The organism is Halolamina sediminis, assembly GCF_001282785.1.
In the GTDB taxonomy this organism is placed as follows: Archaea; Halobacteriota; Halobacteria; order Halobacteriales; family Haloferacaceae; genus Halolamina; species Halolamina sediminis.
The window spans coordinates 110631-166344 of record NZ_CVUA01000001.1 but is presented as its reverse complement, the minus strand read 5'-3'; the positions used below and the strand labels follow the sequence as shown (position 1 = coordinate 166344).

General features: G+C 67.4%; 50 protein-coding genes, 2 tRNA genes and 3 rRNA genes (2 of these 55 only partly in view). 22 read left to right on the top strand and 33 right to left on the bottom strand.

What is annotated here, in order from left to right; all coding sequences use genetic code 11:
• Together ribB and BN1959_RS00815 are read right to left on the bottom strand one after the other, a co-directional pair.
• Nucleotides 1-216, bottom strand: the start of a protein-coding gene (gene ribB, locus BN1959_RS00820; protein ID WP_053946838.1) for a 3,4-dihydroxy-2-butanone-4-phosphate synthase. 465 nt of this gene lie to the left of the window's left edge; the window shows 216 of its 681 coding nt (coding positions 1-216); its start codon is at nt 214-216; its stop codon lies off the left edge, out of view.
• Nucleotides 213-911 (bottom strand): DUF120 domain-containing protein, encoded by a 699-nt coding sequence (locus BN1959_RS00815; protein ID WP_053946837.1) that lies wholly within the window; start codon nt 909-911, stop codon nt 213-215. The genes ribB and BN1959_RS00815 overlap by 4 nt, the downstream gene beginning before the upstream one ends.
• 142 nt (nt 912-1053) lie before the next feature.
• Here BN1959_RS00815 and argS point away from each other — a divergent pair, with 142 nt between their 5' ends.
• From argS to BN1959_RS00800, 3 genes are all read left to right on the top strand, one after another.
• On the top strand, nt 1054-2802 hold the full coding sequence (gene argS / locus BN1959_RS00810) for an arginine--tRNA ligase (RefSeq protein WP_053946836.1): 1749 nt from the start codon (nt 1054-1056) through the stop codon (nt 2800-2802).
• Nucleotides 2803-2924: 122 nt separating this feature from the next.
• Nucleotides 2925-4175 carry a peptide chain release factor aRF-1 gene (gene prf1, locus BN1959_RS00805; RefSeq protein ID WP_053946835.1) on the top strand — a complete coding sequence of 417 codons (1251 nt, stop codon included), beginning with the start codon at nt 2925-2927 and terminating at the stop codon, nt 4173-4175.
• Between the two features lie 236 nt (nt 4176-4411).
• Nucleotides 4412-5002, top strand: a complete 591-nt coding sequence (locus BN1959_RS00800) for a 50S ribosomal protein L15e (protein ID WP_053946834.1) — start codon at nt 4412-4414, stop codon at nt 5000-5002.
• Between the two features lie 236 nt (nt 5003-5238).
• On the opposite strand, the gene BN1959_RS00795 is transcribed toward BN1959_RS00800, so the two are convergent.
• Complete coding sequence (locus BN1959_RS00795) at nt 5239-6246, bottom strand: NADP-dependent oxidoreductase (RefSeq protein ID WP_053946833.1); 1008 nt, start codon at nt 6244-6246, stop codon at nt 5239-5241.
• 102 nt (nt 6247-6348) lie between these two features.
• On the opposite strand from BN1959_RS00795, the gene ubaA reads away from it, so the two are divergent.
• The 3 genes from ubaA (at nt 6349) to BN1959_RS00780 (ending at nt 8859) form a co-directional block, all read left to right on the top strand.
• On the top strand, nt 6349-7164 hold the full coding sequence (gene ubaA, locus BN1959_RS00790; protein WP_053946832.1) for an SAMP-activating enzyme E1: 816 nt from the start codon (nt 6349-6351) through the stop codon (nt 7162-7164).
• 240 nt (nt 7165-7404) lie between these two features.
• The gene (locus BN1959_RS00785; RefSeq protein ID WP_053946831.1) at nt 7405-8370 is read left to right on the top strand and encodes a transcription initiation factor IIB; all 966 of its coding nucleotides are present in this window, start codon (nt 7405-7407) and stop codon (nt 8368-8370) included.
• 168 nt (nt 8371-8538) lie between these two features.
• Nucleotides 8539-8859 carry an antibiotic biosynthesis monooxygenase family protein gene (locus tag BN1959_RS00780; RefSeq protein ID WP_053946830.1) on the top strand — a complete coding sequence of 107 codons (321 nt, stop codon included), beginning with the start codon at nt 8539-8541 and terminating at the stop codon, nt 8857-8859.
• 45 nt (nt 8860-8904) lie between these two features.
• Here the strand turns inward: BN1959_RS00780 and BN1959_RS00775 are convergent, their stop codons facing one another.
• Nucleotides 8905-11544 carry a heavy metal translocating P-type ATPase gene (locus BN1959_RS00775; RefSeq protein WP_053946829.1) on the bottom strand — a complete coding sequence of 880 codons (2640 nt, stop codon included), beginning with the start codon at nt 11542-11544 and terminating at the stop codon, nt 8905-8907.
• A 212-nt stretch (nt 11545-11756) separates the two neighbouring features.
• Between BN1959_RS00775 and ncsA the strand changes: the two genes are divergently transcribed.
• A complete protein-coding gene (ncsA, locus tag BN1959_RS00770; RefSeq protein ID WP_053946828.1) occupies nt 11757-12722 on the top strand; it encodes a tRNA 2-thiolation protein NcsA in 966 nt (321 codons plus the stop codon).
• A 15-nt stretch (nt 12723-12737) separates the two neighbouring features.
• On the opposite strand, the gene BN1959_RS00765 is transcribed toward ncsA, so the two are convergent.
• The 7 genes from BN1959_RS00765 to BN1959_RS00735 all read right to left on the bottom strand — a co-directional run bounded on the left by BN1959_RS00765 (nt 12738) and on the right by BN1959_RS00735 (nt 19919).
• Nucleotides 12738-13028: a hypothetical protein gene (locus BN1959_RS00765; protein WP_053946827.1), complete on the bottom strand. Its 291-nt coding sequence runs from the start codon at nt 13026-13028 to the stop codon at nt 12738-12740.
• 48 nt (nt 13029-13076) lie between these two features.
• The gene (locus BN1959_RS00760) at nt 13077-13865 is read right to left on the bottom strand and encodes a class I SAM-dependent methyltransferase (protein ID WP_053946826.1); all 789 of its coding nucleotides are present in this window, start codon (nt 13863-13865) and stop codon (nt 13077-13079) included.
• Nucleotides 13866-13915: 50 nt separating this feature from the next.
• On the bottom strand, nt 13916-14767 hold the full coding sequence (locus tag BN1959_RS00755; RefSeq protein ID WP_053946825.1) for an NEW3 domain-containing protein: 852 nt from the start codon (nt 14765-14767) through the stop codon (nt 13916-13918).
• A 44-nt stretch (nt 14768-14811) separates the two neighbouring features.
• Nucleotides 14812-16785, bottom strand: a complete 1974-nt coding sequence (locus BN1959_RS00750; protein ID WP_053946824.1) for a hypothetical protein — start codon at nt 16783-16785, stop codon at nt 14812-14814.
• Nucleotides 16786-16852: 67 nt separating this feature from the next.
• Nucleotides 16853-17683, bottom strand: a complete 831-nt coding sequence (locus tag BN1959_RS00745; RefSeq protein ID WP_053946823.1) for a deoxyribonuclease IV — start codon at nt 17681-17683, stop codon at nt 16853-16855.
• Nucleotides 17684-17813: 130 nt separating this feature from the next.
• Nucleotides 17814-19052: an erythromycin esterase family protein gene (locus BN1959_RS00740; RefSeq protein WP_053946822.1), complete on the bottom strand. Its 1239-nt coding sequence runs from the start codon at nt 19050-19052 to the stop codon at nt 17814-17816.
• A gap of 48 nt (nt 19053-19100) precedes the next feature.
• A complete protein-coding gene (locus BN1959_RS00735) occupies nt 19101-19919 on the bottom strand; it encodes a lipoate--protein ligase family protein (protein ID WP_053946821.1) in 819 nt (272 codons plus the stop codon).
• A gap of 390 nt (nt 19920-20309) precedes the next feature.
• Here BN1959_RS00735 and BN1959_RS00730 point away from each other — a divergent pair, with 390 nt between their 5' ends.
• From BN1959_RS00730 to BN1959_RS00705, 6 genes are all read left to right on the top strand, one after another.
• Complete coding sequence (locus tag BN1959_RS00730; protein ID WP_053946820.1) at nt 20310-21221, top strand: serine/threonine-protein kinase RIO2; 912 nt, start codon at nt 20310-20312, stop codon at nt 21219-21221.
• 46 nt (nt 21222-21267) lie between these two features.
• Entirely contained in the window at nt 21268-21876 is a 609-nt protein-coding gene (locus BN1959_RS00725; RefSeq protein WP_053946819.1) for an SIMPL domain-containing protein, read from the top strand.
• A gap of 70 nt (nt 21877-21946) precedes the next feature.
• Complete coding sequence (locus BN1959_RS00720; RefSeq protein WP_053946818.1) at nt 21947-22615, top strand: MBL fold metallo-hydrolase; 669 nt, start codon at nt 21947-21949, stop codon at nt 22613-22615.
• 50 nt (nt 22616-22665) lie between these two features.
• On the top strand, nt 22666-24831 hold the full coding sequence (gene ligA / locus BN1959_RS00715) for an NAD-dependent DNA ligase LigA (RefSeq protein ID WP_053946817.1): 2166 nt from the start codon (nt 22666-22668) through the stop codon (nt 24829-24831).
• 62 nt (nt 24832-24893) lie between these two features.
• The gene (locus BN1959_RS15325) at nt 24894-25478 is read left to right on the top strand and encodes a 2Fe-2S iron-sulfur cluster-binding protein (protein ID WP_053946816.1); all 585 of its coding nucleotides are present in this window, start codon (nt 24894-24896) and stop codon (nt 25476-25478) included.
• Between the two features lie 91 nt (nt 25479-25569).
• Complete coding sequence (locus BN1959_RS00705) at nt 25570-25929, top strand: CHY zinc finger protein (protein WP_053946815.1); 360 nt, start codon at nt 25570-25572, stop codon at nt 25927-25929.
• A gap of 12 nt (nt 25930-25941) precedes the next feature.
• Here BN1959_RS00705 and BN1959_RS00700 read toward each other — a convergent pair whose 3' ends face one another.
• Complete coding sequence (locus BN1959_RS00700) at nt 25942-26445, bottom strand: hypothetical protein (protein WP_053946814.1); 504 nt, start codon at nt 26443-26445, stop codon at nt 25942-25944.
• A 100-nt stretch (nt 26446-26545) separates the two neighbouring features.
• Between BN1959_RS00700 and BN1959_RS00695 the strand changes: the two genes are divergently transcribed.
• Both BN1959_RS00695 and BN1959_RS00690 read left to right on the top strand, forming a co-directional pair.
• Entirely contained in the window at nt 26546-26995 is a 450-nt protein-coding gene (locus BN1959_RS00695) for a universal stress protein (protein WP_053946813.1), read from the top strand.
• Nucleotides 26996-26997: 2 nt separating this feature from the next.
• On the top strand, nt 26998-27477 hold the full coding sequence (locus BN1959_RS00690) for a nucleotidyltransferase domain-containing protein (RefSeq protein WP_053946812.1): 480 nt from the start codon (nt 26998-27000) through the stop codon (nt 27475-27477).
• 142 nt (nt 27478-27619) lie between these two features.
• Here BN1959_RS00690 and BN1959_RS00685 read toward each other — a convergent pair.
• From BN1959_RS00685 to BN1959_RS00660, 6 genes are all read right to left on the bottom strand, one after another.
• Nucleotides 27620-27695 (bottom strand) — tRNA-Cys (locus BN1959_RS00685).
• A 130-nt stretch (nt 27696-27825) separates the two neighbouring features.
• Nucleotides 27826-27947, bottom strand: a 5S ribosomal RNA gene (gene rrf / locus BN1959_RS00680).
• A gap of 129 nt (nt 27948-28076) precedes the next feature.
• Nucleotides 28077-30988 (bottom strand): 23S ribosomal RNA (locus BN1959_RS00675).
• 219 nt (nt 30989-31207) lie between these two features.
• A tRNA-Ala gene (locus tag BN1959_RS00670) sits at nt 31208-31279 on the bottom strand.
• A 91-nt stretch (nt 31280-31370) separates the two neighbouring features.
• Nucleotides 31371-32842 (bottom strand): 16S ribosomal RNA (locus BN1959_RS00665).
• Together the 16S, 23S and 5S rRNA genes with 2 tRNA genes alongside form the textbook arrangement of a ribosomal RNA operon.
• Nucleotides 32843-33418: 576 nt before the next feature.
• The gene (locus BN1959_RS00660; RefSeq protein WP_053946811.1) at nt 33419-33724 is read right to left on the bottom strand and encodes a non-histone chromosomal MC1 family protein; all 306 of its coding nucleotides are present in this window, start codon (nt 33722-33724) and stop codon (nt 33419-33421) included.
• Nucleotides 33725-33936: 212 nt separating this feature from the next.
• On the opposite strand from BN1959_RS00660, the gene BN1959_RS00655 reads away from it, so the two are divergent.
• Together BN1959_RS00655 and BN1959_RS00650 are read left to right on the top strand one after the other, a co-directional pair.
• Nucleotides 33937-34134, top strand: coding sequence for a hypothetical protein (locus tag BN1959_RS00655; RefSeq protein ID WP_053946810.1), 198 nt, complete (start codon nt 33937-33939; stop codon nt 34132-34134).
• 7 nt (nt 34135-34141) lie between these two features.
• Nucleotides 34142-35197 (top strand): quinone-dependent dihydroorotate dehydrogenase, encoded by a 1056-nt coding sequence (locus BN1959_RS00650; RefSeq protein WP_053946809.1) that lies wholly within the window; start codon nt 34142-34144, stop codon nt 35195-35197.
• Here the strand turns inward: BN1959_RS00650 and BN1959_RS00645 are convergent.
• From BN1959_RS00645 to BN1959_RS00610, 8 genes are all read right to left on the bottom strand, one after another.
• Entirely contained in the window at nt 35192-36067 is an 876-nt protein-coding gene (locus BN1959_RS00645) for a winged helix-turn-helix domain-containing protein (RefSeq protein ID WP_053946808.1), read from the bottom strand. The genes BN1959_RS00650 and BN1959_RS00645 overlap by 6 nt on opposite strands.
• 64 nt (nt 36068-36131) lie before the next feature.
• Nucleotides 36132-36896: a class I SAM-dependent methyltransferase gene (locus BN1959_RS00640; RefSeq protein ID WP_053946807.1), complete on the bottom strand. Its 765-nt coding sequence runs from the start codon at nt 36894-36896 to the stop codon at nt 36132-36134.
• A 71-nt stretch (nt 36897-36967) separates the two neighbouring features.
• Nucleotides 36968-39601, bottom strand: a complete 2634-nt coding sequence (locus tag BN1959_RS00635; RefSeq protein WP_053946806.1) for a valine--tRNA ligase — start codon at nt 39599-39601, stop codon at nt 36968-36970.
• A gap of 81 nt (nt 39602-39682) precedes the next feature.
• Nucleotides 39683-41497: a phenylalanine--tRNA ligase subunit beta gene (gene pheT / locus BN1959_RS00630; protein WP_053946805.1), complete on the bottom strand. Its 1815-nt coding sequence runs from the start codon at nt 41495-41497 to the stop codon at nt 39683-39685.
• Nucleotides 41497-43002 carry a phenylalanine--tRNA ligase subunit alpha gene (gene pheS / locus BN1959_RS00625; protein WP_053946804.1) on the bottom strand — a complete coding sequence of 502 codons (1506 nt, stop codon included), beginning with the start codon at nt 43000-43002 and terminating at the stop codon, nt 41497-41499. The genes pheT and pheS overlap by 1 nt, the downstream gene beginning before the upstream one ends.
• A gap of 870 nt (nt 43003-43872) precedes the next feature.
• Nucleotides 43873-45474, bottom strand: coding sequence for a tryptophan--tRNA ligase (locus BN1959_RS00620; RefSeq protein ID WP_053946803.1), 1602 nt, complete (start codon nt 45472-45474; stop codon nt 43873-43875).
• 19 nt (nt 45475-45493) lie between these two features.
• Nucleotides 45494-46528, bottom strand: coding sequence for a tRNA-intron lyase (gene endA / locus BN1959_RS00615; protein ID WP_053946802.1), 1035 nt, complete (start codon nt 46526-46528; stop codon nt 45494-45496).
• A gap of 48 nt (nt 46529-46576) precedes the next feature.
• Entirely contained in the window at nt 46577-47365 is a 789-nt protein-coding gene (locus BN1959_RS00610; protein ID WP_053946801.1) for a topoisomerase DNA-binding C4 zinc finger domain-containing protein, read from the bottom strand.
• A gap of 60 nt (nt 47366-47425) precedes the next feature.
• Between BN1959_RS00610 and BN1959_RS00605 the strand changes: the two genes are divergently transcribed.
• The gene (locus tag BN1959_RS00605; RefSeq protein ID WP_053946800.1) at nt 47426-48073 is read left to right on the top strand and encodes an HAD family hydrolase; all 648 of its coding nucleotides are present in this window, start codon (nt 47426-47428) and stop codon (nt 48071-48073) included.
• A gap of 95 nt (nt 48074-48168) precedes the next feature.
• On the opposite strand, the gene BN1959_RS14270 is transcribed toward BN1959_RS00605, so the two are convergent.
• The 3 genes from BN1959_RS14270 to msrA form a co-directional block, all read right to left on the bottom strand.
• The gene (locus BN1959_RS14270) at nt 48169-48462 is read right to left on the bottom strand and encodes a hypothetical protein (RefSeq protein ID WP_079978573.1); all 294 of its coding nucleotides are present in this window, start codon (nt 48460-48462) and stop codon (nt 48169-48171) included.
• Between the two features lie 49 nt (nt 48463-48511).
• The gene (locus tag BN1959_RS14265; protein WP_079978572.1) at nt 48512-48853 is read right to left on the bottom strand and encodes a hypothetical protein; all 342 of its coding nucleotides are present in this window, start codon (nt 48851-48853) and stop codon (nt 48512-48514) included.
• A gap of 100 nt (nt 48854-48953) precedes the next feature.
• Entirely contained in the window at nt 48954-49487 is a 534-nt protein-coding gene (gene msrA, locus BN1959_RS00600; RefSeq protein WP_053946799.1) for a peptide-methionine (S)-S-oxide reductase MsrA, read from the bottom strand.
• A 146-nt stretch (nt 49488-49633) separates the two neighbouring features.
• Between msrA and BN1959_RS00595 the strand changes: the two genes are divergently transcribed.
• Nucleotides 49634-49885 (top strand): hypothetical protein, encoded by a 252-nt coding sequence (locus tag BN1959_RS00595; protein WP_053946798.1) that lies wholly within the window; start codon nt 49634-49636, stop codon nt 49883-49885.
• A gap of 45 nt (nt 49886-49930) precedes the next feature.
• Nucleotides 49931-50806: a homoserine kinase gene (locus BN1959_RS00590; RefSeq protein ID WP_053946797.1), complete on the top strand. Its 876-nt coding sequence runs from the start codon at nt 49931-49933 to the stop codon at nt 50804-50806.
• A 1-nt stretch (nt 50807) separates the two neighbouring features.
• On the opposite strand, the gene BN1959_RS00585 is transcribed toward BN1959_RS00590, so the two are convergent.
• From BN1959_RS00585 to BN1959_RS14940, 3 genes are read right to left on the bottom strand one after another with little or no spacing between them, the layout of a single operon-like run.
• Nucleotides 50808-51350: a J domain-containing protein gene (locus BN1959_RS00585; RefSeq protein ID WP_053946796.1), complete on the bottom strand. Its 543-nt coding sequence runs from the start codon at nt 51348-51350 to the stop codon at nt 50808-50810.
• A gap of 57 nt (nt 51351-51407) precedes the next feature.
• Complete coding sequence (gene pyrF / locus BN1959_RS00580) at nt 51408-52268, bottom strand: orotidine-5'-phosphate decarboxylase (protein WP_053946795.1); 861 nt, start codon at nt 52266-52268, stop codon at nt 51408-51410.
• Nucleotides 52269-52311: 43 nt separating this feature from the next.
• Nucleotides 52312-52653: a hypothetical protein gene (locus BN1959_RS14940; RefSeq protein WP_053946794.1), complete on the bottom strand. Its 342-nt coding sequence runs from the start codon at nt 52651-52653 to the stop codon at nt 52312-52314.
• 73 nt (nt 52654-52726) lie between these two features.
• On the opposite strand from BN1959_RS14940, the gene BN1959_RS00570 reads away from it, so the two are divergent.
• On the top strand, nt 52727-53743 hold the full coding sequence (locus BN1959_RS00570; RefSeq protein WP_053946793.1) for a flippase-like domain-containing protein: 1017 nt from the start codon (nt 52727-52729) through the stop codon (nt 53741-53743).
• 48 nt (nt 53744-53791) lie between these two features.
• On the top strand, nt 53792-54202 hold the full coding sequence (locus tag BN1959_RS00565; protein ID WP_053946792.1) for an SHOCT domain-containing protein: 411 nt from the start codon (nt 53792-53794) through the stop codon (nt 54200-54202).
• Nucleotide 54203: 1 nt separating this feature from the next.
• On the opposite strand, the gene BN1959_RS00560 is transcribed toward BN1959_RS00565, so the two are convergent.
• Nucleotides 54204-55714: the 3' portion of an amidohydrolase gene (locus tag BN1959_RS00560; RefSeq protein ID WP_053946791.1), read on the bottom strand. Its footprint extends 34 nt past the window's final position; only the last 1511 of its 1545 coding nucleotides appear in the window; its start codon lies beyond the right edge, outside the window; it ends in the stop codon at nt 54204-54206.

Below are 55714 nucleotides of genomic sequence, written 5' to 3'. Positions count from 1 at the left end.
CGCCTCGGCGACCGCGTCGGTGATCGCGACACAGATCAGCCCGCCGGCGTCGTTTCGCAGCCGGCGGACCGCCTCGGCGTCGACCGCCTGCGCGGGGTAGACGATGTCCACCTCGCCCTCGCGGTCGGCGGCGTCGTGGACGAGCACTGGCTCCCCGCGAGCGAAGGCGGCCCGCGCGGCCGCCACGCTGTCGACGGTGTCGGTCGTCGAACTCATGCCGACTCGATCTCCACGGCGACCCCGTCGCCGTCGGCCAGCCCGAGCTCGTCGCGGAGCATCTCGGGGGCGATGAGCTCGATCTGATCCTCGTCGTGGTGGGTGCGGTCGGGGACGATCACGTGGACCGGCTCGACGCTACCGGCGTCGGCGTCCAGCCGCGCGGGGTAGCAGGTCGCGGCGCCGTACGTGCGCTCCTCGTCCTCCCACTCGTCGATGCGGACGCCCTCGACGGCCGTGAGCTCGCTCCGGTTCCGGGTGCTCTGCTCGTCGAGGTCGACGTTGAGCGTGCCCGGATACGGCTCGTAGCCGAGTCGCTCCTCGAACTGGCGCTTGTACCCCGACAGCGAGATGTAGTGTCGTCCCTCGCCGGCGCCGGCGGTTACCGTCCCCGAAAGCGTCAGTGCGGCGTCGTCCTCGAACAGCCGGCGGTAGTCAGCGTACTCCCCGCGGAGCCGGGACTGCCCGTCGGCGGTGAGCGAGATCCACTGCCCGTCCGCGACGACCTCCCGCTCGATCAGGTTCGCCGACTCCAGCCGCTGGAGCCGCCGCGAAGCGGTCTGACTCGACGCGTCGAGGCGCTCGCCCAACGCCGCACACGACACCTTCCGCTCGCCGTCGACGCCGCCGGACAGCGCGATCTCCTTCAGCGCCGCCACCTCGGCGGCGTCGACCCCCGCAGTCGTCTCTTGCATGGGATGAAGTTCAGTATCGAGATGCTTAACGATACTGGATGCGGTGCGGTGCAGAACCGTGACGGGAGCGCGCTGCTCTATCGGCGCTCCCCCGGCCGAACGGTTCGGAAGCCCCTTTATTCACCGGGCGGAACGGTCGCCCATGTTCATCGAGTTCCGGTCGGCGGTCGAGGACGCGGTCGCGGCCGCGCTGGCCGCGCGCGACCTGCCGACCGACGACCTCGGGATCGAGGAGCCGCCGGCGGACGTCGACGCGGTGCTCGCCTCCAGCGTCGCGTTCCGGCTCGCGAGCGAGGTGGGCGCGCCGCCGCCGGCGGTCGCCGCCGAGGTGGCCGCGGAGATCGACCCCGACGAGTACGAGTACGTCGGCGAGATCACGACGCAGGGGCCGTACCTCAACTTCGCGCCGGACGAGTCGTACTACGAGGACACGCTCGCCGCCGCCGGCGACGAGGCGTACGGCCAGCGCCCGCCGACGGGCGAGTCGGTCGTCGTCGAACACACCTCCGCGAACCCGACCGGCCCGGTCCACGTCGGCCGCGCGCGCAACCCCATCATCGGCGACGCGATCGCGAACGCGCTCGACTACGCCGGCTACGACGTCGAACGACACTACTACGTCAACGACGCCGGCCGGCAGGTCGCGGTGTTCACGTGGGCGTACGAGACGTTCGACGAGAGCGAGCTGCCCGAACCCGAACGCGAGAAGCCCGACTACGAGCTCGTCCGCTACTACCGGAAGGGGAACAGCTACCTCGAGGAAGCGGACGAGGCCGCCACGGCGGCCGCCGAGGAGGAGATCGAGTCCATCATGCAGGGGCTCGAGGACGGCGACGACGAGACGTACGAGCGCGTGAGCGAGGTGGTCGACACGGTGCTCGAGGGGATGACCCAGACGCTCTCGCGGCTGCCCGCCGAGTTCGACGAGTTCGTCAAGGAGACGCGGTTCATGCGCTCCGGCGCCACCGACGACGTGGTCGAACGCCTGCAGGCGCTCGAGGAGGCGGAGTACGAGGAGGAGGCGTGGCAGCTCGACCTCTCCGCGCACGGCATCGACAAGAACTTCGTGTTCCTGCGCTCGGACGGGACGACGCTGTACACCACCCGCGACCTCGCCCACCACGAGTGGAAGTTCGAGAACTACGACCGGGCAGTCACCGTCGTCGGCGAGGACCACAAGCTCACGTTCTCTCAGCTCCGCGAGACGCTCGAACTGCTCGATCACGACACCGACCAGCTGGATCAGGTGTTCTTCTCGTGGGTGAACCTCCCCGGCGGCGAGGGGATGAGCACCCGCGAGGGGACAGGGGTCGATCTCGATGACCTGCTGGACGAGGCCGTCGCCCGCGCCCGCGAGGAGGTCGAGGACCGCATGGACGACCGCATCCGCGAGGACGAACTCGGTGAGGAGGACGTCGAGCGCATCGCCCGACAGGTCGGAATCGGCGCCGTCCGCTACGACATCGTCGCCAAGCAGCCGAGCAAGGCGATCACCTTCGAGTGGGAGCGCGCGCTCGACTTCGAGGCGCAGTCGGCGCCGTACGTCCAGTACGTCCACGCGCGCTGTCGCGGGATCCTCGACGGCGAGTCGGTTCCCGCCGCCGTCGACGGCGACCTGCTCGACACGCCCGAGGAGCGCGACCTCCTCCGGACGATCGCCCGGTTCCCCGCCGTGGTCGAGGGCGCCGCCGAGGATCTCGAACCGCACCGCGTCGCCACCTACACTCGGACGTTCGCCGAGCGGTTCAACGCGTTCTACCGGGAGTGTCCGGTGCTCGAAGCCGAGAGCGAGGAACTGCGGGACGCGCGGCTGGCACTCGTGGCTGCGGCCGCCCACACGGTCGGGAACGCGCTCGACGTGCTCGGCGTCGCCGCGCCGGAGTCGATGTAACGCTCGGTGACATCGGGGGGTCTCGACGCCGCTCAGCGGGTCGATCGTCGACGCCCAGGGTGTGAAACCGCTACACGAACAGTCAACAGGTACTTACACGCGATAGCGCCTATCCTGCATTAATGAGTACCGACGCAGAAGCGACCAGCGAGGACCGGCGGAAGTACGAGTTCCGCAAGGTGCTCGAGGAGCTGGAGGAGTTCGAGGGATCAGGAACGCAGCTCGTCACCATCTACATTCCCGAGGACCGCCAGATCTCCGACGTGGTCGCTCACGTGACCCAGGAGCACTCCGAGGCGGCCAACATCAAGTCCAAGCAGACACGGACGAACGTGCAGGACGCCCTCACGTCGATCAAGGACCGGCTGCGCTACTACGACACCTACCCGCCGGAGAACGGGATGGTGATCTTCTCGGGCGCGATCGACGCCGGCGGCGGCCAGACCGAGATGATCACCCGGACGCTGGAGTCGCCGCCGGACCCCGTCGAGTCGTTCCGCTACCACTGTGACTCGGACTTCCTGATCGAGCCGCTGGAGCACATGATGGCCGACTCCGGCCTGTTCGGCCTGATCGTGCTCGACCGGCGGGAGGCCAACGTCGGCTGGCTCAAAGGCAAGCGCGTCGAGCCAGTCAAGTCGGCGTCCTCGCTGGTCCCGGGCAAGCAGCGCAAAGGTGGTCAGTCCGCCCAGCGTTTCGCCCGACTGCGACTGGAGGCTATCGACAACTTCTATCAGGAGGTCGCGGAGATGGCCGACGACCTGATGGTTCCCAAACGGCACGAGCTCGACGGGATCCTCGTCGGGGGTCCGTCGCCGACGAAAGACGAGTTCCTCGACGGCGACTACCTCCACCACGAGCTGCAGGACAAGGTGCTCGGGAAGTTCGACATCGCCTACACCGACGAGTCCGGGCTCTACGACCTCGTCGACGCCGGGCAGGAGGCGCTGGCCGATCAGGAGCTCGTCGAGGACAAAGAGCAGATGGAGGAGTTCTTCGAGAACCTCCACACCGGCGGCGAAGCGACCTACGGCCTCGGGCCGACCCGGGAGAACCTCATCATGGGCTCGGTCGACCGCCTGCTGCTCTCGGAAGATCTCACCGAGGACGTGGTGGTGTACGAGTGTCCCAACGGGCACACCGAGTACGAGACCGTCGAGCGCCGGCACAACACGACCGACCACGAGTGCTCGGAGTGCGGCGAGGCCGCGGAAGTGCAGGAGCGGGAGGACGTGGTCGATCACCTGATGGAGATCGCCGACCAGCGCGGCACCGAAACGAAGTTCATCAGTACCGACTTCGAGAAGGGCGAACAGCTGCTCAACGCCTTCGGCGGGATCGCGGGCATCCTGCGGTACGAGACGGGCGTCTAAACTCGCTTCTCGGCATCGGTCGGCGTTTCTCGCTCGACCCCGAAGACCCGGAGTCGGGGCGCTTCGAAACCCTTACCACCGAATCCCGAATATCCACGGGTAACTCGCTGGTCGACGGGACGCCAGCGGGCACCCGATAGCTCGGGACGAAATGTGGTCGGAAGAGGTGCGACGCGCCTCCAAAGGCGGCGGAGCCGCCGACTGCCCGACTGAATCGCAAGCGCCCGCAGAGAACCATGGCACGAAGTTTCTACTCCCACATCAAGGACGCGTGGAAGCAGCCCGGCGACGGCAAGCTCGCCGAGCTGCAGTGGCAGCGAAAACAGGAGTGGCGCGAGGAAGGCGCCATCGAGCGCATCGAGCGCCCGACCCGACTGGACAAGGCCCGCGAACTCGGCTACAAGGCCAAGCAGGGTATCGTCGTCGTCCGCATCGCCGTCCGCAAGGGCGGCGCGCGCAAGCGCCGACACAAGGCCGGCCGTCGTTCGAAGCGCCAGGGCGTCAACCGCCTCGGCCGCCGGACCTCGATCCAGCGGATCGCCGAGGAGCGCGCGACCCGGAAGTACCCGAACCTCCGCGTGATGAACTCCTACTGGGTCGGTGAGGACGGCTCCCAGAAGTGGTTCGAGGCGATCCTCGTGGACCCCGAACACGCCGCGATCCAGAACGACGACGACCTCAACTGGATCTGCGACGACTCCCAGACCGGCCGCGCGTTCCGCGGCCTCACCAACGCCGGCAAGTCCAACCGCGGGCTGCGCACCCGAGGCAAGGGTGCGGAGAAGGTCCGACCGAGCGTGGCGTCGGGCGACCGCGGCGGGAAGTAACAGCAATCACCGGTCCGTTTTCTTTCGATGCAGACCGAGTAGCTGCTGCTGTGCGGTCGGCGCGAAACGGTCGCGCCTCCGTGCGCGACCCGAGCGCGAGGGACGAGCGACTGTAGGGAGCGAGTCGGCTGGGGAGGCACGAGGGCTGTGCGGGGCGGTGCGGTCGCAAGTGGTCGAGCTCACTCCGCGGTCGCGTTTGCGGCGGTCGTTGTGCCGACGGCTACCGAAACACCACCCTAGTTCCCGACTTTCACCACCTGCTTCCCGACGTTCTCGCCCTCGAACAGCCCCAAGAAGGCGTCGGGGGCGTTCTCCAGCCCCTCGGTCACCGTCTCGCGGTACTCGATCTCGCCGGCGGCGACCCACTCAGCCAGATCTGCGGTCGCCTGCTCGAACCGCGGCGCGAAGTCCTGGACGAGCAGCCCCTGCACGCGGGCCCGCGTCTCGATCAGCTTCCCCAGCTTCCGTGGCCCGGTGGGCATCTCCTCGGCGTTGTACAGTGCGATCTGCCCACAGACCGCGACGCGGGCGTCGACGTTGAGGTGGCTGAACACGGCGTCGGTGATCGGGCCGCCGACGTTATCGAAGTAGCCGTCGACGCCCTCCGGCGCGGCGTCGGCGAGCGCCGCGACGTAGTCGTCGGTCGCTTTGTAGTTGATGCAGGCGTCGAAGCCGAACTCCTCCTCGACGACGTCGCACTTCTCGTCGCTGCCCGCGAAGCCGACGACGCGGGCGCCCTGCAGCTTGGCGAGCTGGCCGACCACCGAGCCGACCGCGCCGGCGGCGGCGCTGACGACCACCGTGTCGCCGGCGCGGGGTTCGAGCACCTCGCGCGTGCCGAAGTACGCCGTCCGGCCCGGCATACCCAGCACGCCCAGCGCGGTCGACACCGGGAGCGCGCCGGTCTCGATTCGCTGGAGGCCGTCCGCGTTCGCGAGGTGGTACTCCGACCAGGACATGTTGCCGACGACGGTGTCGCCGGCCGCGAACTCCGTCCCCGTCTCGTCGACGACTTCTCCGACTGCGGCGCCTTCGAGCGGCTCGTCCACTTCCCACGGCTCGGCGTAGGACTCGCCGGCGTCCATCCGGCCGCGCATGTACGGGTCGACCGAGAGGTAGCGGAGCTTCACGAGCACCTCGCCGGCAGCGGGATCGCCGAGCTCGACCGTCCGTCGGTCGAAGGTGTCGTCGTCGGGCATACCGTCGGGTCGCTCCGCGAGGAAGTAGCGGTCTGTCGTAACCATACGGGAACGTGGGGCGCCGGCGGGAAGGGCGCTACGGCAGCGACAGACATCGCGCGGGCCGCGGGCCGTGACCTTATGGCCGGCCGGGCCCCAGTACGGCCCATGACCGACCTCTCGCTCGACGCCACCCAACTCGACCGCTACTCCCGACACATCATCCTCGAGGACGTGGGGCCGGAGGGGCAGAAGCGCCTGCTCGAGGGCAGCGCGCTGGTCGTCGGCGCCGGCGGCCTCGGCGCGCCGGTGATCCAGTACCTCGCGGCCGCGGGCGTGGGCCACCTCGGCATCGTCGACGACGACGTGGTCGAGCGCTCGAACCTCCAACGGCAGATCATCCACCGCGACGCCGACGTGGGGCGACCCAAGGCCGAGAGCGCCGCGGAGTTCGTCGCCGAGCTCAACCCCGACGTCGACGTCGACGCGATGGAGCGCCGGATCGCCCCCGACGAGGCCCGGGAGCTCGTCGCCGACTACGACGTGGTCGTCGACTGCACCGATAACTTCCCCACGCGGTACATGCTCAACGACGCGTGTGAGATCGAGGGCGTTCCGCTCTGTCACGGGGCGATCTACAAGTTCGAGGGGCAGATCACCACACTCACCCCCGACGGGCCGTGCTACCGCTGTCTGTTCCCCGAACCGCCCGAACCCGGGACTGTGCCGGACTGTGCGACGACGGGCGTGTTGGGGGTGCTGCCCGGCACCGTCGGCTGCCTGCAGGCCACCGAGGCGGTGAAGGTGCTGCTCGGGCTCGGCGACACGCTCTCGGGCCGGCTGCTGTTTTACGACGCCCGGGAGCTCAGCTTCGAGACCGTCCCGTACCGCGAGAACCCCGACTGCCCGGTCTGTGGCGACGAGGGGATCGACTCCCTCTCGGGCGTCGACTACGACGGCGGCTGTCAGGTCGCGAGCGACTGATTCTCCCCGCGTTATCGGCACGAGAATCCCCGCCCAGCGTGGCGTCCGTGTGAGACTTACCCAAGGTTATACCACGTAAGAAGCTATCGGTCGGTCTGTATCGATTCTACATGCCGAAATCGAACGGTAGCAGGGTGAGAAGCCGTCTCGAGATGGGCAAAAGGTTTATATCTCTTTCTCTCCTACCCTCGAGTGAAGACAGCCCGGTACCGAGCCGGGTATCACTTCGGTTCCAATCCAATGAGCACCAACACGACCCACCGCGAAACCGAGACCGAGCGGGCAGAGAACGAGCAGGAGCACCACTGCCCCGAGTGCGGTGGCAACCTCGAGACCGACGAGTCACAGGCCGAGACGGTCTGTGCAGACTGTGGCCTCGTCGTCGACGAAGACGCGATCGACCGCGGCCCCGAGTGGCGTGCGTTCGACGCCGGCGAGAAGGACCAGAAGTCCCGCGTCGGTGCGCCGACGACGAAGATGATGCACGACGACGGCCTGTCGACCAACATCGGCTGGCAGAACAAGGACGCCTACGGCAACCAGCTGTCGGCCAGCCAGCGTGAGAAGATGCAGCGGCTGCGGACCTGGAACGAGCGGTTCCGCACCCGCGACCACAAGGAGCGCAACCTCAAGCAGGCGCTGGGCGAGATCGACCGCATGGCCTCCGCGCTCGGGTTGCCGGAAAACGTCCGCGAGACCGCGTCGGTGATCTACCGACAGGCGCTCGACAAGGACCTGCTGCCCGGCCGCTCGATCGAGGGGATCTCGACCGCGAGCCTCCACGCTGCGGCCCGGATGGGGAACGTCCCCCGCAGCCTCGACGAGATGAGCGCCGTCTCCCGCGTCGATCAGGCGACGTTCAAGCGCGCCTACCGCTACATCGTGCGGGAGTTGAAGCTCGAGGTCCAGCCCGCGGACCCGCTTGAGTACCTCCCGCGGTTCGCGAGCGACCTCGAACTCGACGACGAGACCGAGCGCCGCGCCCGGGAACTGCTCGAGACCGCCAAGCGCCAGAACGTCCACTCGGGCAAGTCGCCCGTGGGGCTGGCCGCAGCCGCGATCTACGCCGCGGGCGTGCTGACCAACAACGCGCTCACCCAGAGCGAGGTCAGCGCGGCGACGGACATGAGCGAGGTCACGATCCGGAACCGCTACCAGGAACTGCTGCAGGCTGCGGAGACGGGACCGACCGCCAGCGCCGCCTGAACGGGCGTCGAACGCGACGGCCGACGGCGGTAATCGACGCTTCTGCGGCTTCTTCGGCCGGAATCGGCCACACGCCCAATTTTTCGAAACCATAGACGGCAAGGAGCGACTGCGCCCGGCAGCGCCGAGGGAAAGCGTCTTGCTCGCGTGATCGCGAGAACCGTGGTAGTGTATCTCGTCACGTTTCGCCTCGATCCGGGTGAGTACGACGAGGAGTTCCACAGCCTGAACGGCGCGATACAGGCGGCCACCGAGGATACCGAAGGGTATCTCGGCAAGCGGACGTGGCACGCCCCCGAGAGTGAGGAAGTTCTCGTCGTCTACTACTGGGAGTCGCTGGACGCGCTCAGTTCGTTCGGCGCGGAGCCAGTCCACGAACGCGCGAAACAGCGATGGACGGAGTGGTACGACGCGTACGAGGTCACCGTCACGGAGGTCGTCGAGTCGTACGGAGCTGGGTTCGGCGACGACGCCGACCCTCCCGCGTAGACGGTCGTCCGGTCGGCGCCCGCAGGAACGTCGGAGGGGCGCCGCCTATCGAAGCCCGCCGAGCAGTTCGTAGTCCTCCTCGGGGTCGTACTGGCGGAACAGCAGGCTGTTCGTCAGTACCGACACGCTGGAGATCGCCATCGCGCCCGCGGCGAGCACCGGCTGGAGCAGCCCCAGCGAGGCCAGCGGGATCATCGCCGTGTTGTAGCCGAGCGCCCAGACGAGGTTCTGCTTGATCTTCTGCAGCGTCGCGTCCGAGATGCGGATCGCCTTCACCACGTCCACAGGATCGTCGCGCATCAGCGTCACGTCGGCGGCCTCGATCGCCACGTCCGTCCCCGAACCGATCGCGGTCCCGACGTACGCGACCGCGAGCGCGGGGGCGTCGTTGACGCCGTCGCCGACCATCATCGCCTTCCGGTCCTGCTCCTGGATCGCTTCGACGGCGTCGGACTTGTCCTCGGGCAGCACCTCCGCACGGACGTTGTCGGGGTCGATACCCACCTGCTCGGCGACCGCACGGGCGGTCCGCTCGTTGTCGCCGGTGAGCAGCATCACGTCGATGCCACGGCCGCGAAGTTGGCTCACGGCCGACTTCGCGCTCTCTTTCACCGTGTCGGCGTCGGCGACGACGCCGACCAGATCGCCCTCGGCTCGCGGCTGGTCGCCGCTCGCATCGCGGTTCTCGCTTCGCTCCGAACCGCGCAACGCGACCAGCATCGCCGTCTTCCCATCCCCTTCGAGGCGTTCCATCGTCTCCGCGGCGGGGTCGGGATCGACGCCGTGCTCGCGGAGCAGCTTCCGGTTGCCGACCAGCACTTCGCTACCGTCGACCGTCGCCCGGATGCCGTGGCCGGGAACGTTCTCGAAGCTCTCGGGCGAGCCGACCTCGATGCCGCGTTCCTCGGCGCCGTCGACGATAGCCCGGGCCAGGGGGTGCTCGCTGCCGCTCTCGGCCGTCGCCGCGAGCCGGAGCACGTCGTCCTCGTCGAGGCGCTCGCGTTCAGCCAACTGGCCGCCGTCGGTCGCAGCGTCGCCGTCCGCTCGGGCCTCGTCGAACACCACCACGTCGGTGAGCTCCATCTCGCCCTCGGTGAGCGTCCCGGTCTTGTCGAAGACGACCGTGTCGACGTCCTTCGCGCGTTCGAGCACGTCGCCGCCCTTGAACAGGACGCCGTTCTGGGCGCCGATCGTCGTCCCGACCATCGTCGCCGCGGGCGTCGCGAGCCCCAGCGCACAGGGGCAGGCGATCAGCACCGCCGACGCGAACACGACGATCGCGAACTCGAACACCGAGACGGTGCCGCCGGCGATCGCCGGGCCACCGGCGACCAGCCCCCACAGCGGGAGCGCATTCACGAGGCCCGCGAGCGTCCCGGGGAACAGGTACCAGATGGCGCCCCAGAACAGGGCGTTGCCGATCACCGCTGGCACGAAGTACGCGGAGATCCGGTCCGCGAGGTTCTGGATGTCGGGCTGGCGGGACTGGGCCTCCTTCACCGTCCGGACGATCTGCTGGAGCGCCGTGTCCGCGCCGACCTTCGTTGCCTCGACGACCAGCACGCCGTTCTCGTTGATGGTCGAGCCGACGACCTCGTCGCCCTCGGTCTTCTCGACGGGGACGGACTCCCCCGTCACCATCGACTCGTCGACGGCAGATTGTCCGTCGACGACCACGCCGTCGGTGGGGATCTGCTCGCCCGGCCGGACCTTCATGCGGTCGCCCACCTCGACGTCTTCGAGGGGGATCTCCTGCTCGTTCCCGTCCTCGTCGACGATCGTAGCGGTGTCGGCCTCCATCTCCAACAGCGTCCGCAGCGCCTCGCCAGCCTGCCCTTTCGAGCGGGCTTCGAGGTAGTTCCCGAGCGTGATGAACACGAGGATCAGCGCCGCGGTGTCGAAGTAGAGGCTCCCCGCGATCAGGTCAAGCAGCGCCGCGACGGAGTAGACGTACGCCGTCGACGAGCCGAGTGCGATCAGCACGTCCATGTTGGCGCGGCCGTTCGTGACGAGCGCGTTGTAGGAGTTCCTGTAGAACGGCCGGCCGAGCACGACCTGCACGGGCGTCGCGAGCCCGAACATCACCCACTCCAGCGACACCCCGAACAGGGAGTCGGCGAGTAAGCTGTCGAAGAGGAAGTGCTCGAACAGGAAGAACAGCAGCGGCGCCGACAGCGCGGCGCCGAACAGCGTCAGCCGGAGCTGTTTGCGGATCTCCTCGTTGCGGGCGGCGTCGCGGGCGGACTCGCCCTCGTCGTCGCCGTCCTCACGAACGGGCGAGTACCCCGCGTCCTCGATCGCGTCGTACATCGCTTCGAGCGAGGCGTCCTCGGGGTTGTAGGTGACCTGCGCCTCGTCGGTCGCGTAGTTCACCTCGGCGTCGACGACGCCGGGCACACCCTCCAGCGCGTCCTCGTTGGCCTCGGCGCAGTTCGCACACGACATGTCGGAGATGGCGATCGTCGCCGTCTCCGAGACGACGCCGTAGCCGGCCGCCTCGACGGCGTCGTAGATCTCCCCGAGCGATACCTCCGCGGGGTCGTACTCGACGCTCCCCTCGTCGGTGGCGTAGTTGACGTTCGCCTCGACGACGCCGTCGAGTTCGTCCAGCGACTCGCCAACCGTCGCCGAACAGTTGGCGCAGGACATCCCCGTGACGTTCAGTTGTGCTGTGCGCGTATCCATGACTATCTACGTATAGGGGCTCCCCACTTAGTGCGTTTGCGCCTTCGTAGCCAATGTAAGAGGGCCCCCGGATTTTGGAAACCAAAGCGAAATCGGGGTTCCGCTCGCGCCACGGACCGCTGTCCGGCGTCGATGGGGCGGGACGACCGCCGAGTCGGCGACGGCCCCGCCGAGCGAAACCCGTATCCCCGGCGGTCGGCTACCGCCGGCAAATGGACTGTGACCGCTGCGGCTCCGAGGCGGTGATGCACGCCGCCTACTCCGGGGCGCATCTCTGTGAGGAACACTTCACGCGGTCGGTCGAGAAGCGGGTCCGCCGCCGGGTACGCGAGGACAGCCTCGTTTCCCGCGAGGCGACGCCCGACGATCCCGAAACCTGGGTGATCGGGCTCTCCGGGGGGAAGGACTCGGTGGTGTTGACGGAGATCCTCGCGGAGACGTTCGGCGAGGACCCTCGGATCGAACTGGTTGCGCTGTCGATCCACGAGGGGATCGAGGGGTACCGCGACGAATCCCTCGCCGCCAGCGAGGAGCTGACCGAGGAACTGGAAATCGCCCACGAGGTCGTCGGCTACGAGGAGGAGTTCGGGGTGCGGATGGACGACGTGGTCGAGGACGACCCCGAGAACATGGCCCCCTGCGCGTACTGCGGCGTGTTCCGGCGGGACCTGCTGGAGGAGTACGCCGAGAAACTGGGCGCCGACAAGCTGCTGACGGGGCACAACCTCGACGACGAGGCCCAGACGGCGCTGATGAACTTCCTCGAGGGCGACGTGAAGCAGGTCGCCAAACACTTCGACGCCTCGATCGGTGGCTTCGACGACCGCGAGGAGAGCGACTCGTTCGTCCCGCGGGCGAAGCCACTGCGGGACATCCCCGAGAAGGAGGTAGCGCTGTACGCCCACGTGAACGACCTGCCGGCCCACATCACCGAGTGCCCCCACGCCAGCGAGGCGTACCGCGGGGAGATACAGGAGCTCCTGCTGAAGTTGGAGGAGAACCACCCCGGGACGCGCCACTCGATCATGTCGGGGTACGAGGAGCTGGCCGAGCTGGCCGCCGAGGCGTACGGCGGCGACGAGGACGGTGAGTTGGGCGAGTGCGAGGAGTGCGGGTCGACGACCTCGGCGGACGTCTGTCGGAAGTGTCGACTGCTGGCGTCGATGGAGGCCGTGTAGGAGGCCGGTGGAGCGCTACCCGACGACGAGCTCGGGCGCGACCACCATCGCGATCAACAGACAGAGGAGCACCGAGACCGCCGCGATCCGGAAGGCGCCGGCCGCGCGCCGTCGGTCCGCCGGGAGCGACTCCGCGATCCCGGAGAGCACGTTCCCGGCCGCCATGACGAGGAGCCACTCCGCCGAGGTGTCGGCGTGGGTGTACGCGTAGAACCCGACGAAGAAGATGGCGCTGACGAACATGACGATCGAGTGGACGCGTCCGGACGGTTCACTGAACACGATCTCGCTGATTCGGGAGGGCATTCAGAGGGTAGCTTCCGCGGGATGGGTGAAAATAGCCGGGGACGCGGCTCAGACCCGGCCGACCGTCACCTCGAACGGCACCACCTCACGCCGACGGTACTGCTTCTCCCCCATCTCGTCGACGACGGCCCGGCCCATCTCGCGCCACGCGGCCCGGAGCTCGTCGTAGTCCGCACCCGCGTTGCGAAGCTCCCGCTCGTGTTCGGCGATCCCCGCGCCGCTGGCCTTCCGGGCGGCGCTCTCCATCGCCGGCTGGCTGTAGGGGGGTTCGACCAGCTTCTCGTGGCGGTACGTGCGCCGGTCGACCAGCTCCAGCCCGGCGTCCTCGAACAGGTCGGCCACGCGCTCGCCCATCGCCACGTCCGTCTCGACGCCCGCGAGATACGCCTCCCGCACCTCCCGCTCCAGTCGCTCCTCGGCGTCGACGGTCGAGGACACCTCCACGGCCGCGTTGTTCGGCTCGATCGCCGCAACGAGGTCGGAGGAGACGCGGGAAAACTCCCGTACTGCGGCGGCGGGGTCGGGGAGGTTGATCAGGAGCGCCTGACAGACCGCGAGGTCGACCGCGTCGTCACGGAGCGGCAGCCGCGTCGCGTCGCCGGCGATCGTCGGGATGTCGGTCCGCTCGCGGGCGACTTTCAGTAGCTCCGTGTCGGCGTCGACGCCGACGACCTCGCCGGGAATCTCGGCGGCGAGCACACGAGCGAGTTCGCCCGTGCCACAGCCCACGTCGAGGACGCGCTCGCGGTTCCCGAGGTCGAGCGGCGAGAGCGCCGCGGTCGACTCCCACATCCCGCGGCGCGTGTGGTCGAGATACTCCGGGGTGAACTCCCGCACGGCCAGCGGTCGGAGCGGAGCGAGGAAAAGCAGGTCGGTCGAACGCTCGGTCAGTCCCGCCGGGCGAGGGCGGCCGCGCCGGCGAGGGCGGCGATCGCCGCGATCGCGGTCGTCGAGCCGAAGCCGGGGATGTCCGCCTGCGTCGCCTCGGTCGGGTAGCGGACGGTGACCGCCGCCGCGGGCACCCGGATCGGGTGGGTCTCACTATCGGCGAACGACGCGAGCTCGTACGTCTGGGCCGAGTCGTTGATCGCGTTCAGCCCGACGAAGATCCGGAACTCCGCCTCGACACTCTCTCCGGGCTCGACGGCCCCCCAGGTGAACGTGCGGTTGCTCTGGTGGTACGTCCCAGTCTCGGAGCTCGCCGAGACGTGGTTCCACCCCTGGGGCAGCGTCAGCGAGAGCGAGAGCCCCTCGACCGGCTGGTCGCCGGTGTTGGTCAGTGAGAACGGCACGTAGACGCGTTCCCCGGGCTCGGCGGTCACCTCGCCCGGCTCGAAAGAGAGCGTCGCAGTCGTGCGGACGGTGAGATCCATCTCGCCGGCGACGTAGCTCCGGGCCGGGCTCGCGCCGCCGTCGGCGACGGCGACGACGACCTCGGCGTCGATTTCGCCGGGGACGGTCAGCTCGTAGCCGCCGGAGTCGTTGGTCGTCGCCGTGACGACGTCGTCGGGCGGGTCGGCCGCGATCTCGCGGAGTTCGGCCTCGGAAGCGTTACCGAGGCGGGCCTCGCTGCCGACGATCACCGTCGCGTCCGCGACGGCGGTGCCGTTCAGGTAGCTGACGGTGCCCGATAGCGTGGTGTCGGTCTGGGCTGCCGGCGCCGACGCCGCGGCAGTCCCGGCGCCCGCCGCGGGCGCGACGACCAGCGAGAGCAGCGCGACGAGGAGGAGCGGTCGCATAGTCGGTGTTGGGCGTGCCGTGGTAAGTCTCCCTCGGAAGCGGGCTACCGCGGGAGCACGTCGTCGGGCACGGCCGGCGTCTGCTCGGCCGCCGAACACCAGTCGAACCGGAAGATTCCGCCGTGGGCGAGGAAGGAGTCCAGCTCCTCGCGAGTGAGTGACTCTGTGAACTCCTGTCGGGTCCCCGTGAGCCGGTAGCTGTCCGACGCCTTTTGGAACCGGAGGTTGGAGACACGGCCGATCGGGTCGTGCTCGCGGGTTTCGAGTTGGATCGAGACGCGGTACTCGTCGGAGTCGACGTGCTCGATACGGATGATAAATGGGGGGTAACCGGCGGACCGGCGTGCGACCGGCAGCGTGGGGTCGCCGAGATACCGGACCCCGTCGACCCCGGCGAGGTGGGCGCTGGTCGCGACCGAGCGACCGAGCGCGAGGTACACCGCGAGCTCCTGTGCGGCCTCGAATGAGAGCGGCTCGTCGGTGAGACAGGCGATCGAAACCGCGTCGTGCAGGCCCGTGAGCTCCGTCGTCGACGGTTGTCCCCACTGGAACGTCACGGAGCCGACGGTGCCGTCGGGGAGTTCGTCGAACGCGAGCACGCCGTCGTCACAGACGAACCCCGACCCAGTGACGCCGTTCCCGTAGTGGACGTGGGCGTACGGCTCCCGGAGCAGCGCGCGGAGTTCGTCTCGGGTGACCGAGGATCGGTACTCAGTAGTCGGGGCGTCGTCGATCTCGAACCGTTCCCAGTCGACCCTGGCGAACTGATCCTGTTCCGGGCGGTCGTTCCCGACGAACAGCACCGAGGCGCCGGTCGACGGGACGTACTCGTGAGCGCTCGCGCGCTCGCGGGCCGCGGGGGGGATCGCGGCGACGTGCCGAGGAACCTCGGGACTGGTCGAGAGATGAACTGGCCCCCCAGCTTCAGGAACCGTCCGGGGGATACCGTCTCCCGTGACGTGGACGCGGGCCAGCGTGTTCAGCAGATACGGTACCGCCTCGGCGTCACTCGCCGTCGGGCGGAGCGTTCCGACTGCCGGCCAGTCGGGGACGTACGGACGGACGGTCTCGAACGACACTTCGAGGTACTCGAGTAGCTGTCGGTGGATCGGCTCGTCGTACAGCTCCGGCGGGTAGAAGGGGAGTTCGGGCCCGAGCTCGTCGTACTCGTACCGGGGTATCGAGTAGTAGCCGCCGATGCGGACGAGGCTGTCGAGGACGAGCGCGTGGCCGAGGAGATCGTCGACCGACTGCTCCAGTTCCGTGCCCGCCCCTAGCGGTTCGACGTACTGGTCTCCCAGTCGGAGCTCCGCACGATCGCCGGGCACCACGTCGGCGCCGAAGTAGTGGGCGAGCGGTGTCACGCGAATGATCTCCGCCATATCCCGTGGGACGGCGACGGTCACGTCCGTATCGGGACGCGAGAGGCTGTCGGGAATGTGCAGTTCGTCGCCGCGTTCGATCGCTGGGGGGTGGCCCCGGAGCGTCGGCCACGAGCGCTCGGCGGACCACTCCTTGATCGCGGAGCCGAGGTACGACGCCGCCGTCATCAAGTCCTCGGGATCCTCGGTCACCGTCATCGTCGCGACGGGGTCTTCGTGGAACGACCGGGCACCGACGACGACTCGCGTCGGCTCCTCGGCAGTCAGAAGTAACGAATCGGGGTTCTCGCTACTGCCGGTCAGCCGCCCGGTCATCTCGCCGTCGACGTAAACCAGGAGTTTGAGCACGGCCGAGACGTCGATGTACGTCCCGCCGACAATCGTGAACTCGCCATCAGTGACCCCTCCGTAGTGCTCGCCATCGGGACGGCGGATCTCGGCGGCAGTATCGTAGAGTTCGATCGACGAGGTCTCCAGACCCACCGCGTCGTCGACCGGCACGTCGAACCACGCGTCGGTCGCGGGCATCGGGGACGCGTCGCCGTCGACGGAGAGGGCCATCTCGCCGCCGCCGGCCTCGTCACAGACCGTCAGCTCGCCGTCCGAGAACGAAAACGACACGGCGTCCTCCGTCATCGCCGCCTCCGATACATGGGAAGAGCGAGTCGGCAGAGACGTATATGTGTTACTTGCTGCGTGACACCTACTCCCGCAGCTCGCGGACGTGCTCGACGTTCCACGCGAAGCTGCGGCCGTCCTCGGTCGGCGTCTCCAGCACGAACGGCTGGTCGCGCCACTCGGGGTGGTTGAGTATCCGGGCCATCCCGTCGTCGCCGATGTGGCCGTCGCCGATGTGGGCGTGTTCGTCCTTGTTGGTCCCGCACTCGTGTTTGGAGTCGTTGAGGTGGATGCAGTGGAGGTACTCGGTGCCCACCACGTCGTCGAACGCCGCGACCGTCTCGTCGACGGCCTCGGGCGTCGAGAGGTCGTAGCCCGCCGCGAACATGTGGGCGGTGTCGAGACAGACGCCGATCTCCTCGTCGGTCTGGTCGATGACGCTCGCGAGGTGCTCGAACTGGCCGCCGAGCTTGGTGCCGCTGCCCGCGTCGCTCTCGACCAAGACGGTGACGCCGTCGGGCACGTCGAGGCTGTCGATCACGTTCGCGGCGTTCTCGATGCCGCCCTCGACGCCCGCGCCGGTGTGGGCGCCGAGGTGGACGTTCACGTACTCGATGTCGAGCTTCGCGGCCGCGTCGACCTCCTGCTGCATCGAGTCGCGACTCTTCTCCCGGAGGTCCTCCTTCGGCGTACAGAGGTTCACGAGGTAGGAGGAGTGGATCACCCACGGACCGGCGAGCTCCTCCTCGGTCCCCCCGCGGAACCGTTCGGCCTCCTCGTCCTCGATGCTGCCGTGGTCCCAGACCTGCGGCGAGTGGGTGAACACCTGCCCGCAGTTGCCGTCGATCTCGACCTGTCGCTCGACAGCGTTGTCGACGCCCCCGGCGATGGAGACGTGCGCGCCGATCTTGAGCATGGTTCGACTGCGCAAGCGACCGGCAAAAGCGGTTCGAAGGCGGGGGAACTCCTCGTCTCCTGACCGCCGAGGCGAGGGTGTATCGCGACCGGACGGCCTGTCAGTGGGGGCAAAACCGCTAGTTCTGAACTCAGTCGTCCAGCCCGAGGTGGCGGGTCGGGCCTGTCGTCCGGACGAACGCGAAGCCGTCGAACTCCGTGAGGTCCGACGCGACGTACGTCAGCGACTCGCCGTCCTCGACCATTCCGCTGATGCGGTGCCGTCGGGGCTCGGCGTCGAGCCAGTCGGCGATCGACTCCCGCCCGTGAAGCGCCGCGGCCGGGACGAACGGCGTCTCGGCCTCGAGCCGCGAGAAGGCGTCCGGGATCGACCCGGCCGGCGGCTCCGGGACCGTCGGCGTCGCCGGCCCCATCGTCGCCGCGTCCATCGCGAGGTACTCGCCGCCGCCGAGGCCGACGCCGATCGGGACGTAGTCGTCGCCGTGGCGTGCCGCGAGCCGGTCGCCCATCGTCCGACCGGCGGCCCCCAACAGCTCGTCGTCGAGCTCGCCGCGGGCGAGGTGGACGTTGTGCGCCCAGAGCACCGCCCGATCCGCGCCGGCATCGTCGACGATCCACGAGGCGTTCGCGGCCATCGCCTCGTCACGGCGCCCGAAGCCGCCGGGGCCGTTGCGGTCCGCGAGCGCGAGTGCCTGTTCGAGCAGCGTCGACTGCCAGCGGGCAAACGCCAAGGCTCGGCTGGAGCAGCGCGCTTCCCACGCCTCGTGCTCCTCGAACAGCGGCGGGAGCGCGTCGACCAGCCACGACGCTGCGTCGGTCGCGGCCCCCTCGTCCTCGCCGGCGAGCGCATCGAGACGATCGCGAACGTCGGGCACCTCGGCGTCGACGGTGTCGAAAAAGGTCGAGAGGGCGTCGGCGACGCGCTCGAACGAACTGGTGTCGAAGCCGTACACCCGGAGCCGGTCGTCGGCGGGGCGACCCTCGTTGAAGGCGCGCATCCAGTCGAACAGGTCGACGAGTTCCGCGGTTTTCCAGGGCCAGTTGATCCGAGCGTGCAGCAGCAGCGTCTCGACGTCGCCCTCGCCCTCGGCGACGTAGTCGTCGATCCGGCGGACCCAGTTGAAGTCCTCCTCCAGCGCGAACGTGCGGACCCCCGCCTCCTCGACCAGAAACCGGATCAAGCGGTGTTTGAGTCGGAACTGTGCCCGTGCACCGTGAGAGGTCTCCCCGAGCGCGACCAGGTCGGCGTCGCCGACCGTGTCCCGCAGCGCGCCGGCCGCATCGCTGTCGATCGTGACTTCCGGGTCGGTGCCGCCCAGCGGAACCGCGGCGTCCCGCAGGTCGGCGATCGGAGGGCTCGAATCGCTCATCGGTCGTGAGCGTGATCGCCGGCACCAAAAGTAGTCGGGTGGCTGAGACTACCGCTCCGCGTCGCGCTCGCGGACCCACGCGTCGCTGCGGTACTTTTCGTCGGCGATCGCTTCTGCTCGCGCCAGTTCTGCCTCGGTCCACGCCCCCTCGTCGGCGTCGGCCCACTCCTGCAGCGCGGTCTCGAACGCGTCGACGACCTCCGGACGGCTCACATCCACGAGGTCGGTGATCCCCGCCACGCGCTCGGAGAACTCCTCGGGCGTCACCTCGGGGTCGGAAAACACCGCGAGGTGGGCCTCGGGCCGGGCGTCGTAGGTGATCGAGCCGTGCTGGATCACCGCGTCCTTCCGGCGGTACTGGGCGTTACCCGCCAGCTTCCGGCCCGCGCCGCCGTCGCTCACCACGTCGTGGGCGGGGTGGAGCCCGCGGAGGTAGCACGCGGGCTCGTAGATCGGCGGGCGCTCCTCGTCGACGAAGTCGGCGTCGACGCCCAGCCGCGCGAACGCGTCGAGGATCGGCGGGCAGAGCTCGTGGTAGCTCTCGATCAGCTCGCCCGGGAGCTCGTCGGCCGGCGCGGCGATGGAGTAGGCGATGTCGCCCTCGTTGTCGTGGTAGATGCCGCCGCCGCCCGTCTGCCGCCGGGTCACGTCGACACCCGCCGCCTCGCAGTGCTCCCAGTCGACCGTCTCCACGTCCTGCCCGTATCCCATGGAGAGGCAGGACGGCGCCCAGCGGTAGACGCGAACCGTCCGTGGGCCGCCGGCAGCGGCCGTCTCGGCCGCCACCTCGTCCAGCGCCATCTGCAGCGGGCCGGGGCGGGTCTCCTCGCGGATCAGCCGCCACTCCCGGTCGGCGTGGTCGGTCATGGTCGCGGGTGGGCGGGCAGGGGAAAAGCGGTTGCGGTGGGATTGTCCGACAACGCGGGGGGCGGCCCTTGACACGGCTGCGGTGGCGCGAAGCGCTCGCGCCTCCGTGCGCGAGCCGAGCGCGAGGGACGAGCGACCGAAGGGAGCGAGTCGGCTGGGGAGGCGTGTGGGCTGTGCGGTCGGGCGGGACTGAAAGGGGCGACGTGTTCGACGAACCCCGGCGACGCAAGGACCGCAGGGAGCGAAGCGACTGAGGACCGCAGCGAGCCGCGGGAGTCGAACGCATCGGGGCTTTCACGGTGTTGCCGACTCCAGCCACAGCCGAACCGAATCAACAGAAGCAGACGAACAACGCGGCACCCTTTTTCCCACGGATCACCCACGACCAGTATGGTCGGCAACGTCGCGAGCGTGATGGCCGAGCTCGAACCCGAGGACTTCTACCTCCTCTCCGGGCTCGAACAGGGGATGCGCTTCTCGGAGTGGGTCCAGCGCGAGAAGCTCCCCGAGTACGCCGACATGACCGCCGAAGAGGTCGACTACCGGATCGACCGCTGTGCCGACCGCGAACTCATCGAGCGCAAGACGATCCAGTACGAGGGGTACCGCCTCACGTTCGAGGGGTACGACTGCCTCGCGCTGCGGGCGTTCTCCGAGCGCGGGACGATCGAGGGGATGGGCGCCTCCCTCGGCGTCGGCAAGGAGAGCGACGTGTACGAGGTGCAGTCCTACGAGCCGATGGCGCTGAAGTTCCACCGCGAAGGCTACACCGAGTTCCGGAAAGTCGACAAGGAACGGGAGTACACCGCCGACCGCAACCACGTCTCGTGGTTCTACACCGCCCGGAAAGCCGCCGAGCGGGAGCACGAGGTGCTCACCGACCTCTACCCCGACGTGGCCGTCCCCCGGCCCGTCGACCAGAACCGCCACGCGATCCTGATGGAGAAGTTCGACGGCGTTGAACTCAAGCGAGCGTCGCTCCCCAGCGAGCAGGTCGTCGGCGTCTGTGATCTCCTGCTGCGGGAGATCCGTGACGCCTACGCCGCGGGGTACGTCCACGCCGACATGAGCCAGCACAACGTCGCCGTCGCCGAGAGCGGGGTCACCGTGTTCGACTGGCCGCAGGCGGTCACGACCGACCACGAGAACGCCGACGAACTGCTCGAACGCGACGTGGCGAACGTCGTGGGCTTCTTTCGACAGAAGTACCCACAGGAGATGCCCGACGAAGTAGACACGCGGGCGCTGGCGGCGGCGATCCGTGACGACGAGTTCGGGAGCGTCGCGGAGTTCGAGGAGTAGGCGTCTCGCCCCGAAAACGTATACCGCTCGCTTCGTCAACAGGAGTATGAGCAGTCCGACCGTCGAAGTCACCGGGAAAGCCGCCGTCGAAACCGAGCCGGAGTACGCGGTGTTCGTCGTCGAGATCGAGGGGTACGGCGAGACGGTGTCTGGCGCCCAGCGCCGGGTCGAGGACCGGCTCGCGGAGCTCGATCGGGAACTTCCCGACGCCGTCGACGACGCGGCCGACAGCGTCACCGGGCGCTCGGTCACCTCGGCCGACGAGCTGTTCGATCCCGACTGCGACGACCCGTACGTCGCCAGCGCGACCGTCGAACTCCGGTGTGACGGGCTCCCCGGCGACGACGTGGCGAACGCCGTCGCGGCCGCCGGAGGGACGGTGAGCCGGACGGAGCCTCGCGTGACCGAGTCCCGGCGCGAAGCACTCCGCGAAGAGCTGCTCGGCGCCGCTACGGAGAACGCCAGAGAGCAAGCCGAGATCGTCGCGAACGCCGACGGCCACACGCTCGGGTCGGTCGTCAGCCTCGCCACGAAGGAGTCGATGGGGTTCGACAGCATCGTCGAGGAGGCGCTCGCGACGGAGGTGAGCGCCGGCGTGCCGGCCGGGCAGGTCGAGTTCACCGCCAGCGTCGACGCGACCTACGAGTTAGAGTAGTCGACCGCCACGGACCCGACGACGGACCGACGCCGTCAGGTCTACCACCTATCGGTTCCAACGGCGAGGCATGCAAATCACCGACCACGTCTACAGCCTGCCCGTGACGCTCGACCTCGGCGGCGCCGAACGAACGTTCACGCCGACGGCCGTCGAGACCGAAGCGGGGCTGATCCTGTTCGACACGACGCTGCCGGGGTACGCCGACGAGCTCGACGCCGCGCTCGGGGAGCACGGGTTCGGGCTCGAGGACGTGCGCTTCGTCGTGCTCACCCACCACGACGGCGATCACGCGGGCGCGCTCGCGACCGTGCAGGACCGCACGCGCGCGCCGACGTTCGCCCACTGGGCCGAGGCGCCGTACGTCGACGGCCGGAAGTTCCCGGTCAAGTCCGAGGACGAGCGCTACCCGCCGGCACGCGTCGACGTGGAGCTCATCGACGGCGTCGGCTTCAGCACGCTCGCCGGCCCGCTCGAACTGGTCGAGACGTTCGGCCACGCGCCGGGGCACAGTTCGTTCCACCTGCCCGAGGCCGACCTGCTGATCGCGGGCGACGCGCTGACCGCCGCCGACGGCGAACTCCACGGCCCGGCCGAGCAGCACACCCCCGACGTGGAGAAAGCGATGGAGTCGGTCGCGCTGCTGGGCGAGCTCGAGTTCGGCCACACGGTCTGTTTCCACGGCGGATACGTCGAGGCTGGCGACGAGCGGGTCCGCGAGATCGCCAACGGCGAGTAACGCTGCGCCGACGGGACCGTTTTTTCACTCCGCCCGCCCCAGCCCGAGGCATGACCGAGGACGCGCCCGCGGACAACCCCTACGTCCGCGAGCCCGACACCGAGTTCGCGCCGACCGACGAGCTGTCGGCCGACGAAGCCGAGGAGCAGGCCGCACAGCTCCGGGCGGCGATCCGCGACCACGACTACCGCTACTACGTCGAGAACGATCCAGTCATCTCCGATCGTGCGTACGACGAGCTGTTCGAGCGGCTCGAAGCGCTCGAGGCGGCGTTCGATCTCGACACCGGGGGGTCGCCGACCGGCCGCGTCGGCGGCAAGCCGGTGGACGAACTGGAGAGTGTCGATCTCGTGGTGCCGCTGCTGTCGATCGACTCCTCGGGCGAGGCTGCGGACGTACGGGCCTTCGACGATCGCGTCCGTCGGGACCTGGGCGGTGACGCCGCGGTCGACTACGTCTGTGAACCGAAGTTCGACGGACTCTCGATCGAGATCGTCTACGTCGAGGGCCGCTACGAGCGCGCGGCCACGCGGGGCGACGGCGAGACCGGCGACGACGTGACCGAGAACGTCCGGACGATCGCTTCCGTCCCGCAGCGACTGCGCGGCGATCCGCCCGCGGTGCTGGTCGTCCGCGGCGAGATTCACATGCCGCTGTCGGGGTTCCAAGCGCACAACCGTGAGCGCGTCGAGCAGGGGAAGGAGCCGTTCGCCAACCCCCGCAACGCCGCCGCGGGGAGCCTGCGACAGCTTGACCCCGCCGTGACTGCCGAGCGCCCGCTGGACTGCTTCTTCTACGACGTGCTCTGGGTCGAAGACGAGCCGGCGCCGATCGACGAGATCGGTCCCGAGGACGCCGGCGCCGAGGACGCCGCCTCCGTCGGCGGGCTCGCGCTCGACGGGATCGACACGCACTGGGACGAACACCAGCAGCTCCCCGAGTGGGGGCTGCAGGTCAACGACCGCCACGAACTGGTCGACGACGTCGAGGACGCGCTCGCGTTCCGGGACGAACTGCAGGCGGACCGGGACGGCCTCGACTACGAGATCGACGGCACCGTGTTGAAGGTCAACGACCGCGAGCAGTGCCGGCGGCTGGGCACCACGTCGCGACACTACCGCTGGGCGTACGCCTACAAGTTCCCCGCACGCACCGAGGAGACTCGGATCGCCGACATCGTCGTGCAGGTGGGCCGGACCGGTCGACTCACGCCGGTCGCGTTGCTCGACCCCGTCGACGTGGGCGGCGTGACGGTGTCGCGGGCGAGCCTGCACAACCAATCGGAGATCGCGGAACTGGGCGCCGGCGTGGGCGATGTCGTGAAAGTACAGCGGGCGGGCGACGTGATCCCGTACGTCGCCGAGGTGGTCGAGGACAACTCCGAGGGCCACTTCGAACTGTCCGATCAGTGCCCGGTCTGTGGCAGCGACGTGGAGGCTGATGGCCCGCTTCGGTTCTGTACGGGCGGGCTCTCCTGTCCGGCCCAGCGCAAGCGGGCCGTCGAGCACTACGCCGGCGACAGTGGGCTCGACATCGAGGGGCTCGGCGAAGAGGCCGCCGATCAGTTGGTCGACGAAGGACTGATCGAGGACTCGATCGCCGACCTCTACGAGATCGACGCCGACGAACTCGCCGAGTTGGAAGGCTGGGGCGAGAGAAGCGCCGAGAAACTGCGCGCGGAGATCGAGGACTCGAAGTCGCCGTCGCTGGGTGCGTTCCTCTCCGCGCTGGGCATCCCCGAGGTCGGACCGACGATGGCCGCGGATCTCGCGGCGGCGTTCGGGAGCGTCGACGCGCTGCTCGATGCGGACGAGGACGACATTCGCGCGGTCGAGGGGTTCGGCCCGACGGTCGCCGGCCACGTCGCGGAGTTCTTCGGAAACGAGCGCAACCGCCGGGTGATCGAGCGCCTGCGCGGGGCGGGGGTCGAGCCCGAACCGCCCGAGTCGACGACCGCGGGTGACGAGCTCGACGGGCTGACGTTCGTGTTCACCGGCGCGCTCTCGGTCACGCGGGACGAGGCGCAGTCGCTGGTGGAGGCCCACGGCGCGAACGCGACGGGGTCGGTGTCGGGCAACACCGACTACCTCGTCGCCGGCGACGACCCCGGGCGGACGAAACGCGAGGACGCCGAGGCGGAGGGGGTGCCGATCCTCGACGAGGACGGGTTCGAAGAGCTGCTCGCGGCGCGGGGGATCGAGTATCCGCCGGAGTGAACGCGGGCAGCCGACGCGCGGAATCACAACCACCTTAACCCGGGCAACCAATAATCCCGAGTATGGCTGTGAACACGACCGCGCTGGGGCTGGCCGTCCTCCTCAGCGGGGCGGTCACGGTGTTCCACTACGTTCGCGGGACGGAGTGGGAGTCCGCCCCGGACATCTCCGAGGAGGTGCTCGAACGCCGGGCCGCGAGCGTGCCCGAGACGGATTTCCCGGAGCCGTACAACCGATCCATCGGCGGCGGCGGCGCGCCCGCAGCCGCGGTCGGCGGCGAGGCTGCCGAGGAGGGTGAGCTCGAAGGTGAGACCGACGCCGGCGGCTCGGGGCCGGGCGCCATTCCCGAGGACGAGGTCGAGTACTTCGAAGTGGAGTTCACCAAGCAGGGCGAGACGGTCGAACTCCCGAACAACGAGCCCATCCTCGACGCCGGCGAGGAGGAAGGGTTCGACCTCCCCTACGCCTGTCGGCAGGGGCAGTGTGTGTCCTGTGCCGGACAGGTCCAAGAGGGCCCGAGCGAGGACTTCGTCGAGCACGACAATCAGGAGATGCTCTCGGACGAGGAGCTCGAGAACGGCTACACGCTGACCTGCGTCGCCTACCCGCGTGACGACTTCACGCTGGAGACGGGCGAGGCACCCTGACTGCGGCACGATTTCTTTTCGACAGTTTCCGGTCACGGAGAGCGTTCGACGTGCCGATGCGCCCTTGTGACAGGACGCCCGAGAGCCACACATGGATGTCCACCGTCACACGGTCCGGGGCGTCGACGTCGGCCCGGAGACGCGGTGTCGCCACTACGACAGCGAACTCGACGTGATCGCGATCCGGTTCCCGTGCTGTGAAACGTTCTACCCGTGCTACGAGTGTCACCTCGCGGCCGCCGATCACGAGCCGGAACGGTGGGGTGACGGAGGGAGAGACGACGCGGAGGCCGACGCGGTGCTGTGTGGCGTCTGTGGAACGGTGCTGACCGTCGCGGAGTACGTCGACTGCGAGGACCGCTGTCCGGACTGTGGCGCGGAGTTCAACCCCGGCTGCCGGCGGCACTACGACCGCTACTTCGCCGAAGAACTGTTCGGGACGGCGGAGTGAAAACGAGGCCGCTCAGTACCGCGAGGGGAGGTACGCCATCCCGAGCAGGAGGATCAGGGTGCTGCCGGTGAGGATGCTGACGCCCCAGAGCCCGTTAGTGTGCTCCTGGTACTGCTCGGTCGCGGTGTTGTACTGTCGAAGCGTCTCGAAGTTCGAGGAGATGACGACCTCCTCGCCCGACTCGAAGTGGGCGAAGAACGTCTCCCCCGAGAGCGTGACGTTGCCGTGCTGGCCGACCGAGGCGCTCTGGGTCGCCCCGCTCTCGTTCTGCCACTCGATCACCGCCTCGTACGTCGTGCCGCCGCCACCACCGTGGCCGCCGCCGCTGGACTCGGTTGCCTCGACCGTGGCGACGGTGTACGTCCGGTCGCCGACGGAGAGTTCGTCACCTTCCTGGTAGACGGAATCGTCCGCCGCATTGAGCGCCGGTGCCTCGGAAGTGAGGACCAGTCCGAGCGACAGCGCCCCCACGATCAGGAAGAGAGCGGCGGCGACTGCCACAGCGCGTCGTTGCATGTCCTGATGGTGGTAGACCCGGCGTAAAAACGGTTCCTCTTTCGGAGACAGAGGAGCCAATACCGAGGTGATTTGTAGCTGTCAGTGTAACGTCGGGACGATGTACGACCGGATCCTGCTGTCGACCGACGGAACTGCCGCCTCCACGGACGCTGAATCCCACGCGATCGAGCTCGCGGCCGCACACGACGCCAAGCTCCACGTGCTGTACGTGGTTGACGAGAGCGTCTACAACGCCTACAGCGGCGACGAGTACGTCGACGAGGCCGAAGGCCCCGAACACGCACTCGAAGAACACGGGGAGGAGACGATCGCGGATATCCGGAAGCGCGCGAGCGACGCCGGCATCGACTGCGTCGACGCGCTCCGGCACGGGCGCCCGTCGAACGTGATCGTCGACTACGCCGGCGAGACCGATGCCGACCTGCTCGTGCTCGGAACGAAACGCCGGCCGGACGAGTACCGCGCGCTGCTTGGCAGCGTCACCGACCGGGTGCTCCGACTAACGGAGCGGCCCGTGCTGGTGGAGAAAACCGAGGTCGACGCGTAGGCGTGCCGGCCCTCGACGCACAGTACCGGGACGCGATCGAAACGCTGGCAGCTGAGGTGGACGACGTGCCGTGGGCTCTCACCGGCAGCGCCAGTTTCGCGCTCCAGGGCGTCCCCGTCGAGCCCGACGACGTCGACGTACAGACGACCGCGCCCGGGGCGTACGCGATCGCGGAGACGTTCGAGAATCGAGTCGTCGATCCCGTGTCACACTCGACGACCGATCGGATCACGTCCTACTTCGGCGCACTCGAACTGCACGGGCTGCGGGTCGAGATCATGGGCGCAGTCCAGAAACGGCGGCCCGACGGGACGTGGGAGCCGCCGGTGAACGTCGAAACACACCGGACGTTCGTCGAACTCGACGGGCGATCGGTGCCGGTGCTCTCGCTTGCGTACGAGGCCGACGCCTACGAGCGACTGGGACGACACGAGCGCGCGGAACTACTCGCCGCGCACGCGGCCGGGCGGGACAGCTCGTAGTCGGCAGCCTCGAACTCGGGGCGCCGAACGGAGATGCGGACACAGTCTCGGGGTGTTCTCGCGAGATACGGAGAGGTCGAGGCGGTGCCCGCGATCGAAAGTCGAGTCGCTCGCGCTGCTTGTTTGTCGTCGACAGTAAGTAAGCCAAGGGCCGGATTTGAACCGGCGGTGGGCGGCTCTGCAGGCCGCTGCGTTAGGCCGAACTCTGCCACCTTGGCGCGGTTGGTGGTTGGACACTCAGTCGTTTAAGCGTACCGTATCGGGCGCTTTCGCTGTGTGTCACGGAGATCGAGCGGAGAGCGATCGACTCGCTCACCCCTCACAACGTCAAGTATACCGCAATGAATAGAGAGACGGCGAGTGCACTTTCCCAGCGGGTCGCCCACGCCAGTACTCGCCCACACGTAGGTGAGCTTAACTTCCGTGTTCGGGATGGGTACGGGTGTTGCCTCACCACTCTGGCCGTCTCACGCCGAGTCGCGGAATCGAACCGCGAGCAAACCATGCTCGGTGTGATCGAACCGTGTCAATAAGCGTAGTCCAGTTCGCACCTGGACCCGTTCAAAACGGGTGCAGTGCAGAGATATCCGATTACCGGATGAATGATGGCTTCGGTCTGTTAGTGCTCGCGGACTCAACGCCTCGTTGCCTTGGCGCGTACATCCCGAGTCTATCTAACTCCTCTTCTACGAGTGACCTCAACGGTACTTCGTTTCCGAGTGGGTTTCGAGCTTAGATGCGTTCAGCTCTTACCCCGTGACGCGTGGCTGCCCGGCAGTGCTCTCTCGAACAACCGGTACACCAGTGGCGTCCAATCGTAGTTCCTCTCGTACTATACGATCGTTCTCGTCAAGTACCATAACACCCCCAATAGATAGCAGCCGACCTGTCTCACGACGGTCTAAACCCAGCTCACGACCTCCTTTAATAGGCGAACAACCTCACCCTTGCCCGCTTCTGCACGGGCAGGATGGAGGGAACCGACATCGAGGTAGCAAGCCACGCGGTCGATATGTGCTCTTGCGCGTGACGACTCTGTTATCCCTAAGGTAGCTTTTCTGTCAGCAACCTGGCCCATCAAGGACCATGGTTGGTTCGCTAAACCACGCTTTCGCGTCAGCGTCACTCGTTGGGAATGACACTGTCAGACTTCCGTTTGCTCTTGCGCTCTTCCTCGGGTTCCCGACCCGAGTGAGGAAATCTTGGGGCGCGCTCGATATCTTTTCGAGCGCGTACCGCCCCAGTCAAACTGCCCGGCTACCGGTGTCCTCCGCCAGGAGTGAGAGTCGCAGTCACTACCGGGTAGTGTTTCATGTATGGCTGGGTGGCCCGCTAGCGCGGGTACCTCTGTAACGCCTCCTACCTACTCTGCACAGTAGCGACCACGTCTCAGCGACAGCCTGCAGTAAAGCTCTATAGGGTCTTCGCTTCCCCTTGGGGGTCTCCAGACTCCGCACTGGAACGTACAGTTCACCGGGTCCAACGTTGGGACAGTGGCGCTCTCGTTGATCCATTCATGCGAGTCGCTACTGAAGCGACAAGGTACTACGCTACCTTAAGAGGGTCATAGTTACCCCCGCCGTTGACGGGTCCTTCGTCCAATTGTACTTGGTGTTCAGATACCCGCACTGGGCAGGATTCAGTGACCGTACGAGTCCTTGCGGATTTGCGGTCACCTGTGTTGTTACTAGACAGTCGGAGCGCCCAAGACACTGCGACCTGCCCCGCTTGGGGCAGGCATTCCTTATTGCGAACGTACGGAACTAACTTGCCGAATTCCCTAACGTCGGTTCTCCCGACAGGCCGCGCCTTGCTCTGGCAGAGTACCTGTGTCGGATCTCGGTACGGACATCGTGCTCCCTTTTCACGGGCTCTTGGTAACATCGACTTTCGCTGTCTCGAGCTTCGCTCGCTTCCTGCCGTTACGGCGTCCACGAGCTTCCTCGATTCGACCGGGCGAAGGCCCGGCTCAATGGTTCCGAAAGCGTCGGTTTCACTGCACGATGGTGCTGGAATATTAACCAGCTGTCCTTTCGATCCCTGCGAGTTACGAGGGACCTTAGGATCGACTAACCCTTGGCTGACTAACAGTGCCAAGGAACCCTTACTCTTCTGGCCGTCGGGGTTCACACCCGACTTTCGCTGCTACTATGACTAGGATTTTCGTTACTAGACGGTCCACGCGAGCTCTCGCCCGAGCTTCCATCCGTCCAGAATGCCAACCTACTGGGTCACTATCTGAATAGTGCCGCTAGGTCTCGGTGGTAGATTTGAGCCCCGATCATTTTCGGCGCCTCGAACCTCGGCCGGTAAGCTGTTACGCTTTTCTTAGAGGGTAGCTGCTTCTAAGCTCACCTCCCGGCTGTTTAGGGCTCGAGACCACCTTCCAATCGCACTTAATCTACACTTTGGGACCTTAACCCAGCTCTGGGTTGTTCCCCTCATGGTACCCAAGCTTACCCCGGGCACCGGACTCCCATCGTCCACGGCGTTTGCACGTTCGGAGTTCGACAGAGAGGCCGACTCCTCTCGGAGGCGGGTCTCTCAATCGGTCGCTCTACCGCGCAAACTACCTCGGATGAGGTCATGCTTCGACATGTTTCGGTTGGAACCAGCTGTTGCCGAGCTCGATGGGCCTTTCACCCCTACTCTCGAGTCACGGGAGGGTATTGTAGGACACCAACCCTAACGGGCCTCCACGTGCCTTTCGGCACGCTTCGCCCTGCTCCAGAGTAGATCGCTCGGTTCCGGGTCGTATCCCTTCGACTCCCCGCGCTTGAACACGGTGGGCCTGGCAATGCTGCGCCCCTATCGGTTTCCCTACGCCTTCCCGGATGATCCGGTTAGACTCGCCAAAGAGATACACTCCCTAGTTCGTTTTTCAAAACGTACGACGGAACTTCGGCTCCCTCTTCGTCCTACTGGAGGCTCGCGCCTCGATCGTTTTGAAGAGGGCCTTTCAAGCCCCGTCGCTCTATCGCCGACTGGTTTCATGCCCTATTGCACCGCCCTTCTCGGGGTGCTTTTCAGCGTTCGCTCACGCTACTTGTTCGCTATCGGTCTCGAGGAGTGTTTAGCCTTCGCGGTCGATGCCCGCGACATTCACGAGGGATATCCAACCCCCGCTACTCTAGAACTGGCGCACACTCTACTGAACTACGGTACGGGACTGTCGCCCTGTTTCGTGCTCTGTTCCAAGAGACTTCTCGTAGTTTGTCGAGTGCTGGGAGCCAGCCTGTACACCACATGTCCTTGCGGATTCGGTTTGGGCTGTATCGCGTTCACTCGCGGTTACTAACGACATCGCAGTTGCTTTCTCTTCCTGTCCTTACTAAGATGTTTCAATTCAGGACGTTCCCCATTGCGCGAGGCAATTGCGGTGGGGATTCCCATTCGGAGATCCTCAGTTCTATGCTTCCATGCAGCTCCCTGAGGCTTATCGCAGCTTGGCACGTCCTTCTTCGGCACTCGAGCCGAGCAATCCATCAGCCGGCATAGTAGCCGTCTGTCGGTAATCGTCTATCGTCGTTCCACTGCAACCCGGGTGAACGGGTCCAGTGGGTGCCTGGACTACGCTTACACACGGTCGTCAACGTACGTCCCGTGGGTGTCACGGGAGCGTACTCTGACCCTTCCCAGACGCGCTCTCGCGGTCTGGTGCATCGATCGTTCTGGATTCCATCGTACTTCCGTCGGGCATATAACCCGCACGGTTTCCTTCTATCCGAGATGGACTCGCGGGGATTCGAACCCCGGGCATCCTCCTTGCAAAGGAGGCACTCTCCCACTGAGCTACGAGCCCTATGGAGCTTTGGTAGTTCTAAGGTGCCCGGTCGAACCGGAAACACCGAACGGCGAAAGGTGGGTCTGCCCAGAGGGCAGATCCCGGTCAGTGGAGGTGATCCAGCCGCAGATTCCCCTACGGCTACCTTGTTACGACTTAAGCCCCCTTGCGGAGCCCAGATTCGACCTGTGAAACAGGCCTCATCCGGACCCCACTCGGGTGCTTTGACGGGCGGTGTGTGCAAGGAGCAGGGACGTATTCACCGCACTCTCCTGGAATGCGATTACTACCGAATCCAGCTTCATGCGGACGAGTTGCAGTCCGCAATCCGAACTACGACCGAGTTTCTGAGATTACCGTCCCCTCTCGGGGTAGGAACCCATTGTCTCGGCCATTGTAGCCCGCGTGTTGCCCAGCCCATTCGGGGCATACTGACCTACCGTTGCCCGTTCCTTCCTCCGCCTTGGCGGCGGCAGTCCTCCTAATGTACCCATCATCCACAAGGGACATGCTGGCAATTAAGAGTGCGGGTCTCGCTCGTTGCCTGACTTAACAGGACGCCTCACGGTACGAGCTGACGGCGGCCATGCACCACCTCTCTACGGCGTCGTGACGAGGTCATCAACCTGGCCGTCATCACCGTAGTCGGGGCTGGTAAGGTTACCGGCGTTGAGTCCAATTAAACCGCAGGCTCCTCCGGTTGTAGTGCTCCCCCGCCAATTCCTTTAAGTTTCATCCTTGCGGACGTACTTCCCAGGCGGTTCGCTTAGCGGCTTCCCTGCGGCACATCACTCACTCGTAGTGAGTGACACACCTAGCGAACATCGTTTACGGCTGGGACTACCCGGGTATCTAATCCGGTTCGAGACCCCAGCTTTCGTCCCTCACTGTCGGATCAGTCCTCTCGAGGTGCTTTCGCCATCGGCGGTCCGTTCAGGATTACGGGATTTCACTCCTACCCCGAACGTACCCCTCGAGCCTTCCTGTCCCAAGCCGCACAGTTTCCGCCGGACGCCCACCCGTTAAGCGGGTGGATTTCCCGACGGACTTGCGCGGCCAGCTACGGACGCTTTAGGCCCAATAAGATCGGTCATCACTCGAGCTGCCGGTATTACCGCGGCGGCTGGCACCGGTCTTGCCCAGCTCTTGTTCCTGAACCTCCCTACGGTTCAGAAAAGAAAGGGCGATATGCCCTTTCACTCGGGGTCCCCTTATCGCACTGGCGTGCAGTGTAAAGGTTTCGCGCCTGCTGCGCCCCGTAGGGCCCGGAATCTTGTCTCAGATTCCGTCTCCGGGCTCTTGCTCTCACAACCCGTACCGATTATTGGCACGGTGGGCCGTTACCCCACCGTCTACCTAATCGGCCGCAGCCACATCCTACAGCGCCGGAGCGTTTGAGCGTCGACGTGTTCAAACAGTCGACGCGTATCGGGAGTTAGCCTCAGTTTCCCGAGGTTGTTCCCGTCTGTAGGGTAGTTTGGCCACGTGTTACTGAGCTATACGCCGCGGGTCTAACCCGCGCGACTAGCATGGCTAAATCGGACCCCGATAGCAATGACCTCCGGCAGGATCAACCGGAATGTGTACGTGCTGATGCACGTGGGTGGCGGGTCGGATCACACGATGTGATCGTTACCAATCTGGTATTGCGTATCGGTTACCGTTCGCTGTCCACCGGCCGAACCGGGGGACACCGAACTACCAAAGCTCACATCAGATTCCGTCCTACGGCGGACCGGGGGGGCGGAATCCTCATCCGTCGCAGACAGCGGTTCGCCGAGCCGACCTCGGCACGAACCCCGCTGCCCTCTGCGTATTTCTTCCGAGTGCCCGTTTCCACTTAAGGGCGTCGGATCGTACCGGGCTCGCACCGAGCGAGTCCGGGTGTCACCGGGGGCGACCGCCCCGGCGACCTTCGCATTTCATTCGATGGGTGGCGAGTACTTAACCCCGTCGGAGTATCGACGCCACGTCATGCGGTTTCACGCGGGTCGTACTCACACGGGGAGACGGACGTCGTGGCTACCGGAGAAAGTATCGCGCGGCAGGAGGGCGGCCGCTCATCCCGCGCTCGCACGGAGTCGAGCCGCGTGGTACCGCGCGTCGGGTCGTTGCGACGCGGGAACTGATACGCCTGTCGGGAACGACGCTCGGGAGCTACTCGTCGAGGTGCTCGATCCCCTGCTTGGAGACGTTGGCCTCGGTGATGACCTCGGGCATCCAGTCGGGCTTGTTCTCGGGGGCTTCCTCCTCCCACGCCCAGCCCTCGTAGATGTGGACTTTGTCGGTCCCCTTCTCCCGGAGCTCGATCGGGACTCGATCGGCGTCGTCCTCGGAGTCGTCGGGCTCGAGCCGTCGAGCCGCCTTCAGCGCCGCCTGCCGCGGCGTGTTGCCCGAGAACACGCTGTCCTCGCCGTCCTCTTCTCGGAGCGCGAAGTTCCGCTTACCGTCTTCTCGTACCATGGTTTCTCTCCATGGGAGTGGTGCACAGGGTCCGATATAAAAATATCGGGGCAAACGACTGGTCTGACCGAACTATTTATATACGGGCAAATTCATAACAACTATAAAATCGTGAAAATAATCTAGAATCCACCCGACAGAGGCTCGGGCGCGCCGCACGCGGAGACAACACTTTAGTATCGGCTGAAGCCAAACGGGGATAGATAGACCAGATGGTCCGCAAGAAGAAGCTCAGCCCGAGCGGGGCCAAAGACGAGAACGGCGAGTACCACAACGTCCACGTGAACCTCCACGAGGACGAGCTCGAAGTCGCCGGCATGGAGATCGGCGAGGAGGTGTTCGTGCGCGTCCGCGACGGGAAGATCATCATCCAGTCCGCCGACGCCGAGGACGTGGAACACGACTTCTGAGGACCAGATGGACCCCTACGACGCCGTCAAACCGCTCCTGTTCTCGCTGCCACCCGAGACCGCCCACACGCTCGTCAGCCGCGGGCTCGAAGCCGTCCAGAACACCCCCGCCGAGGGGCTGCTCCGGGACCGCTACGCCGTCGACGACGACCGACTCGCGACTGAAGCGTTCGGCCTCCGGTTCCCCAACCCCGTCGGTGTCGCCGCCGGCTTCGACAAGAACGCCCGCCTCCCGCGTGCGCTCGCGGCGATCGGCTTCGGCCACGTCGAAGTCGGCGGGGTCACTGCGGAGGCACAGACTGGCAACCCTCGTCCGCGGATGTTCCGCCTGCGGCCCGACAGCGCGCTGATCAACCGGATGGGGTTCAACAACGAGGGCGCGGACGCGGTCGGCGCACGCCTCGACGACACCGCGCTCCCCGACGTCCCGGTCGGCGTCAACCTCGGCAAGTCGAAATCCACCCCCCTCGCGGACGCGCCCGCGGACTACCGCTACACCTACGAGCGGGTCGCGGACGCGGCGGACTACTTCGTCATCAACGTCTCCAGCCCCAACACCCCCGGGCTGCGCTCGCTCCAGAACCGCGACGCGCTGGAAGCCATCGTCGACGAACTCCAGGAGGCGGGTGCGGCCCCGCTCCTCGTCAAGATTTCGCCGGACCTCCCCGGCCCGGCGATCGAGGAGTCCCTCGACGTCGTCGCCGAGAAGGACCTCGACGGCGTCGTCGTCGCGAACACCACGACCGAACGCCCCGAGAGCCTCGGATCGCCCAACAGGGCCGAGCCGGGCGGGCTCTCGGGCGACCCGATCGAGGAGCGCTCCACGGGGCTCGTCGGCTTCGTCGCCGAGCGCACCGGCGTCCCCGTCGTCGGCGTCGGCGGTGTGAGCGACGCCGAGGGGGCCTACCGGAAGCTCCGCGCGGGCGCGAGCGTGGTCCAGCTATACACCGGCCTCGTCTACGAAGGCCCCTCCCTCGCCCGCGACATCAACGAGGGGCTGCTCGAACTGCTCGATCGCGACGGGTTCGACCACGTCTCCGAGGCCGTCGGCGCCGATCTATGACTCATTCGGCCGTCGCTCCACCGTGTCGACGGCCGCGTTCTCGTCGATATCCACAACGACTGTCTCTCCGCCGTGACCGAACCGCACGGTAAGCCGGCGGGGTGACGCCGAGCGGACCGTCGTCTCCCAGTCGTTCAGTTCGGCCCAGATCTGCGACGGGTGGCGAGTCCGAAGGTCGAACCCGTGTTCGGCGAGGAACCCCTCGACGACCGGCTGAAACGTCGCCAGCGTCGACGCCGACACCCGGGCCGTCTCGCCACATCGACGACAGTCGAACCGGACCACTTCGGGGCGTTCGCCCCCCTCGTCCGTGGGTGGACTGGCCAGCGAGCGGTCGAGCCGCCCCGCACAGATCGGGCAGAAGCCGTCCACGAGCCGGGTAACCGTCCCGTGCCACCAGCGTGCGAACGCCGCGGGGAGTTCCGACCGCTCGAACTGCTCGACGCTCCCGGGCGGAAACGAGAACCGCGCTCCCTCGTCGCAGTCGCGACACCGGAAGCGCGCTCGCTCGTCGGCGTAGTCGACGACCATCTCTCCGCCACAGAGCTGGCAGTCCCAGTCGGGAGCGACCGCGTCGACCGCGGCGTCGGCAGTGTACGTCCCTGCCAGCACGGAACCGAACAGTTCGGCACCGCTGTGGGTGAGTTCGTACCCGTCGTCGACGTCCGCGACGAGTACGCCAACGAGGCGGTCGAGGTGGTAGTTGAAGTTCCCGCTGTCGGCGACGCCGACACGCTCACGCAGCGCCGAGAAACTGAGCGGCCCCGGCGCCTCCCCGAGCGCCTGCACGATTGCCATCCGCGTCCCGTCCGCAAGGAGGCCGAACAGCTCGTCGGGGGAGCGTCGTTCGACGCGCGTCCCGTCGCTCATACCCGAGCGCGTGGCGGCTGGCGCCCTATCGGTTGCGGTGTCGCGGCGTCGATTCCGGGCCACGTTATGCTTCGGCCGCGACGACGAGCGTCGGTGGCACGTCCGCCATCAGTTCGGGGTCGAAGCTCCCGAAGTCCGCCTCGTACGCGTCCGGGTCATCGTAGCCCGGTTCTTCGAGGCGCTCGATGGTGAATCCGGCCTCGATCAGCCCGTTGACGATCTCACTCACCGGGCGCCGATGGACGACCATCTCGGCGTCCAGTGACTCGCTGTAGGCTCGCTTTGGCTCGCCGCTGAAGTAGCTCCGGACGAGATCGCCCGACTCCGGGTCGAGCATCTTGTAGAACGGGTGATCGACGCTGAAGACGAGGCCCCCGCCGTCCCGCAGGACGCGGTGGGCCTCAGCGAAACACGCCTGGAGGTTCTCGACCCACATGAACGCAAAAGCCGAGAACGCGAGGTCGAACGAGTCGTCGGCGACTCCGGAGAGGTCGGTGACGCTACAGTGGAGAAAGTCGACATCGACGCCGTGTTCGGCCGCGAGGTCGTGGGCGTAGTCGAGCTGTTCCGCGGAGATGTCGACGCCGGTCACGTTCGCCCCCTGCTGAGCGAGGGCGATCCCGAACTGCGCACCGCCACAGCCCAGTTCGACGGCGTCGACGCCCGAGACGTCGCCGAGCAGTCCCAGATCGTCGCCCTCCGGTGCGCCAGGGCCGAAGGCGACGGCGATCGAGTGGCCGCCCGCTTCCTGGAACGTCTCGGCCCACGCGTCCCACCAGTGCCGTGCCTGCTGCTCCGCCTCGGGTTCGGTCGTGTCGTTTCCGACCATACGGATCGGTGTGCCGGCAGGGAGAAAACCGTTCCCAGCAGCGCGTTACTGTTCGAAATTCGAGATGAGGCCTACGCCTGCACGATCACGAGCGCGCCGTCGGCTTCGAGCATCTCGCCCTCGCCGGTGAACTGCCGCTCGCGCTCGACGGTGAACGCCTCGGCGGCGAGTTCGTGGCCCGCGACCACGAGCGTCTCACCGTCGATCTCGTAGTCGCCGCTCTCGATCCCGGCCTCGATGTCCGGCACGTCGGCGCCGTACTCCGGGCCGACGACCGAGTAATCGAGGTCGATTCCGGTGACGACCGACTCGATCTCGGGTTCGGCGTCGAGCGTCTCGAGCGTGTCGACGTGCATCACGTTCCGGATGTCACGCTCGAAGCCGCCGATCCCGCCGTACACCGACACCGTGTCGAGTTCGGCGTTCAGCGGGAGCTGGCGCTCGCTCTTGTAGCGTCGGAGCGCGCCCACGACCGCCATCGCCGTCTCGCCGGCCTCGTGGTCGGCCTCGATCCCCGTGGGTTCGGGCCACGCGGTACGGTGGATGCTGTCGAACTCCTCTCCCCCAGCGTACATTTCTTGCCAGATCTCCTCGGAGATATGGGCGAGTATCGGCGCGAACAGCTTCAGGAACCGCCTGTGGGCGACCGTCAGCGTGTAGGTCGCCGACTCGTCATCCTCCTCGCGGACGCGCTGTTTCGCGATCTCGAGGTAGTCGTCACAGAACGTCCCCCAGAAGAAGCTCCGGAGGCTGTCCCGCGCCTTCGAGAACTCGCGGTTCTCCAGCTTCTCCTTCACGAACTCGGCCTCACCGTCGAGTTCCGCCAGCAGCCAGCGGTCCAGCGCCGAGAGCTCGGACTCGTCGATCTCGGGCACGCTCTCGGGCGTCAGCGAGTCGACCAGCTTCGAAGCGTTCCAGAGCTTCTGGAGCAGCTTCTCGCCGGCGCGCAGCCCCTTCTCCTGGTAGGGGAGGTCGTCGCCGATCGAGCTCCCCGCGGCCCAGAACCGGGCGGCGTCGACGGGGAACTGCGATTTGACCTCCTGGGGGCTGACGACGTTGCCCTTGGACTTGGACATCTTCTGGCGGTTCTCGTCGAGCACCATCCCGTTGATCATCACCGACTCGAACGGCACCTCGCCGGTGTGCTCGTAGCATTTCACCACGGTGTGGAACAGCCAGAAGCTGATGATGTCGTGGCCCTGCGGGCGCAGGTCCATCGGGAACAGCTCGGGGTTGTCCATCGTGAACTCCCCCTGCTCCTCGTCCCAGTCCCAGCCGGCGTTGATCAGCGGCGTCAGGCTGGAGGTCGCCCACGTGTCGAACACGTCGTCTTCGGGGACGAACTCGTCGTGGCCACACTCGGGGCAGGCGTCGACCGGCGGCTCGTCCGAGAGGGGATCGACCGGCAGGTCGGCCTTGTCGGCGATGATCTCCTCGTCGCACTGCTCGCAGTACCAGACTGGGAAGGGAATCCCCGAGGAGCGCTGTCGGGAGATACACCAGTCCCACTGCAGCCCCTCGATCCAGTGTTTGTACCGCGAGAACATCTTCTCGGGGAACCAGTCCATCTCGCGGCCGGCTTCGAGATACTCGTCGGTGCTGTCGAGCAGTTCGACGTACCACTGGTCGGCGACGAGGAACTCGACGCCCGTGCCACAGCGCTCGTGGACGTTGACGGTGTGAGTGATCGCCCGGCGGTCCAGCAGCGCGCCGGCGTCCTCGAGATCGGAGACGATCGCCTCCCCGGCGTCGGCGGCGGCCATCCCCTCGTACTCGCCGGCCACGTCGGTCATGTGGCCGGACTCGTCGATCGCGACCCGGAGGTCCAGATCGTGGGCTTGGTACCACTCGATGTCGGTCTGGTCGCCGAACGTACAGGACATCACGATCCCCGAGCCGGTCTCCATGTCGACACGCTCGTCGGCGATGATCGGCACCTCGTGGCCGAACAGCGGGATTCGCGCCTCCTCGCCGACGAGGTTCTGGTTCTCCTCGTCGTCGGGGTGGACGAACACCGCGACACACGCGGGAAGCAGCTCGGGCCGCGTCGTCGAGATCGTGAACTCCTCCTGACCCGCGGATTCGGTGTCGACCACGTCGAACGCGATGTCGTGGAAGTGGCTGTCCTGTTCGTCGTCCTCGGTCTCGACCTGCGAGATCGCCGTCTCACACTCCGGACACCAGATCGCCGGCGCACGCTGGCGGTACTCCTTCCCCTGCTCGTAGAGATCGACGAAGGAGAGCTGGGAGACCCGCTGGACCTGTGGCTCGATCGTCCGGTAGGTGTTGTCCCAGTCGATCGAGAAGCCAAAGGACTGCATGTTCTCGGTGAACTCGTCTTCGAACTCCGCACACACCTCCCGACACTTCTGCTGGAACTCCCGGCGGGAGAAATCCTGATGCTGGATGTCGAGTTCTCGCTCGGTCAGGCGCTCGGAGGCGATTCCGTTGTCGTCGTAGCCAAAGGGGTAGTACACCTCCTCGCCCTGCATCCGGGAGAACCGGGCAACGATGTCCTGCAGCACCGTCCCGTACACGTGGCCCCAGTGGAGGCTGCCCGACACCGTCGGCGGCGGCGTGTCGATGGCGAAGGCGGTGTTGGGATCGTCTACCTCGCTCTCGCGGTAGGCGTAGGTGTCCTCTTCGAGCCACCGATCCTGCCACTTCTCCTCGACGACGTCGGCGTCGTACGGGCCGCTGGGCATGTTGGCTGAACGTTCCCGTGAACGCCTGTTAAATAGCTCGGTCCTGTGAAAACGCGCCACAGGGCGGGCTGGAACGGAGTCTCAGTCCGCGAGCGCGTCCAGCCGGAACTCGAACGCCGCGACCGGCACCTCCAGATCGCGCTCGACGAGCACCTTCGGGTGGATCTCGCCGATCACGCCCACGTGCTCGCCGTCGATCACGACCTCGGCCGCGCGGCCGCCGATGAAGCTGGGGTGCTCCGTCCCGGGTGTTTCGAGATCGACGTCGAACTCGCCGACGAGCGCCTGCAGCTTCCCCTTGATGTCCTCGTACGTCGCGTCCGTACGCGCGATCGCGGCCGCGACCGTGCGGTGCTCCGCGACGCCCGTGTTCTCCTCGTCGTCGCGCTCGGCGACGAAGCCCACCTCCGCGAGCTCCTGCGGGTAGCGCCGGTGGGTGTTGTTCTCCAGCACGTGCATGATCGAGGGGAGCGCCCACGTCCGGAGCTGAGTGTAGTCCTCGCTGTAGGCGCTGGTAACGTTCACCGCCTCGCCGCCGCCCAGCGCGTCGCTCCCCTCGTCGACGTTCATGCGCTCGTAGTTCTCCGCGGGCGAGGAGAGGTGGAAGTTCAGCAGGTCCTCGAACCCGAGGCCGACGAGCGCGGTCCGGGTCGCCCGTTCGAGTCGGCTCCGCTCGTGGCGGCCGCCGATGGTGCCGATGTCGGGGTACTTCGGTTCGAGGTCGCCGAACCCGTACGCCCGCCCCACGTCGTCGACGAGGTCCATGGAGTGGAGCACGTCGGTCCGGTACGGCGGGATCGAGACCTCGTACGTCGTCTCGTCACCCAGATTTGTCGTCGCCTCCAGCCCCGAACGCTCGAATAGATCCACGGCCTCCTCCATCTCCAGTTCGATCCCGAGTGTGGTTTCGATCTGCTCGTGGGAGACCGTCTTCTCACGGGTGTCGAGCTCCGGCCGGACGAGGTGGTCGCCCGCGTGCTCGCCGGCGGCGCCGTCCTCGTACACCACGTCGACGTCTTCGAGGGTCGCGCCGCGGGCGTCCAGCGCGTAGCAGATGATCGCGAGCATCCGGTCGATCGTCCACTGGTCGGTACCGGTGAGCTCGATCAGCAGCTCCCGGGACTCCGTGGAGACCTCGGTCCGCTGCCCGTTGATCACCGGCGGGAACGAAAACAGCCCCAGCTCGTCGTAGATCGCGGGGTAGCGCTCGTACTCGCTCACGAGATCGGCGTACTCCTCGCCCGTCGAGTGGTCGGTCAGCACCTCGGCGGGGGTCATCCCGCGGTCGGCGTCCAGCGGGACGAACTCGTCGCCGTCGGGCTCGATCCCGCGGTAGGTGATCGTCGGGCCGCCCACGTCGGTCGGCCCCTCGTCGCCGGCCACGGGCGTCAGGTCCTCGGGCGGTTCGAGCTCGTTGTCCTCGCCGATCTCGCGCTGCTCGATGCGCTCGCCTTTGAGCATCGCGAGGTCGTGGATCCCGATCGCGCCTTTCGCGCGCTTGCGCCCCATCGTCGCGTGGAGCTTCTCTTGGAGCTGGATCAGCGAGTCCAGCGCGTCCTCGTCCAAGTCCACCCCGCGTGCGACCGCGCCTGCGACGTACGGGCGCTCGCCCGGGACCGAGGGGTCGACCTCGATCGTCCAGTCGGAATCGTTGGTGTCCGGGACGGTCACGCCGCGGTCGTCGCCGTACTGGTAGCGCAGCGACCGGGCGACGCCCTCGACGGAGAGCCGGTCGAGCCGATCGGGCGCGAACTCGAACTGGAGATCGCCGTCCTCGGTCTCGCCCTCGAACTCCAGGCCGAGGCCGAACAGGTCCTCCTTCAGTTGGTCGTCCTCTTTCTCCTCGTGGCCGGTCAGTCGGCGCAGTTCGTCGGTGTCGATATCGACGACGGGCATCAGTAGATCACCTCCGCGTTCCGCAGGAACTCAAGGTCCGCGAGCGTGCCGTGCAGGTCGCGGATGTCGTCGGCGCCGGTGTACAGCATCGCCAGTCGCTCCAACGCGAGCCCCCAAGCCATCACGTCACACTCGACGCCCAGCGGCGAGAGGACCTCCTCGCGGAAGATGCCGCTGTTGCCGATCTCGATCAGTTCGCCGGTCTCGGGGTGCCGGCCGAACAGTTCGAAGCTCGGCTCAGTGTAGGGGTTGTAGTGGGGCTTGAACTGTACGTCCGTAATCCCGAACTGTGCGTAGAACTCCTCGAACGTCCCCATCAGGTCGCGTACCGAGAGCTCCTCGGCCATCACCCAGCCCTCGATCTGGAAGAACTCCAGCAGGTGCGTGGCGTCGATCGTGTCGTTGCGGTACGCCTTCTGCACCGAGAAGTAGCGCTGTGGCGGTTCGAGTTCGCCCTCGGCCTCCCCGGAGAGGTACCGCATCGAGAGCGACGTCGTGTGCCCGCGGAGCGCGACCTCGCGCGCGAAATCTTCACTCCACGGCGAGTGGTAGCCGTCGCCATCCGAGCCGACGCCCTCGCGGTGGGCGTTCTCGACCGCGCGAACGAGATCCTCGGGCAGGTCCTCGACGGGGTCAACGTCCAGGGCAAAGCGGTCCCAGTGCGTTCGTGCAGGATGGTCCTGGGGCATGAACAGCGCGTCGTTGATCCAGAAGTCGGCGTCGGCGTGGGGGCCGTCCATCTCCTGAAACCCCATCCCGACGAGGACGTCCTTCACGCGCTCGGCAGCCTGCCGGAGCACGTGAACCTTCCCCGCGCCTGCCTCGGTCGCGTCGGCCTCGACGTTGTAGTCGGTGAACTCCACCTCCTGCCACTCGCCGGAGGTGAGCATCTCGGGGGTGAGCCGGTCGGCGGTCTCGGCGGCCTCGACGCCGGCCATCAGCGCGTCGACGCCGTCGTCGGTCAGCAGCACCGAGCGTACGGTGTGTTCCTCGCGCTCGATCAGCCCGCGCTCCGCGAGCCGGTCGAGCAGCCCCTCGTCCTCGACTGTCTCGCCGGTGTCGATCCGTTCGAGTGCAGCGAGTTCGGGGTCGGCGTCGGGATCGGCGTCGGGGTCGGCGGTCACCTCGCCGCTCTCGATCTCGCCGTAGCCTTTGCGGGCGAAGTTCGACAGCGCGATGTCGACCTCGGGCCCTTCGAGGCCGGCGGCGCCGATGACCTGCCCCATCGAGATCGGCTCGTCGCGGGCGCCGGCCTCGACGGCCGTGCGGTAGAGCCGGACCTCCGGGAGGCCCTCGGTGAGGTACGTTTCGGCCTCGTCGGTGATCGAGACCGTCTCCTCGGTCTCGCTCTCGACGGAGAGCAGCCCCTCGTCTTCCAGTTCGAAGACGGCAGTCCGGGCTGCCGCCTCGTCGATCCCCGCCTCGGCGGCGAGCTCGGGGATCGGCTGTGCGTCGGTCGCGCTCGCGGCCTGCAGGGCCGCGACCTGTCGTTCGGGGAGTCGCATGTGGTGAGTGTGTGGTTTGGTGGTCGCCCCGGCGTCGCTGGGGAACGGTGCTGCCCGCTCGGTCGGTTTCGCCCGGGCCGCCCCGCGCCGGGCTCCGCCGACCGATCAGGCGAAGAAGAACCCGACCCCGCGACCGTCGGCTGCGTGGCGGTGCGTCCGGGCGGCGGTGTCGGGCGCCATACGCGGAGGAACCTCCCGAGCGCGCAAAAAGGTTCCGTGAGTGGGCCGGATTCGGTGGTTGTGTCATCGGTAGCGGACGTCCCAGTGTGGAGTGGGAGGGCTACTGCGACGGCGAGACGAATTTCGGTCAGCGAGACAGCGACCGCGACAGCAACAGCATCTCGATGCTTGGCCACTTGCGACCGCAGGGTGCCGGACACGAGGTCCGGCACAGTACCGAGTCCCCACCCCTCCCCCGCGGGCGTCGCCGAGAGTCTTCGACTCTCGGCTGCCAACCAGAACGCTTTGCGTTCTGGTGACGCCGGCGATTGGCGCCGGCGAGGCGTCCACCGCCACCGCACCGCTGAGGCTGTTGGCGCGCGACGTGAGCAGGGCGAGACCGGCGGTCTCGCTGGCAGTGCGGGCGACGCGTGGGTCGCCCGCACGACGCCTCCGTGCGCGAACGAGCGCGCGAGGTCCTCGTGAGTGAACCGAACGAGGGCACGAGGGAGCTCCGCTCCCTCGGAGGACGAACGACCGCAGGGAGTGAGTCGGCTGGGGAGGTCTGAGGGCTGTGCGGGGCGGTGCGGTCACAAGTGGTCGAGCTCACTCCGCGGTCGTGTTCGCGACCCAAGCACCGAACCCCGCAGTACTGTTCGTAGCCGTGCCGTCGGCGATACCGACGAAAAACGAGACGAACGAAACTCCGACCTAAACCGCGTCCTCTTCCTCCCGCCCGCCCAGCCCGCGCCGATCACTGCTCAAGTCGATGTCCACGTCCTCGAGCAGCTCCTTCGCCTCTTCCCGCTTCTCCTGGTGGTCTTCGAGGAACTCCGCCATCAACTCGGCGGCCTGCTCCTTGCAGCCGCCACAGAGGCGCTCGCCCTCGGCACACTCCTCGTACACCCGGGTCGCGAACTCGTCGTCGCCCTCCGCGAGCAGGTAGGCGTACAGCTCGTACACCGGGCACTCGTCGGGCTTCCCACCGAGTTCGCGCTGCTCCTCGGCGGTCGTCCGGCCGCCCGTCGCGGCGGACTTCACCTTGTCGTAGCCGTCCTCGGGGTCGTCGAGCAGCGAGATGTGGGAGGCAGGGATCGAGGAGGACATCTTCCCGCCGGTCAGGCCGGTCATGAAGCGGTGGTAGATCGACGACGGCGCCTCGAACCCGTAGCCGTCGTGCTCGATCTCGACCTCGCGGGCGATCTCCTGGGCCGCCTCGGGGTCGAGGTCGAAACTGTCGATGTGGGCGTCGTAGCGCCGCTTCTCGCCCGGGATCTCTTCTATCAGCGCGTCGAACGCCGCCGCGTTCGCGTTGCGGTCGAGGAAGCGCACGCGGGGGCGGATCGGCTCCTTCCCGCCGTTCTCCAGCTTCTCGACCAGCGAGTCTCGGGTCGCGGGGTCGGCGTCGACGGGCGCCGCGGGATCGTTGACGAACGCGAGGAGGCGCTCCGCGGCGTCCTCACACCGCAGGTCGTCGGTGTCCACGTCGTCGGTCGCCTGCAGCGCGTCGTACAGGTCGCGAAACAGCGCACGCTCCTCGTCGTCGAGTTCGAAGCTCGCGAACGCCTCGGTCACTTTGAAGTAGCGCATCCGCGCGGCGGCGTCGCGGGCGAAGCGGACGTGCGGGTCCTGATCCGGCCCGACCGGGATCACCGTCGGCATCGGCTCGTCCAGTTGGGGGTAGAGGATGTCCGCCAACTGCGTCACGACCGACTGCATGTGGCTGACGTTCGTCTCGCCGCCGAAGCCGTAGATCGCCTCGAACTCCGAGAAGTTCGTGGTCGAGCCGATCTCGAACGCGAGATCCTGCAGCACACGGTTGTCCGACTGGCGGTAGAGCTCCCCCGCCTCGGGGTCGAACCCCAGCGCGATGAAGGAGAGCAGGTAGCTCCGGGCGTGCTCGTCGATCTCGTCCCAGGACATCCCCCGGGCGGAGTGGGCTTCGAGGTCGGCGATCAGGCCGTACACCTCGCCGCCCTGCTGCTGGTGCCAGATGAGCTCGTCGAACACCATCTTGTGGCCGATGTGGGGATCGCCCGTCGGCATGAACCCCGACAGCGCCGCGAACGGCTCGTCGTTGGCCATCGCCTCCGCCACGCGCTCGTACTCACGGTGGCCGAAGATCGCCCCGCGGCGCATCAGGTAGTGCGGCTCCGGCACCTCCTCGGCGTCGAACTCCTCGATCCCGAACTGCTCGAACAGCTTCGGGTAGTCTTCGATGGTCGAGGAGCCCCACGGGTCGAGGGCGACGTCGTCGCTCGATACGCTATCGGTGCCCCCGTCTGTCTTCGGTGTGGGTTGGTCCTCGGTCATCGGTGGTCCTCGCCGCTGCTCACGGCGTGATTCGCTCGACGCAGAGCCAATCTATCTCCCCAGTCGGCTCGGTCAGCGCAAAAACCATTCGCTTGCGAACCCCGCCGGCCAGCCGTACGTCGAGTGACAGCTCCCGGGGGAGGAACTCGTGGTCCGGCTCCACGACCCGGACCAGCTTGTCCGAGTGGCCCAGATCCGAGAGGCCGTCGAACGATTCGTACACCCGGAAGTCCGCGCCGAACTTGAACCCGGACTTGGGCACCGCGCCCGCCGCCCGCAGCGACTCGTACGCCGCGTAGCGCCGGCGGAACCGCTCGCCCTCGATCGCCTCGGCGTGGCCCTGCACCGTCGCGAGATCCAGTTCCAGCGAACCCCGATCCGCGAGGTACGCCGCCTCCAGCAGCGAGAGTTGGAGCGGGCCCGAGTCGGCGTTTCGCCCCGCCAGTCGCTGCCCGAAGAAGCCGCCCTCGTACAGTTCCTCTGGCGGCTCCCAGACCAGCAGCCGGTCGTCCATCAGCGTCGCGTCGAGGGAGTCGGGCAGCGGCGGGTCCGCAGTGCCCGACGGGGAGAGCCACTCCGTGCCGAAGTAGGTGAGTTCGCCGTCCTCGTCGACGATTGCGAGCACGTGCTCGTCGACGCTCGCCGCCAACAGCGGCGCACGCTCGCCGACGACCCGGAGCCGGTGGGCGATCTCGTCGTCCGCGGGGCCCTTCCCGCGCGGGTAGACGACGAAGTCCGTCGCGTCGTCGACCGAGTCGTCGACCCAGCCCTCGCGGGCCGGCGAGAGGTAGAAGCCGCGATCGCGGAGGTCCTTGTAGACGACGAAGGAGAGCACCGCGTCGGTCCGGGTGAGGAACTCGCGGAACCCCATCGAGGTGCCGTCCTCCCCCGTGACCGCGTCGAGATCGCCGCGGTAGAGCAGGTGGGCGGCCTCGACCGGCGCGAGTTCGATGTCGCTCCCGCCGGCCGGGCGGCCGTACCCCCCGGAGTCGTAGAACCGCTGTTTGGCGTCGCCCGAGAGTCGGACCACGCCGTCGCGAAGCGTCCCGTCCATGGGGCTACGTCCCGGGGCGGCGGGTATAGGGGCTGTGATCGCCCCCGATCACGGGCCGGCGCAGCCGTCGACCACCCCCTCCCGGTAGCGATCGCACGTCCCGTCCAGACACCGCCGCCCCGTGGCCGTCTCGAACACCGGCAGCCCGCAGGGACACTCCCCAACCGCCTCGCCCGCCGGGATCGAGAACGTCGTCTCGCAGTCGGGGTAGGCGTCACAGCCGAGGAACGGGCGGTTCCCGCGGTTCACCACCGAGAGCGCCGCGCCGCAGTCGGGGCAGTCCCACCGGCCGTCGAGCGCGTCGGCGACGATGTCGGCCAGCGAGTCACACCGCCAGTCCACACAGAGCTCGAACGTCTCGCCGCGCTCGACGCACATCCGCGGCAGCCCACAGTCGTCGCAGGTCTCGTCGAGCACCGTCGCCCCCGCGGGGAGCCCGTAGGCCGCGTCACAGCCCAGACAGGTCACCTCCCCGCTCGATCGGACGAGCGCGTCGCCGCAGTCAGGACAGTCGCCAAGCGGCACGCCCGCCTCGCTCGCGGGGTACTCCCGACGGCCCGTCGGTGCCTCCGAGACCACACGAAGTTCCTGCTCGCCGCTCCGGGCCGTGATCGCGAAGGAGTCGCCCTCGGTCTCGGTCGTCAGTTCGTCGGCGCGGGTGAGCCACGCCACGGGCTGATAGCCGCCGGCGTCGTGGACCAGCACGGTTCGGTCCGGCTTCACCACCACGACCACGTAGCCGCGCTGGGTCCGCTCGCGCTCGCCCTCGAACTCGATCGTGCAGTCGCCCGCGAACAGTCGGATCCGGTCGGTCACGCGCGGGAGTGGTCCCGGCATCGGCCTTGAGCGTCGGCGCGAAACCCCAAACACGATGACGCGGGCACCAGTACGGCGATCATGGACGCGCTGCTGTTCGACATGGACGGGGTCGTCGTCGACTCCGAGGACTACTGGCACCCCGCCGAGCGGGAGGAGCTACTCCCGCAGGTACTCGACGGGGAACTGCCCGACCTCGACGAGATCACGGGGATGCCGTACCGCGAGATCTACGACTACCTCGACGCGAACTACGAGACGCGGGTGTCGAAGGCCGAGTTCGTCGACCTGTACGACGAGACCGCCGAGACCGTCTACCGGGAGAAAGTGGAACTGCTCGACTGCTTCGCGGCGGTTCGGGACGGCGCCCGCGACGCCGGCGTTCCGGTCGGGCTCGTCTCCTCGTCGCCGCCGACGTGGATGAGGTACGTGCTCGATCGGTTCGGTCTGGAGTTCGACCTCGTCCTCTCGAACGACGAAATCGACGCTCCGGGGAAGCCCGAACCCGACATCTACGAGACGGCCGCCGAACGGCTGGGTGTCGATCCGGCGGACTGCGTCGCCGTCGAGGACTCACGGAACGGCACGCTCGCGGCCGAACGGGCGGGGATGGTCGTCGTCGGGTACCGTGTCGACCACAACGCGGGGACCGATCTCTCGGCGTGTGACGTGATCTGTGTCGGGAGCGAGGAACTGCGGGAAGAGCTGTTGAGGCGGCTAGAACAGTAGCCATCTTGGCTATATTCAACTCCAAGTCTGTTCGAGACCATCTGTAGTGAAACAGCCGGTAGGGAGGATTGCGTACTTCCCAAAACAGACTCTACTCACTCAGCCCAGATTACTTCAGGAGCCAGTATGAGGAGACCGAGGAAGACGATCAGGACACCGAGGCCAACTATTCGAAGTACGCCTGCTGAACGCTGTCGGGTCGGCGGAAGAGATTCGGCTACCCCGGTGAATGCGAACGCGATACCCAAAAAGAGCATATTGTGAGGGCCGTCGAGTACAATGCCGAAATACGCCCAGCCGAGGAGGCAAACGACGGAGAGGAGTGAGAAAAGGAGCGCCTTTCGCCGTCCATCTGGCTCACGAAACAGTATCCGGCGAACTGAGTTCACACGTACTAACAGACGTTTGACCAATTAAACCGTTCGGCTGAACTTACCGTTACGCAGATGCGCTTCGCTCCGAGGACTCACAAAGTGCGATACGTGCCTCGTCGGCAGAGACGCCAATGATGATGACTTCCAGCCCGTGTTGAGTAGCGATGTTGCGTATGCTTTCCGGGGCGTTTTCTGGAGCAGCATCCACGGCACCACCCCTCGGTAGCCCGTCGAGAACCCGTATCAAAAGCGATTGGTTCTCGTGTTTCAATCCTCCCTCGCGTGGGATGTTTCCGGATACCCACTCACCGGACAGTCCCGGCACGGCCGTATCGCCGCTATCGAACTCGAATCCAGAATAGCCCGCCTCTTCGAGCTCCTGTCTCACACCTTCCCAATCGGTCATTAGTCGTCTAATCGAACAATATCGGCGTAAATATACCGCCGATACTTGTCGACGCACAGCAGATCTTCCGCCAGCCACAGATCTCGGCAGAACCGCTTTCTTAGGCCTCGACTTCCTGCTCGAACTTCTCGCGGACCTTCTCGATCTTCGGCGTCGCGTGCATCGAGCAGTAGGCGTCGTTCGGGTTCTTCTCGAAGTAGTTCTGGTGTTTCTCCTCGGCGTGGTAGAACGTCGAGAGCGGCTGAATCTCCGTCACAACCTCGTCGTCGTAGCCGCCCTCTTCCTCCAGCGCCTCAACGTACGCCTCGGCGACCTCGCGCTGCTGCTCGTCGTGGGGCAGGACGATCGAGCGGTACTGGCTGCCCACGTCCGGTCCCTGTCGGTTCAGTTGGGTCGGGTCGTGGATCGTGAAGAACACCTCCAGCACGTCCTCGTAGCGCAGGACGGTCTCGTCGTACTCGATCTGCACGACTTCGGCGTGGCCGGTGTCCCCGGAACAGACCTGGCGGTACGTGGGGTCATCGGTGTGGCCGCCGGCGTAGCCGGCGGTCACGTCCTCGACGCCGGAAAGCTCCTCGAACGCCGCCTCGACACACCAGAAGCAGCCGCCACCGACTGTCGCTGTCTCGGTCATACCCGTCCGTAGCGTACGCGAGCGTATGTATGTGGCGCGCGCTCCGCTCGCCCGCGACCCAGTCTCCCGCGGCGTCGGCAGCCACCGCCGAGCGCCGCCCGAGAGCAGAAGTTTAAAGCGCCGTTCGGACCGAGTAGCCGTAAGGAATGCTCCCGCTCCAGGTCATCGACAGTTTCCTGCTCAACTACAACATTGGGCAGATACTGTTGCTCGTGTTCGCCCTGGGAACGCTCGGCCTGCTCGGCCTCGGGTCGAAGAAGGTGCTCGGGCTGCACTTCGGTGCGTTCGGCCTGATCTTCCTGTTGACCCCGCAGGCGATCAACCCCAAGCTCTACCTGTTCCTCGGGCTGGGGCTGGTCGTGATCGCGCCGATGCTGTTCGCCACCGCCGACGAGTAGCCACCGAGCGCCAGCTTTTTCGCGCGAACCACGGTACGACTGCCCATGCGAACAGTCCGCGCGCCGGCAACCAGCGCGAATCTCGGTAGCGGCTACGACACGTTCGGCGTCGCGCTCTCCCACCCGGCGGATATCGTCCGGGTCGAGCGCGCCGACCGCACCACCATCGAGGTGACCGGCGCCGGCGCCCAGTTCATCCCCGAGGACCCCGAGAAGAACACCGTCGGCGCCGTCGCCGACGCACTCGACGCCCCCGCCCACATCGAGATCGACAAAGGCGTCAGGCCCGCCTCGGGGCTCGGGTCCTCGGCGGCCTCCGCCGCGGGCGCGGCGCTCGCGCTCAACGACCTCTACGACCGCGGCTACTCCCGCAAAGAACTCGTCCCGATCGCCGCCGAGGGCGAGGCGGTCGTCTCCGGCGCCGCCCACGCCGACAACGTCGCCCCCGCGCTGTTGGGCGGCTTCACGATCGCGACCGAACACGGTGTCCGCTCGGTCGGGACGGACGTCCCGCTCGTCGCGTGTCTCCCCGAGGAGCCCATCTCCACCCGCAAAGCCCGCGAAGTCGTGCCGACCCACCTCACGATCGAGGAGCTCGTTACCACCGTCGGCAACGCTGCGACGCTCTCGGTCGGGATGTGTCGCTCCGACCCCGAGCTCGTGGGGGCGGGGATGGCCGACGAAGTGGTCACGCCCAACCGCGCGGCGCTGATCACCGGCTACGACGATGCCGTCGAAGCGGCTCGCGAGGCCGGCGCCCACGGCGTCACCGTCAGCGGCTCCGGCCCGGGGGTGCTGGCGGTCTGTCCGCCACAGCGCCGGCGCGCCGTCGCGAGCGCGATGGTCGAGGCGTTCGCGGACAACGGCGAGGACGCCCGGGCCTACCGGACGTGGACCGGAAACGGCGCGGAGTTCGTCTGAGTCAGTCCTCCCGCAGGCGTTCGTACGCGTCGTTCACTTCCTGAAACGTCTCGGCGTCGCCATCCTCGGTGTCGGGATGGACCTCCTTCACGCGGTCGCGGTAGGCCGACCGCACTACCGCCGGCTCGGCGTCGGCGTCGACACCGAGTACCGCCGCGGCCTCCCGACGGGCGAGGCTGTCCGCGCCGCGGGAGCGCTCGCGGCCGCTCGCGCGCCGTCGTCCCTTCCGCCGGGCACGCTCGGAGTCACGCGTCCGGTCCCGTCGGCGGCGCCCCGCCGCGTCGGCGTGGCCGGTTCCATCACTCTCGGGGCGGGCTCCCTCGCTCGTGGTTCGTCCGTTTGCCGCCCGCGCTCGGCATGTGCCGGAGGGGCCCAGCCGGCCGTATTCGCCGAGGGAGCCCTCCCAGAGGAGGTAGGCGCCGGCCGCAAAGGGGAGGGCGGCGACGACGAGGAACGGCTGGACCGCGATCGCGGCGATCAGCAACACCGACGCGAGCCCGGTCAGCACGGCCGCGAGCACGACGCCGACCGTGTCACGGACCATAGCTGATTTTGGGGCGTGAGCCACCTAAGCCCCTCGCCGGGGGAGCAGTCTGCCGCCTCAGCGGTACTGGTTCAGGCGCTTTTTGAGCCGCGCGGCGGCGTCGCCCGCCGCCGCGAAGTACGCGTCCTCGTCGGGGTCCCGCCCGCCCGAGGCCCCGGAGACGGTGTTCCGGCCCACATCCTCGCCGGCGAAAATGATCCCGCGCGAGGAGTTCACGAGCCCGACGTCGACGGGCCACGCGTCGCTCGACGCGAGGCCGTGTTCGACCGCGGCCTCGGCGTCGCCGCCCTGTGCCCCCACGCCGGGGACGAGGAACGGGATTTCGGGGACGACCTCCCGGACGGTTTCGAGCTCCTCGGGCGCAGTCGCGCCGACGACGAGACCGACGTTGCCGTGTTCGTTCCAGGTGTCCGCGAGCGCGGCGACGCGCTCGTAGAGGGGTTCGCCGGAGGCGAGTTCGAGGTCCTGCAGGTCGGCGCCGCCGGGGTTTGAGGTCCGACAGAGCACGAACACCCCCGCGTCGGCCTCGGCGAGGAACGGTTGGAGCGAGTCGCCGCCCATGTAGGGGTTGACGGTGATCGCGTCCACCTCGTCGAGCACCTCGGCGTACTGTCGTGCGGTGTTGCCGATATCCCCGCGTTTCGCGTCGAGCAGGACGGGCACACCTTTCCCGTGGGCGTAGGCCACCGTCTCTCGGAGCGCACGCCAGCCGTCGGCGTCCTCGTAGAACGCGGCGTTCGGTTTGTAGCAGGCGGCGTGCTCGTGGGTCGCGTCGATGATCCGACGGTTGAACGCCCAGCGAGGCAGGTCGTGGTCGTCGAGGAACTCCGGGATGCGGTCGGGGTCGGCGTCCAGCCCCACGGAGACTACGCTGTCGGCGTCGTCGATGCGAGCGGCGAGGTCGTCGAAGAAGGACATATCGGGAGCGCGCACTGGCGGGGCAAGAAGCCTGCCGTTTCGGTCAGTCCTCGCCGTCGGAGTCGACGCTGCTCGCAGGTCGTTCCTCCCCGCTCGCTTCCGAGGCGGTTTCCCGCCGTTCACTTCGTTCGCGCCGTTTTCCCGCCTCGCTACGCTCGTCCTCGACGGAGACATCGTTGCTGGCGGCCTCCCTGCCCGCCGCGACCTCCGCTTCCAGCTCCTCGATCCGGCCTTTGAGCTCGGCGATCTCGTCGCTGTCGTCGCTGCCGCCGACGAACCGGACGAACAGGAACAGCGCCGCGAGGACGACCGGGACGCCGACCAACAGCGCCATCACGAGGAGGATGATCAGCAGTTCCGGGCCGCCGGGGATTTGGAGGAGCATGGCGGGAGCGTGGGCCGGACGGGGCATGGCTCTTTCCCCCGAACGATTTACGCGTGCCGCACCACGTCGGAGCGTGTCCCGCGCCCGTCAGCGTCTCTCCGTTGCCGCCGGTCTCGCCGCGGGACTGCTCGCGCTGGCGCTGTTCGGCTGGCTCGTCGGCGTCGAGCAGGTCGTCTCGACCCTCGCGTCGCTCGACCCGATGCCGTTCGCGCTGGGGCTCGTCGCGGCCGTCGGCGGGGTGGGCGCGCAGTTCCTCGCGCTGGCGGCGCTGCTCGGCGTGCGCCCCTCCGTCGACGGCGCGCTGGCGTACCTCCGCGGGGTCTACGGCCGCCAGCTCCTCCCGGTCGGCAACGTCGCGGGGCCGGTGCTGATCGCCTACTCGATGCGCTCGGCGACGGGGATCCCGACCGACCGGGCGCTCCCGGCGACGATCATCGCGCAGGCGTCGACGTTCCTCGGCTCGACCGTCGTCGCACTCGGGGGGACGATCGCCCTCGTCGCGGGAGGCCGGACCGGGCTGCTCCCGGTCGCCGGCGTGCTCGCGGTCGTCGCCGTCGGCTGGATCGCGCTCGTCGGGGCGCTCGTGACCGGGGTCGACCTCGACAGGATCGTCCACGCCACCGCGGCAGCGGTCAATCGAACGCTCGGCCGGCTCTCCGGACGCATCGCGACGAGGACGAGCAGGGAAGCGATCGGGCGAGGGCTGGGGGAGTTCGACGAGGCGCGACAGCTGATCCGGGCGGAACCCAGCCGGATCGTCGTCGCGGCCGGGCTGTCGATACTGGGCTGGACGCTGCTCTCCCTGCCGGCGGTGACGACGGGCGTGGCGCTGGGGACGCCGGTCGCACTGGCGGTCGCTTGTGTCGCCGTCCCGGTGAGCGACTTCCTGAATCTCCTCCCGGTTCCCGGCGGGGTCGGCGGTGTCGAGGTGGTGCTCGCCGGCGCGCTCGTCGCGCTTGCGGGGATCGACCTCGCGGCCGCCGCCGTGATCGCGTTCTGTGTCCGGCTCTGCACCTACTGGTTCGTGCTGCTGCTCGGCGGGACGGCGACGACGCTGCTCTCGACGCGGGCCGGCGCCGCCGGGTCCTGATGTCCACGCAGCGACAGTAATATGAGCCGACAGCGACAGCCGTGTGGTATGAGCGATCTGGTCCATCGCGTCGCTCCCTCCAGCGCCCGTGCACGGATGTTCCTGACCGGCGCCCTGCTCGTCGCGGCGATGATCGGCGTGCTCTCGACGACGATGGCGGGCTCTACCGCGGCGATTGTGCTCGCGGTGCTTTTCACCGTCGCGACCGCCGGGCTGGCCGTCTCGCTCGGCCGCGGGCTCGTCGAGCAGGCCGACGCCGCACCCGAGGAGGCGAACCCCGCCGCGAGTGAGCCGTCGGCAGTCGAGGAGACCGCCGACCCGATCACGACTCTCCAGCAGCGTTACGCCGAGGGTGAACTCACCGACGAGGAGTTCGAGCGACGGATGGAGCGGCTGATGGAGAGCGACAGTGGCGGTACTGCGGAGCGTGAGGAACGCGAGCCGGCGTTCGAACGCTGAGTCAGCGCCCGTCGTACACGACCTCGCCGTCGACGACGGTCATCGCCACGTCGATATCCTCGATCGATCCCTCGTTGTCCCACGGCGACTCCTCGAGCACCGTGAAGTCCGCGAGCTTCCCCGTCTCGACGGTGCCGAGTCGCCCCTCGTCGAAGCCCGCGTAGGCCGCGCCCAGCGTGTACGCCCGGAGGGCCTCGGTGACGGCGAGCCGTTGGGCGTCGACCTCGGTGTTGACGGCGTGGTGGACGCCGAGCAGTGGATCCAGCGGCATGCAGTCCGAGCCGAACGCGATCGGGGCGCCCGCGCCGTCAAGCAGCGCGTAGCGGTTAGTCTCCGCCCGGCGCGCGCCGAGCCGGGACTCGTAGAGCCCGCCCTCCTTGGCCCACTTGAGGAAGTTCGGCTGGACCGACGCGATCACGCCCATCTCGCCGAAGCGTTCGATCGCTTCCTCGGAGGCCAGTTCGACGTGCTCGACGCGGTGGCGCATGCCGCCGGGGTCGTCGGTCTGCTCGAACGCGTCGAGCGTCTCGTCGATCGCCTCGTCGCCGATCGCGTGGACCGTCATCTGGAGCCCCGCGTCGTCGGCCTTCTGAACGATTTCGCGAAGCTCCTCGGGCTCGACGACCCACGAGCCGTACTCGTCGGTGTCGTCGTGGTAGGGTTCGGAGAGCTTCGCGGTCCGGCCGCCGAAGCTGCCGTCGGTGAAGGACTTGACCCCGCCGACGCGCACCATCTCGGAGCCGTGGTTCGTCCGCAGGCCGGTCTCGATAAGCGCATCGAGGTGGTCCGACCAGTAGTTGATGCGCACCCGCAACGAGAGCTCGTCGGCGAGATCCATGTCGCGATACACCTCGGGAGCGTACGACCCGCGGACCATGTCGTGGACGCCGGTAACACCGAGTTCGTTCGCGCGAGCCTGTGCGGCCGCGGCAAGCCGGCCAGTCTCCGCGGCGTCGGGCGCGACCGCGTCGTACAGCACGTCGACCGCCTCCTCGACGAGCACGCCCGTCGGCTCGGTCCCCTCGTAGTGGACGTTCTCCGCGGCCATCTCCTCGGCGTAGCGATCGAGGACGACGCTGTTGACGGAGGCGACGTGCATGTCCTCCCGGAACGCGACGACGGGACGTTCCTCGCTGACGGCGTCGAGGTCCTCGCGGTCGAGGTAGCGGTCCTCGGGCCACGTGCTCTCGTCGTAGCCGTAGCCGCGGATCCACTCCGGATCCTCCGCGTGGTCGGTCTCCGCGGCGCGCTCACGGAGCAGCGACACCGCCTCGTCGAGGTCGTCGGCCGCCGAGAGGTCGGCGTGGACGAGGTACTCCCCGACGGTCGTCAGGTGCGTGTGGGCGTCGATGAACCCCGGGAGCAGCACGCGGCCGTCGAGGTCGATGGTGTCGGTGTCGGTGCCCGCGAGGAACTCCACGTCGTAGCTGCTCCCCAGCCGGACGATCTCGCCGTCGCGGACCGCGACGGCCTCGTACGTCTCGTCGGGGTCGGTCAGCGTGTGGATCTCGC

Excerpts from the sequence above, each read along its gene's own strand:
- BN1959_RS00815 (WP_053946837.1), bottom strand. The coding sequence starts at position 911 with ATGCAAGAGACGACTGCGGGGGTCGACGCCGCCGAGGTGGCGGCGCTG.
- argS (WP_053946836.1), top strand. The coding sequence starts at position 1,054 with ATGTTCATCGAGTTCCGGTCGGCGGTCGAGGACGCGGTCGCGGCCGCG.
- prf1 (WP_053946835.1), top strand. The coding sequence starts at position 2,925 with ATGAGTACCGACGCAGAAGCGACCAGCGAGGACCGGCGGAAGTACGAG.
- BN1959_RS00800 (WP_053946834.1), top strand. The coding sequence starts at position 4,412 with ATGGCACGAAGTTTCTACTCCCACATCAAGGACGCGTGGAAGCAGCCC.
- BN1959_RS00795 (WP_053946833.1), bottom strand. The coding sequence starts at position 6,246 with ATGGTTACGACAGACCGCTACTTCCTCGCGGAGCGACCCGACGGTATG.
- ubaA (WP_053946832.1), top strand. The coding sequence starts at position 6,349 with ATGACCGACCTCTCGCTCGACGCCACCCAACTCGACCGCTACTCCCGA.
- BN1959_RS00785 (WP_053946831.1), top strand. The coding sequence starts at position 7,405 with ATGAGCACCAACACGACCCACCGCGAAACCGAGACCGAGCGGGCAGAG.
- BN1959_RS00775 (WP_053946829.1), bottom strand. The coding sequence starts at position 11,544 with ATGGATACGCGCACAGCACAACTGAACGTCACGGGGATGTCCTGCGCC.
- ncsA (WP_053946828.1), top strand. The coding sequence starts at position 11,757 with ATGGACTGTGACCGCTGCGGCTCCGAGGCGGTGATGCACGCCGCCTAC.
- BN1959_RS00765 (WP_053946827.1), bottom strand. The coding sequence starts at position 13,028 with ATGCCCTCCCGAATCAGCGAGATCGTGTTCAGTGAACCGTCCGGACGC.
- BN1959_RS00755 (WP_053946825.1), bottom strand. The coding sequence starts at position 14,767 with ATGCGACCGCTCCTCCTCGTCGCGCTGCTCTCGCTGGTCGTCGCGCCC.
- BN1959_RS00750 (WP_053946824.1), bottom strand. The coding sequence starts at position 16,785 with ATGACGGAGGACGCCGTGTCGTTTTCGTTCTCGGACGGCGAGCTGACG.
- BN1959_RS00745 (WP_053946823.1), bottom strand. The coding sequence starts at position 17,683 with ATGCTCAAGATCGGCGCGCACGTCTCCATCGCCGGGGGCGTCGACAAC.
- BN1959_RS00740 (WP_053946822.1), bottom strand. The coding sequence starts at position 19,052 with ATGAGCGATTCGAGCCCTCCGATCGCCGACCTGCGGGACGCCGCGGTT.
- BN1959_RS00735 (WP_053946821.1), bottom strand. The coding sequence starts at position 19,919 with ATGACCGACCACGCCGACCGGGAGTGGCGGCTGATCCGCGAGGAGACC.
- BN1959_RS00730 (WP_053946820.1), top strand. The coding sequence starts at position 20,310 with ATGGTCGGCAACGTCGCGAGCGTGATGGCCGAGCTCGAACCCGAGGAC.
- BN1959_RS00725 (WP_053946819.1), top strand. The coding sequence starts at position 21,268 with ATGAGCAGTCCGACCGTCGAAGTCACCGGGAAAGCCGCCGTCGAAACC.
- BN1959_RS00720 (WP_053946818.1), top strand. The coding sequence starts at position 21,947 with ATGCAAATCACCGACCACGTCTACAGCCTGCCCGTGACGCTCGACCTC.
- ligA (WP_053946817.1), top strand. The coding sequence starts at position 22,666 with ATGACCGAGGACGCGCCCGCGGACAACCCCTACGTCCGCGAGCCCGAC.
- BN1959_RS15325 (WP_053946816.1), top strand. The coding sequence starts at position 24,894 with ATGGCTGTGAACACGACCGCGCTGGGGCTGGCCGTCCTCCTCAGCGGG.
- BN1959_RS00705 (WP_053946815.1), top strand. The coding sequence starts at position 25,570 with ATGGATGTCCACCGTCACACGGTCCGGGGCGTCGACGTCGGCCCGGAG.
- BN1959_RS00700 (WP_053946814.1), bottom strand. The coding sequence starts at position 26,445 with ATGCAACGACGCGCTGTGGCAGTCGCCGCCGCTCTCTTCCTGATCGTG.
- BN1959_RS00695 (WP_053946813.1), top strand. The coding sequence starts at position 26,546 with ATGTACGACCGGATCCTGCTGTCGACCGACGGAACTGCCGCCTCCACG.
- BN1959_RS00660 (WP_053946811.1), bottom strand. The coding sequence starts at position 33,724 with ATGGTACGAGAAGACGGTAAGCGGAACTTCGCGCTCCGAGAAGAGGAC.
- BN1959_RS00655 (WP_053946810.1), top strand. The coding sequence starts at position 33,937 with ATGGTCCGCAAGAAGAAGCTCAGCCCGAGCGGGGCCAAAGACGAGAAC.
- BN1959_RS00650 (WP_053946809.1), top strand. The coding sequence starts at position 34,142 with ATGGACCCCTACGACGCCGTCAAACCGCTCCTGTTCTCGCTGCCACCC.
- BN1959_RS00645 (WP_053946808.1), bottom strand. The coding sequence starts at position 36,067 with ATGAGCGACGGGACGCGCGTCGAACGACGCTCCCCCGACGAGCTGTTC.
- BN1959_RS00640 (WP_053946807.1), bottom strand. The coding sequence starts at position 36,896 with ATGGTCGGAAACGACACGACCGAACCCGAGGCGGAGCAGCAGGCACGG.
- BN1959_RS00635 (WP_053946806.1), bottom strand. The coding sequence starts at position 39,601 with ATGCCCAGCGGCCCGTACGACGCCGACGTCGTCGAGGAGAAGTGGCAG.
- pheT (WP_053946805.1), bottom strand. The coding sequence starts at position 41,497 with ATGCCCGTCGTCGATATCGACACCGACGAACTGCGCCGACTGACCGGC.
- pheS (WP_053946804.1), bottom strand. The coding sequence starts at position 43,002 with ATGCGACTCCCCGAACGACAGGTCGCGGCCCTGCAGGCCGCGAGCGCG.
- BN1959_RS00620 (WP_053946803.1), bottom strand. The coding sequence starts at position 45,474 with ATGACCGAGGACCAACCCACACCGAAGACAGACGGGGGCACCGATAGC.
- endA (WP_053946802.1), bottom strand. The coding sequence starts at position 46,528 with ATGGACGGGACGCTTCGCGACGGCGTGGTCCGACTCTCGGGCGACGCC.
- BN1959_RS00610 (WP_053946801.1), bottom strand. The coding sequence starts at position 47,365 with ATGCCGGGACCACTCCCGCGCGTGACCGACCGGATCCGACTGTTCGCG.
- BN1959_RS00605 (WP_053946800.1), top strand. The coding sequence starts at position 47,426 with ATGGACGCGCTGCTGTTCGACATGGACGGGGTCGTCGTCGACTCCGAG.
- BN1959_RS14265 (WP_079978572.1), bottom strand. The coding sequence starts at position 48,853 with ATGACCGATTGGGAAGGTGTGAGACAGGAGCTCGAAGAGGCGGGCTAT.
- msrA (WP_053946799.1), bottom strand. The coding sequence starts at position 49,487 with ATGACCGAGACAGCGACAGTCGGTGGCGGCTGCTTCTGGTGTGTCGAG.
- BN1959_RS00595 (WP_053946798.1), top strand. The coding sequence starts at position 49,634 with ATGCTCCCGCTCCAGGTCATCGACAGTTTCCTGCTCAACTACAACATT.
- BN1959_RS00590 (WP_053946797.1), top strand. The coding sequence starts at position 49,931 with ATGCGAACAGTCCGCGCGCCGGCAACCAGCGCGAATCTCGGTAGCGGC.
- BN1959_RS00585 (WP_053946796.1), bottom strand. The coding sequence starts at position 51,350 with ATGGTCCGTGACACGGTCGGCGTCGTGCTCGCGGCCGTGCTGACCGGG.
- pyrF (WP_053946795.1), bottom strand. The coding sequence starts at position 52,268 with ATGTCCTTCTTCGACGACCTCGCCGCTCGCATCGACGACGCCGACAGC.
- BN1959_RS14940 (WP_053946794.1), bottom strand. The coding sequence starts at position 52,653 with ATGCTCCTCCAAATCCCCGGCGGCCCGGAACTGCTGATCATCCTCCTC.
- BN1959_RS00565 (WP_053946792.1), top strand. The coding sequence starts at position 53,792 with ATGAGCGATCTGGTCCATCGCGTCGCTCCCTCCAGCGCCCGTGCACGG.